Annotated in this window: 51 protein-coding genes, 2 tRNA genes and 2 pseudogenes (1 of these 55 running past the window's edge); 28 read left to right on the plus strand and 27 right to left on the minus strand. The window is 37.9% G+C overall.

Annotation, left to right across the window (positions count from 1 at the left end; genetic code table 11):
• Window positions 1–111: 111 nt before the first annotated feature.
• Together D0T49_RS02320 and D0T49_RS13185 are read right to left on the minus strand one after the other, a co-directional pair.
• The gene (locus tag D0T49_RS02320; protein ID WP_239056988.1) at window positions 112–714 is read right to left on the minus strand and encodes a site-specific integrase; all 603 of its coding nucleotides are present in this window, start codon (window positions 712–714) and stop codon (window positions 112–114) included.
• A gap of 18 nt (window positions 715–732) precedes the next feature.
• Window positions 733–1,071 (minus strand): annotated as a pseudogene (locus tag D0T49_RS13185) (Arm DNA-binding domain-containing protein); the annotation flags it as partial.
• Between the two features lie 65 nt (window positions 1,072–1,136).
• Between D0T49_RS13185 and D0T49_RS02325 the strand changes: the two are divergent.
• From D0T49_RS02325 to D0T49_RS13115, 8 genes are all read left to right on the plus strand, one after another.
• Entirely contained in the window at window positions 1,137–2,321 is a 1,185-nt protein-coding gene (locus tag D0T49_RS02325; protein WP_163628984.1) for an ATP-binding protein, read from the plus strand.
• A 6-nt stretch (window positions 2,322–2,327) separates the two neighbouring features.
• The gene (locus D0T49_RS02330; protein ID WP_163628985.1) at window positions 2,328–3,386 is read left to right on the plus strand and encodes a ComEC/Rec2 family competence protein; all 1,059 of its coding nucleotides are present in this window, start codon (window positions 2,328–2,330) and stop codon (window positions 3,384–3,386) included.
• Window positions 3,386–4,687: an ABC-three component system protein gene (locus D0T49_RS02335; RefSeq protein ID WP_163628986.1), complete on the plus strand. Its 1,302-nt coding sequence runs from the start codon at window positions 3,386–3,388 to the stop codon at window positions 4,685–4,687. Before D0T49_RS02330 ends, D0T49_RS02335 begins: the two co-directional genes overlap by 1 nt.
• Complete coding sequence (locus tag D0T49_RS02340) at window positions 4,668–5,213, plus strand: ABC-three component system middle component 1 (protein WP_163628987.1); 546 nt, start codon at window positions 4,668–4,670, stop codon at window positions 5,211–5,213. The genes D0T49_RS02335 and D0T49_RS02340 overlap by 20 nt, the downstream gene beginning before the upstream one ends.
• Window positions 5,210–8,353, plus strand: coding sequence for a hypothetical protein (locus D0T49_RS02345; RefSeq protein ID WP_163628988.1), 3,144 nt, complete (start codon window positions 5,210–5,212; stop codon window positions 8,351–8,353). Before D0T49_RS02340 ends, D0T49_RS02345 begins: the two co-directional genes overlap by 4 nt.
• Window positions 8,354–8,591: 238 nt before the next feature.
• The gene (locus tag D0T49_RS13015; protein WP_239056989.1) at window positions 8,592–8,987 is read left to right on the plus strand and encodes a helix-turn-helix domain-containing protein; all 396 of its coding nucleotides are present in this window, start codon (window positions 8,592–8,594) and stop codon (window positions 8,985–8,987) included.
• 81 nt (window positions 8,988–9,068) lie between these two features.
• Window positions 9,069–9,449, plus strand: a complete 381-nt coding sequence (locus tag D0T49_RS13110; RefSeq protein WP_370519570.1) for a transposase — start codon at window positions 9,069–9,071, stop codon at window positions 9,447–9,449.
• Window positions 9,450–9,478: 29 nt separating this feature from the next.
• Window positions 9,479–9,802, plus strand: coding sequence for a transposase (locus D0T49_RS13115; RefSeq protein ID WP_255495848.1), 324 nt, complete (start codon window positions 9,479–9,481; stop codon window positions 9,800–9,802).
• Between the two features lie 77 nt (window positions 9,803–9,879).
• On the opposite strand, the gene D0T49_RS02355 is transcribed toward D0T49_RS13115, so the two are convergent.
• Window positions 9,880–9,953: transfer RNA gene (locus tag D0T49_RS02355), tRNA-Asp, on the minus strand.
• A 298-nt stretch (window positions 9,954–10,251) separates the two neighbouring features.
• On the opposite strand from D0T49_RS02355, the gene D0T49_RS02360 reads away from it, so the two are divergent.
• Window positions 10,252–10,365: an Arm DNA-binding domain-containing protein gene (locus D0T49_RS02360; protein WP_163628989.1), complete on the plus strand. Its 114-nt coding sequence runs from the start codon at window positions 10,252–10,254 to the stop codon at window positions 10,363–10,365.
• 205 nt (window positions 10,366–10,570) lie between these two features.
• The gene (locus D0T49_RS02365; RefSeq protein ID WP_370519573.1) at window positions 10,571–11,146 is read left to right on the plus strand and encodes a phage integrase SAM-like domain and Arm DNA-binding domain-containing protein; all 576 of its coding nucleotides are present in this window, start codon (window positions 10,571–10,573) and stop codon (window positions 11,144–11,146) included.
• Window positions 11,147–11,227: 81 nt separating this feature from the next.
• Here the strand turns inward: D0T49_RS02365 and D0T49_RS02370 are convergent, their stop codons facing one another.
• Together D0T49_RS02370 and D0T49_RS02375 are read right to left on the minus strand one after the other, a co-directional pair.
• A complete protein-coding gene (locus D0T49_RS02370) occupies window positions 11,228–11,911 on the minus strand; it encodes an IS630 family transposase (RefSeq protein ID WP_163629068.1) in 684 nt (227 codons plus the stop codon).
• A complete protein-coding gene (locus D0T49_RS02375) occupies window positions 11,827–12,240 on the minus strand; it encodes a helix-turn-helix domain-containing protein (RefSeq protein ID WP_163628991.1) in 414 nt (137 codons plus the stop codon). The genes D0T49_RS02370 and D0T49_RS02375 overlap by 85 nt, the downstream gene beginning before the upstream one ends.
• A gap of 288 nt (window positions 12,241–12,528) precedes the next feature.
• Here D0T49_RS02375 and D0T49_RS02380 point away from each other — a divergent pair, with 288 nt between their 5' ends.
• The 3 genes from D0T49_RS02380 to D0T49_RS02390 all read left to right on the plus strand — a co-directional run bounded on the left by D0T49_RS02380 (window position 12,529) and on the right by D0T49_RS02390 (window position 15,753).
• Window positions 12,529–14,520 carry a hypothetical protein gene (locus tag D0T49_RS02380; protein WP_163628992.1) on the plus strand — a complete coding sequence of 664 codons (1,992 nt, stop codon included), beginning with the start codon at window positions 12,529–12,531 and terminating at the stop codon, window positions 14,518–14,520.
• Window positions 14,521–14,777: 257 nt separating this feature from the next.
• Entirely contained in the window at window positions 14,778–15,539 is a 762-nt protein-coding gene (gene rlmB, locus D0T49_RS02385) for a 23S rRNA (guanosine(2251)-2'-O)-methyltransferase RlmB (RefSeq protein ID WP_163628993.1), read from the plus strand.
• Between the two features lie 142 nt (window positions 15,540–15,681).
• Window positions 15,682–15,753 (plus strand) — tRNA-Met (locus D0T49_RS02390).
• 66 nt (window positions 15,754–15,819) lie between these two features.
• On the opposite strand, the pseudogene D0T49_RS02395 reads toward D0T49_RS02390, so the two are convergent.
• From D0T49_RS02395 to D0T49_RS02415, 5 genes and pseudogenes are all read right to left on the minus strand, one after another.
• Window positions 15,820–15,897, minus strand: a pseudogene (locus D0T49_RS02395) (SsrA-binding protein); the annotation flags it as partial.
• A gap of 1,329 nt (window positions 15,898–17,226) precedes the next feature.
• Window positions 17,227–18,054: a hypothetical protein gene (locus D0T49_RS02400; RefSeq protein WP_163628994.1), complete on the minus strand. Its 828-nt coding sequence runs from the start codon at window positions 18,052–18,054 to the stop codon at window positions 17,227–17,229.
• Entirely contained in the window at window positions 18,051–18,431 is a 381-nt protein-coding gene (locus tag D0T49_RS02405) for a GntR family transcriptional regulator (protein ID WP_163628995.1), read from the minus strand. Before D0T49_RS02405 ends, D0T49_RS02400 begins: the two co-directional genes overlap by 4 nt.
• 2 nt (window positions 18,432–18,433) lie before the next feature.
• Window positions 18,434–19,276, minus strand: coding sequence for a hypothetical protein (locus D0T49_RS02410; RefSeq protein WP_163628996.1), 843 nt, complete (start codon window positions 19,274–19,276; stop codon window positions 18,434–18,436).
• A gap of 145 nt (window positions 19,277–19,421) precedes the next feature.
• On the minus strand, window positions 19,422–20,252 hold the full coding sequence (locus D0T49_RS02415) for an ATP-binding cassette domain-containing protein (protein ID WP_163628997.1): 831 nt from the start codon (window positions 20,250–20,252) through the stop codon (window positions 19,422–19,424).
• 227 nt (window positions 20,253–20,479) lie between these two features.
• Here D0T49_RS02415 and D0T49_RS02420 point away from each other — a divergent pair, with 227 nt between their 5' ends.
• The 7 genes from D0T49_RS02420 to D0T49_RS02450 all read left to right on the plus strand — a co-directional run bounded on the left by D0T49_RS02420 (window position 20,480) and on the right by D0T49_RS02450 (window position 26,006).
• Window positions 20,480–21,493 (plus strand): agmatine deiminase family protein, encoded by a 1,014-nt coding sequence (locus D0T49_RS02420; RefSeq protein WP_163629069.1) that lies wholly within the window; start codon window positions 20,480–20,482, stop codon window positions 21,491–21,493.
• 45 nt (window positions 21,494–21,538) lie between these two features.
• Entirely contained in the window at window positions 21,539–21,910 is a 372-nt protein-coding gene (locus D0T49_RS02425) for a GxxExxY protein (protein WP_163628998.1), read from the plus strand.
• Between the two features lie 49 nt (window positions 21,911–21,959).
• Window positions 21,960–22,835: a carbon-nitrogen hydrolase gene (locus D0T49_RS02430; protein ID WP_163628999.1), complete on the plus strand. Its 876-nt coding sequence runs from the start codon at window positions 21,960–21,962 to the stop codon at window positions 22,833–22,835.
• 60 nt (window positions 22,836–22,895) lie between these two features.
• The gene (locus D0T49_RS02435) at window positions 22,896–23,390 is read left to right on the plus strand and encodes a dihydrofolate reductase (protein ID WP_163629000.1); all 495 of its coding nucleotides are present in this window, start codon (window positions 22,896–22,898) and stop codon (window positions 23,388–23,390) included.
• Between the two features lie 524 nt (window positions 23,391–23,914).
• Complete coding sequence (gene dtd, locus D0T49_RS02440) at window positions 23,915–24,367, plus strand: D-aminoacyl-tRNA deacylase (RefSeq protein WP_163629001.1); 453 nt, start codon at window positions 23,915–23,917, stop codon at window positions 24,365–24,367.
• Window positions 24,364–25,062: a CDP-diacylglycerol--serine O-phosphatidyltransferase gene (gene pssA / locus D0T49_RS02445; protein ID WP_370519574.1), complete on the plus strand. Its 699-nt coding sequence runs from the start codon at window positions 24,364–24,366 to the stop codon at window positions 25,060–25,062. The genes dtd and pssA overlap by 4 nt, the downstream gene beginning before the upstream one ends.
• A gap of 38 nt (window positions 25,063–25,100) precedes the next feature.
• Window positions 25,101–26,006, plus strand: coding sequence for an ATP-binding cassette domain-containing protein (locus D0T49_RS02450; protein ID WP_163629003.1), 906 nt, complete (start codon window positions 25,101–25,103; stop codon window positions 26,004–26,006).
• A gap of 269 nt (window positions 26,007–26,275) precedes the next feature.
• Here the strand turns inward: D0T49_RS02450 and D0T49_RS02455 are convergent, their stop codons facing one another.
• The 12 genes from D0T49_RS02455 to D0T49_RS02510 all read right to left on the minus strand — a co-directional run bounded on the left by D0T49_RS02455 (window position 26,276) and on the right by D0T49_RS02510 (window position 42,643).
• A complete protein-coding gene (locus D0T49_RS02455) occupies window positions 26,276–27,862 on the minus strand; it encodes a SusD/RagB family nutrient-binding outer membrane lipoprotein (RefSeq protein ID WP_163629004.1) in 1,587 nt (528 codons plus the stop codon).
• A 20-nt stretch (window positions 27,863–27,882) separates the two neighbouring features.
• Window positions 27,883–31,083, minus strand: a complete 3,201-nt coding sequence (locus D0T49_RS02460) for a SusC/RagA family TonB-linked outer membrane protein (protein WP_163629005.1) — start codon at window positions 31,081–31,083, stop codon at window positions 27,883–27,885.
• Window positions 31,084–31,483: 400 nt separating this feature from the next.
• Window positions 31,484–31,834 (minus strand): dihydroneopterin aldolase, encoded by a 351-nt coding sequence (gene folB, locus D0T49_RS02465; protein ID WP_163629006.1) that lies wholly within the window; start codon window positions 31,832–31,834, stop codon window positions 31,484–31,486.
• Window positions 31,835–31,910: 76 nt separating this feature from the next.
• On the minus strand, window positions 31,911–33,059 hold the full coding sequence (locus tag D0T49_RS02470; RefSeq protein ID WP_239056990.1) for an OmpA family protein: 1,149 nt from the start codon (window positions 33,057–33,059) through the stop codon (window positions 31,911–31,913).
• Between the two features lie 610 nt (window positions 33,060–33,669).
• Window positions 33,670–34,728, minus strand: a complete 1,059-nt coding sequence (locus D0T49_RS02475) for a P-loop NTPase (protein WP_370519575.1) — start codon at window positions 34,726–34,728, stop codon at window positions 33,670–33,672.
• A 36-nt stretch (window positions 34,729–34,764) separates the two neighbouring features.
• Window positions 34,765–35,514, minus strand: a complete 750-nt coding sequence (gene trmB / locus D0T49_RS02480) for a tRNA (guanosine(46)-N7)-methyltransferase TrmB (protein WP_163629009.1) — start codon at window positions 35,512–35,514, stop codon at window positions 34,765–34,767.
• 29 nt (window positions 35,515–35,543) lie between these two features.
• A complete protein-coding gene (locus tag D0T49_RS02485) occupies window positions 35,544–36,014 on the minus strand; it encodes a gliding motility lipoprotein GldH (protein ID WP_163629010.1) in 471 nt (156 codons plus the stop codon).
• Window positions 36,011–37,189 carry a regulatory iron-sulfur-containing complex subunit RicT gene (locus D0T49_RS02490; RefSeq protein WP_163629011.1) on the minus strand — a complete coding sequence of 393 codons (1,179 nt, stop codon included), beginning with the start codon at window positions 37,187–37,189 and terminating at the stop codon, window positions 36,011–36,013. Before D0T49_RS02490 ends, D0T49_RS02485 begins: the two co-directional genes overlap by 4 nt.
• Window positions 37,190–37,314: 125 nt before the next feature.
• On the minus strand, window positions 37,315–38,469 hold the full coding sequence (locus D0T49_RS02495) for a DNA polymerase III subunit (protein WP_163629012.1): 1,155 nt from the start codon (window positions 38,467–38,469) through the stop codon (window positions 37,315–37,317).
• Window positions 38,470–38,585: 116 nt separating this feature from the next.
• Window positions 38,586–39,596, minus strand: coding sequence for an acyltransferase (locus D0T49_RS02500; RefSeq protein WP_163629013.1), 1,011 nt, complete (start codon window positions 39,594–39,596; stop codon window positions 38,586–38,588).
• Window positions 39,597–39,633: 37 nt separating this feature from the next.
• Window positions 39,634–41,988: a two-component regulator propeller domain-containing protein gene (locus D0T49_RS02505; RefSeq protein WP_163629014.1), complete on the minus strand. Its 2,355-nt coding sequence runs from the start codon at window positions 41,986–41,988 to the stop codon at window positions 39,634–39,636.
• An 82-nt stretch (window positions 41,989–42,070) separates the two neighbouring features.
• Complete coding sequence (locus D0T49_RS02510; RefSeq protein WP_163629015.1) at window positions 42,071–42,643, minus strand: non-canonical purine NTP diphosphatase; 573 nt, start codon at window positions 42,641–42,643, stop codon at window positions 42,071–42,073.
• A gap of 140 nt (window positions 42,644–42,783) precedes the next feature.
• Between D0T49_RS02510 and D0T49_RS02515 the strand changes: the two genes are divergently transcribed.
• Entirely contained in the window at window positions 42,784–44,151 is a 1,368-nt protein-coding gene (locus D0T49_RS02515) for a sodium-dependent transporter (RefSeq protein WP_163629016.1), read from the plus strand.
• Here the strand turns inward: D0T49_RS02515 and D0T49_RS02520 are convergent.
• Both D0T49_RS02520 and D0T49_RS02525 read right to left on the minus strand, forming a co-directional pair.
• Window positions 44,140–45,204 (minus strand): TIGR04133 family radical SAM/SPASM protein, encoded by a 1,065-nt coding sequence (locus D0T49_RS02520; RefSeq protein WP_163629017.1) that lies wholly within the window; start codon window positions 45,202–45,204, stop codon window positions 44,140–44,142. The genes D0T49_RS02515 and D0T49_RS02520 overlap by 12 nt on opposite strands.
• The gene (locus D0T49_RS02525; RefSeq protein WP_163629018.1) at window positions 45,204–45,650 is read right to left on the minus strand and encodes a radical SAM-associated putative lipoprotein; all 447 of its coding nucleotides are present in this window, start codon (window positions 45,648–45,650) and stop codon (window positions 45,204–45,206) included. The genes D0T49_RS02520 and D0T49_RS02525 overlap by 1 nt, the downstream gene beginning before the upstream one ends.
• Before the next feature lie 171 nt (window positions 45,651–45,821).
• Here D0T49_RS02525 and D0T49_RS02530 point away from each other — a divergent pair, with 171 nt between their 5' ends.
• From D0T49_RS02530 to D0T49_RS02550, 5 genes are all read left to right on the plus strand, one after another.
• Window positions 45,822–46,670 (plus strand): DUF3316 domain-containing protein, encoded by an 849-nt coding sequence (locus tag D0T49_RS02530; protein ID WP_163629019.1) that lies wholly within the window; start codon window positions 45,822–45,824, stop codon window positions 46,668–46,670.
• 28 nt (window positions 46,671–46,698) lie between these two features.
• Window positions 46,699–47,721 carry a S41 family peptidase gene (locus D0T49_RS02535; protein ID WP_163629020.1) on the plus strand — a complete coding sequence of 341 codons (1,023 nt, stop codon included), beginning with the start codon at window positions 46,699–46,701 and terminating at the stop codon, window positions 47,719–47,721.
• 172 nt (window positions 47,722–47,893) lie between these two features.
• The gene (locus tag D0T49_RS02540) at window positions 47,894–48,421 is read left to right on the plus strand and encodes an RNA methyltransferase (protein ID WP_163629021.1); all 528 of its coding nucleotides are present in this window, start codon (window positions 47,894–47,896) and stop codon (window positions 48,419–48,421) included.
• A gap of 156 nt (window positions 48,422–48,577) precedes the next feature.
• A complete protein-coding gene (locus D0T49_RS02545; protein WP_163629022.1) occupies window positions 48,578–49,135 on the plus strand; it encodes a hypothetical protein in 558 nt (185 codons plus the stop codon).
• A 74-nt stretch (window positions 49,136–49,209) separates the two neighbouring features.
• Window positions 49,210–49,521 carry a hypothetical protein gene (locus D0T49_RS02550; protein ID WP_163629023.1) on the plus strand — a complete coding sequence of 104 codons (312 nt, stop codon included), beginning with the start codon at window positions 49,210–49,212 and terminating at the stop codon, window positions 49,519–49,521.
• 4 nt (window positions 49,522–49,525) lie between these two features.
• On the opposite strand, the gene D0T49_RS02555 is transcribed toward D0T49_RS02550, so the two are convergent.
• The 3 genes from D0T49_RS02555 to D0T49_RS02565 are packed head-to-tail and all read right to left on the minus strand — an operon-like array spanning window position 49,526 to window position 54,017.
• On the minus strand, window positions 49,526–50,725 hold the full coding sequence (locus tag D0T49_RS02555; protein ID WP_163629024.1) for a hypothetical protein: 1,200 nt from the start codon (window positions 50,723–50,725) through the stop codon (window positions 49,526–49,528).
• A 42-nt stretch (window positions 50,726–50,767) separates the two neighbouring features.
• Complete coding sequence (locus D0T49_RS02560; protein ID WP_163629025.1) at window positions 50,768–51,247, minus strand: GNAT family N-acetyltransferase; 480 nt, start codon at window positions 51,245–51,247, stop codon at window positions 50,768–50,770.
• Between the two features lie 13 nt (window positions 51,248–51,260).
• On the minus strand, window positions 51,261–54,017 hold the full coding sequence (locus tag D0T49_RS02565; protein ID WP_163629026.1) for a S9 family peptidase: 2,757 nt from the start codon (window positions 54,015–54,017) through the stop codon (window positions 51,261–51,263).
• 217 nt (window positions 54,018–54,234) lie between these two features.
• Between D0T49_RS02565 and D0T49_RS02570 the strand changes: the two genes are divergently transcribed.
• On the plus strand, window positions 54,235–55,347 hold the full coding sequence (locus D0T49_RS02570) for a universal stress protein (protein ID WP_163629027.1): 1,113 nt from the start codon (window positions 54,235–54,237) through the stop codon (window positions 55,345–55,347).
• Window positions 55,348–56,347: 1,000 nt separating this feature from the next.
• Window positions 56,348–57,671 carry the 5' portion of a phenylalanine--tRNA ligase subunit beta gene (pheT, locus tag D0T49_RS02575; RefSeq protein WP_163629028.1) on the plus strand. Its footprint extends 1,136 nt past the window's final position, so the window shows 1,324 of its 2,460 coding nt (coding positions 1–1,324); the start codon lies at window positions 56,348–56,350; its stop codon lies off the right edge, out of view.

The raw sequence follows: 57,671 nt of genomic DNA on the forward strand, positions 1-57,671 counted from the left end.
GCTCCAACTTCCCGGCTTTTCCCTTACGTACAAAACTGGTGGCTATTTTACGGGAAGAACAAAACTTGCGATTCTTGTTGGTGGCATATATGCAGGCGGCTCCAATCTGTTTTACCTTGCGATGAAATAATCTTTGCTGCTGTCTGTCTTTTGACGTTTCGTAATTATCCAACTGGAACCATCATGCTGTTTCTGGATATTATTTACAGTCAGATTCTTAACATCCACATAAGAGAGTCCTGTAAATACGCTGAACAAGAAGATGTCCCGGACGATATCCAATCTTTTGATAGTGATCTTTTTGTTGATTATCTTTTTAATTTCTTGTTTGGTCAAATACTCAATCTTCACTTTCTCCCACTTGGTGTGATGCAGATGAAACGGATTGAAGTGAATGATTCCCAAATCTCTGGCAAGGTTAACGACTTTTTTTAAGAATTGAATCATCTTTGCAGTCATGTTGACTCCCAACTTACAGTTTACTCGAAGATATATCTCGAAGTCGTTTACGAATTGGAGATTTAAATTATCCAAATAGATGTCATTCTTGGAATATTGATGAAGCATAAAGTTTTGAACCCGTCGATAGGCAAGTTCGTACTTCTTATAAGTATCTATTACCCTACCGTGACCGACTAACTTTAATTCATCGTCATTGTGTTTTCTAAATAAAGTGAGCAGTGTTTGAGGGTACGTCTCGGTTTGCGTATACATTTTTCGAAGTTTGTCTGCAGTTATTACTTCACACTTCTCACTTAGGTTCCGATAATACGTATAGAGGGTCATTCGAATTGAACTTAGGTCGTTATTAAGAGTTACAGCCTCGTAACTATTTCCCTTTGCTTCTCCAATATCAGTATTCCATTGGGAAGCAGCAATGCCTAACTTGGTACTAAACTCCACTTTTTCTCCATTTAAAGTGATTCTTGCAATAATCGGTGACTTACCATTTTTCCGTACTGTACTCTTCTTCAGGAAAAATGAGATTCTAAAGGTGTACTTCATTGATTTTAATGTTACATGATTAAACTTAGACCTAACGAAAGTAGTTGGGAATGTGTGATTTATCATGAATTATTTGTAAAACCCAAAATGTTGAGTAAATTTGCTATCTGTATTGAGTAAAATTGAAGTTTATGTTTGAACGTCCTTATCTGAAGTCGGTTAAATCAAGAATTGAAGAGCCCAGAAAGTTTATTCAGGTTATTCTGGGACCTCGCCAAGTGGGGAAAACCACTATGGTGACACAACTTGTTGAACAGTTGTTAATCCCAAACTTATTCGAATCAGCAGATGCCATTTCAGCTACAAACTCAGCTTGGATCACACAAATTTGGGAATCAACTCGCCTGCGGATGAAAGCGTCGAATGCTTCAGAGTTCTTGCTTATAATTGATGAAGTTCAGAAAATAGACAATTGGAGTGAAGTCGTGAAACAACAATGGGATAAAGACACTCGTGAGAAAATCAATATAAAGGTGATTTTACTTGGTTCTTCTCGATTGTTAATTCAGAAAGGATTGACCGAATCCTTAGCTGGGCGATTTGAAACTTTATATTTAGGACACTGGTCTTATCCTGAAATGCAGGAGGCATTTGGGTGGAGCATCGAACAGTATGTTTACTTTGGTGGTTATCCGGGATCGGCAACGTTGATTAATGATGAAGAACGTTGGAAGAATTACATAAAGGATTCGCTTATAGAAACGAGTATTTCCAAAGATATTTTGATGCTGACACGTGTTGATAAGCCTGCTTTGTTAAAACGAGTATTTGAGTTGGGCTGTCTTTATTCAGGTCAGATACTCTCTTACACGAAGATATTGGGCCAGCTTCAGGATGCCGGAAATACAACAACATTGGCTAACTATCTAAAACTGTTATCCGATTGTGGATTATTAGGCGGATTAGATAAGTATGCCGGAGATATAATTCGCAAACGTGGCTCAAGTCCCAAATTCCAAGTATATAACAATGCATTAATTACAGCACAAAGCGATGATACCTACGAAAAAGCAATTGTCGATCCAAAGCTATGGGGGCGATTAGTTGAATCTTCAATTGGAACTCATTTGATAAATCATGCTATTTCCGAAAGATATAATCTTTATTACTGGCGTGATGGAAATTATGAAGTTGACTTTGTCTTAGAAAAAGGCGATAAGGTAATTGGACTTGAAATAAAAAGTGGAATGAAAGCAGAAAATGCAGGTATGGGAATTTTTGCAGAGAGATTTCATCCAGAGAAGGTACTGCTCGTTGGAACAGGTGGACTCCCTTATGATGAGTTTTTGAAGATTAACCCGAAAGAGTTGTTTTAATAAGTTATGAAAATAAAATTTTTTAAAGCATTCAATGGTGATTCTATATGGATTTCATTGCTAGAAAATAAAACTCCTCGAAATATAATTATTGATGGTGGAATTGGAGACACCTATCAGAATAATGTTGGGAGAAAGGGAGAATTATTTGATGCAGTCGAAAGTATTAGAGCTTTGAAGCAAAATATTGATTTGCTTGTTTTGACTCACTTTGATGATGATCATATTGGTGGAATCTTAAGATGGCTGAATAAGGATAAGGACGCATCAAAACTTATCAGAAAAGTTTGGTTTAACTCGGGAAAGGAAATAGCTAATAAACTTGAGAGTGATGAAAACAAAGATTTGGATATTGAAATAGTTGATGGAGCCGACGATTTTCACACAAGTCCCAAACAAGGAATTAAATTTGAAAAGTATCTTCGAGATAACAATTTATGGGAAGGGGAAATTATTGAACAAGGTAAGGTACACGATTTGTTTGGACTGAAATTTAAAATTTTGTCTCCGAACCCAGAAAAGCTGGATAATCTTTTGAAATTATATGAAAAACAAAAGGATTATTTTACAAGTGGTGCTGAATATGACTTTCAAACTTCCTTAAAAGATTTTATTGATGAGGAAAACCAACCTATATTCAAATTTAAAAAAGATACAAGTGTTGCTAATGGAAGCTCTATAGCTTTTATAATGGACTACGAGAGTAAATGTTTTTTGTTTTTAGCTGATGCTCATCCTTCGATCGTGATAGAAGGGTTGAATAGATTTGGTTATGATAAAAATAATCCACTAAATGCAGAATTAGTAAAAATTGCACACCACGGAAGTATGTACAATACTAATAAAGAGTTTTTAGAAATTGTAAAAACGGACAATTATCTAATAAGTTCAAATGCAACTAAACACGGATTGCCAAACAAGAGAACAATAGCTAGAATTATCAATAATAATCCGAATGCTATAATACACTTTAACTATGATTTAAGAGATCAAATTTTCTTAGAAGAAGATTGGAATGATTGCTTACTATTTAAAGCTAAAGTAACTGATGAATTTACTTATTAATGGACGAAAACGATTTAAAAAGATATACAGTCATTTTAGGTGGAGGTAGTGGTGTTTTGTTTCAACCTTTGGACGAGACAAAAACCTATATACTTACAGCTAAACATGTTTTATATAAAGACATTGAAGACGAAAGAGGTCGAAAGACAAAAGAGTTGATTTCGAAAATTAACTTCAGTTATTCCAATGATCAAAGTAATTTAATAGAATTTGAAATAGCGAAAGGCCAAAATTATTTTGAACACGATAGTGCTGATGCTGCAATATTAGTTTTAGAAGAGAATTTAGGTTTTAATCAAATTTTCATTGACGAAAGAACAACTGGTTTTGATAGTTTTAACTTAACAGGCTATCCTAATTGTAAACGTAACGCTGATGATAAGTATGATAAATTAATAATAAGTGACTTGAATAGCTATAACGATAGTTTAATCACATTAAGGTTAGTTGTTAATCATTTAGAACATGAACAAATAACGGGATTTTCAGGTGGAGGAATCATTAAAATTAATGGTGATAGTTTGTTATTAGCCGGAATTCAAAGTGAGACACCCAATGGTCCATGTAATGGGGAAATACAAGTTGTGCCAATAAAAAGATTTGAAGAAATAGTTGATAGCAATAATTTATCTCAATTATTGCCGGGTTATTTATCGAAAATTGCAGAATTGATAGATGTTATTATTAGATTAGATGATACAAATGTTGAGTTGAAGCCAAAACTTAAAACAATTATAAAACGACAACTAAATCAAGTAAAACTAAATCTGATAAATATTTATCAAAGCAATTATATAGAAAAGTCATGTGTTTCAAAACTCAACAAAAAAACAAAGCATTTTTGGACGTCCTTTTTAGAATATGCGCTAATTATAAGTTTAATTGAAGATAACGCTTTAGATGAAGATTCTTTAATGAGAATTATTAAAGAAAAGAAATTTGTATTTTCGGATTCTGACAAAGGAATATATGAAATGTTTTCAGATATTTTGTTATTTGCTTCAGATGATACTGAAGGTGAATGTCTGGTATTAGTAGGTTCTTTGAAAGTTCCAAGTACGAAAAAAACTAGAAGAATATCAACAAAAGACATTACAAAAAATATAGGATCGGTTAATGAAGCGGATTATATAGACAGAGTTGATAATGTAAATAGAATAAAAGAATTGATTCATTTAAAAGCAATTGAATTAGATTGTGTAAATGAAAATGAAGATAGTTTGAATATGTTCAACATAGGGCAATTAGACGAATTACTTAACGAATTAAAAAGAATAGTAAATGAATTTTTCGGAAAATAAATTAGAAATTCAGGAATTCGACCTTGAAAATAGTCAAGTATTTCATTATAAAAATGATGAAAATCTGATTATCAACGTATTTTTCTTATTTGCAAATAAGAAAAATATCGAAAATCAATGGAAAGTCTTTTCCAATATTATAGCTGCCAAGTTTCAAAACTCAGACTATATGTCTGAAAACAAGGATTTTGAAAAATGGAATTTCTATATTATCTATATTTCCAAAGAAAAATTGCCCAAAGAATTAAAAAACAGAATTGAAAACGATAGATTTTCAAGCAGAAAAATTGTTGAAGATAATTATTCTAACGATTTTAATAGCGATGAGGCAAACAAACTTATCATTAAACATATCACCAACACTGATCTAAAAGACATTATAGATCAAACTCAAGATAAAATACAGGTTGAATATAAACCTATAGATGCTGAGCTATGGAAATTGATTCATAAGGATGTGTCATTAGTAAGAGATGTTGATTCACAAAAACAAATTGTTGAACAAATAAGCCAGCAAAAACAATGAAAATTAAGGAAGTGCAAATCTCGAACTTTAGAGCTTTTAATGACATTAAAAACTCTACATTCAAGTTCTTTAATGATAAGGATGAAATATCAGATTTAATATCAATCTATGCTCCGAACGGATTCGGGAAAACATCTTTCTATGATGCCGTGGAATGGGGTGTTACAGGGAAGATTGAACGATTTGACTTGATTGGTGATTTTGATAAAACTAGAAAGGAGAATAAAAAAGGAGGAAATAAGAATATTCTTCAACATATCGGGGCTACTGAAGATGGCTTTGTCAATGTTATTACTGAAAAAGCTAACTTTGAAAGACAAATTCCAAAGACAGAATATGACCCCAAAAAAGAACCTAAAAACAAATTCTTCAGAGATGTTGTATTATCCCAAGAAATGATTGACAATTTTCTGAAAGAACAAACAGCCGAGGACAGGTATAATAAATTTGTCGAATCTTATCCCGAAGTTACCAAATACAATAACACATATAAGAATATTGGGATTCTATTGAATTATATCCAGCAGGAGACCAAAAGAATAGAAAAAGAGAAAAATAGCAGGGAAAATAAACAGTTGAAAATTGATTTTGATTTGGAGTTTAAGAAATTCGACCAAATCAATGAAGCCATTCAATTTCTCAAAATAAATAAAGAATCAATTGATTTAATAGAGAGAGAAACTTTTAATGCAACTTTGTATGATATTTTGACTAGTCAAGTTAAATCAAGGTTAGTTTCATTGCAGATAGAATCAGATGCAAAGAAATTAAGAATCGAAAACATATCTATTGCTCGAAATGGAGAAGAAAACAACAGTGATAGCAATGGCGGTGTTATTACTTATATCGAGAATAGAAAGAAATTAGAAGATTTAGATTTAAAAATCAAAGAAGTGAAAAATATCATTTCTTTGATTGAAAATAAAGAGAAAACTCAAGCAGAAGAAAATAATTTAAAACAGAAATTATCTAAAGAACAAAGCACTCAAAGCATTTTTCTTTCTATTGAGAAGAAAATAGATGCCTACCTTCTTATTCATAAAGAAATAATCGAACAAGAAAAACGAATTGCAGACTTTAATGAAGCTATAATAATAATTGAAAAAGAAAACACTACGATTAAAGAAAGTATTAATAGCTCTCTAAATGTAATATCTCAACAGCAAGAAACACTAAAGCAGTATCAAAGTAAAACAAATGAACTTCCTCAACAAAAAAACAAATTAGAATTAACCCACAAGAATATAGAACTTTTGCAAAAATCGATTACAGAAATAATCGCTTCTATAACAGAAAAGCAAGATATATCAAAAATATTACAGAAAAAACTAAATCAATTAAAATATTATGAAGATTGCATAAATAATAATATTGAGCTTCTATTGGAAATAGATGAGTTTCAAAACCAAAAATTGATAGTTGAAGAACAAGTTAAATCAGCAAATAGGATTAATATTCAAAAAGAAAATTTAGCAAAACTTGAAACTAAAATCGAATCTCAAAATCTGTTCAATAGCGAACTGAAAGAATATATTACTCGCGGATTAGAAATTATTTCAAAAAATAATTCCTCTGATTGTCCTCTGTGTAGTCAAAAATATGAATCTTTTGAAGAACTATCAAGTCGTATTGTTGGGAATAAAATTCTTGATGAACAGCTAAAAGATAGTTTAGAAAATAAACTCAATATTGAAAACGAAATCGACAAGCTAAATAAGGAAATAAATCTAATAAAAGACAAACTAAGAAAGCACCTTAATGAACTAAGAGAACCTGTCGAAACAGAATGTGCAAAAATTAAAAAAGATATTGAGGGATTATCTTTACAAAAAAATGAAAAGAACGAAGAATTAAAAAATGCCCAAGTAAATTATAATGAAGTTATTCTATTTTTCAACAATGAGTCTGATATTGAAGCGTTTGAAAAGAATATAAAAGAACAAATAGAAGCGTTAGTAATTCAGATAAATGAATTGAATAAAACTATTGATTCAAACAATCTTAAATTAGACAAAAACAACTCTCAATTAAAAAGCAATTATACCAATATTGAAATTCTGAAAAATACCATAGATAAATTAAAAAAATCCAATGATGTTTATTCAGAGGTCTTTCTATTTTTCAATCAAACATTTAATTTAAATGAAGTTGATAAAACATTTTTTGATTGTGAAAAACTAAAATTAGAACAAGTAATTATCAACTTAAAGCAAGATATCGACGAAAAGCAAAAATATTCCGATGAATTAGGGAGTAAACTGTCAAGCTATAGTCTCTCGAAAGAAGAATATATTGAGAAACTAAGGGAACTGAACGATATAAAAATTATAATATTAAAAGCCTATGAAAGTTTTGAAAACTTTATTAGGACAGAATTTGGTATTGAAGTAAGAGGTCGAAGTAAAGACGAAATAAATATTGAATTCGACACATTGATTGATCGGGAAAAGAACAATCAAAAAAACATTGAAAATAAAATTGAACGATATACAATTGTTGAAACTCTGAAAGAAAATTGTTTAAAAGCAACCGTTTCACAGAAAATACAAATAGAAATCGATGAAATAAAAAGGGATCTGCAAAGATTAGAAGTAGCAAAAGGAAAGTTAGAAACGGAAAAGGATAATCTTGAACAGTATTTAGGGAAAACAATTGATGAGTTTTTTTATACTGACTTGATTAACTCCATATACAAGAAAATAGATCCTCACCCTGATTATGAATCCATAGAATTTAAGTGTGAATTTGGAGATAGCAAGCCAAGATTGCAAATATTTACAATAAAAAGAGAGGATGATGGAAAAGAAACAAAGTCTGTTCCTGCATTATATTTCAGTACTGCCCAAATCAACATTTTAAGTCTAAGCATTTTTTTAGCAAGGGCATTAAAAACAAAAAATCCAGAAACAGGAGAATCCATTGATTGTATTTTTATAGATGACCCTATCCAATCGATGGATAGTATAAATATTTTGTCATTCATAGATTTGTTTCGAGGGATAATAAGTTCACTAGGAAAGCAACTGATTGTGTCAACTCACGAAGAAAACTTTCATTTACTATTACAAAAGAAAATCCCAGAAAATTTGTTCAAATCTAAATTTATTAAGTTTGAAACTTTTGGAAAATTGGAAAGTTGATTCTGTTTGAATAAGTAATTCAATAGTGTCCCTTTACTAAATCCTCAAAAAAGAGACACGATTTGGACACTTTACAAGTGGAAATTGAGGAAAAAATAGACTAAATTTGAATAGGGGTACGGTTTAAGCTATTGATTCATAGTAGGATATAGATTTAGGTTCATCCGACAAATGCGTAGTTTTTATATAAAAAAAGCTGACAAATCATTATATTTGATTACCCCTAATCGAATAATTAATGAGAGTCAGCTTTCTATACCACGCCTTAGGCGTTCGCGAACAGGAGTGTTCGGGAATACGCTACGAAGATAAGCGTATAATTTTACAGTTGCAAACTCGCGAAGAAAAGCTCCGCTGTCCTTGCTGTAAGAGTAAAGATATAATTTGTTCAGGAAGTCATATTCGCACTATTCGCAGCGTTCCAATAGGAAGTAAAGAGATTCTATTGGAACTAAAATTTCAACGGATTTGCTGTAAGACTTGCGGGTGTATACGTCAAGAGAATGTTCATTTTGTAACCGGAAAACAACGTTACAGCAGCAAATTCAAAAAGTTAGTTGTAGAGCTTTCTCGTATCGGTACGATAAAAGATGTAGCCAATCATCTTCACGTATCTTGGGATACGGTAAAATAGATTCAGAAAAACTATCTTTACCGGCACTATAACAATCCTGATTTCAGCGGAGTTCGCTATATCGGCATAGATGAATTTGCAGTGGCTAAAGGTCATGTTTACAAAACTATTGTTGTGGATTTGGAAACAAGCCGTGTTATTTATATTGGCGATGGGAAAGGTATGGATGCGTTGGATGATTTTTGGAAGAAAGTTCAGAAGGCAGGCATACAAATAGAGGCGGTCGCTACCGATTTATCTCCTGCATTTGTGGCCTCGGTTATGAGCAACGCACCTGATGCGGTACTGGTTTTTGACCACTTCCATGTGGTAAAACTCATGAACGATTCTTTGGATGAATTACGCCGAAGTCTTTATCGGGAAGAAAAAGATTTGAATAAACGCAAAGTTCTCAAAGGTACACGCTGGCTACTGCTGTGTAACGGTAAAGAAATGAATGATGAAAAAGCAAGAATAGATTAGAAAACGCCTTAGAACTGAATGAGCCGTTAATGAAGGCATATTATCTAAAAGAGAGTTTGAGAGAAATATGGAGGCAGACAGATAAGAAAAAGGGTGAGGAAGTACTTGACAAATGGCTTGAACAAGCCTATCAAGCCAAAATACCAATACTCACTAAGTTTGCAAACACGCTCAAAGCACACCGTTGGGGAATCTTGAATTGGTATGACCATCGTATCTCAACGGCTAAACTCGAAGGAATTAACAATAAAATTAAAACGATGAAAAGACAAGCGTATGGATATAGAGACCAAAAGTTCTTCGAACTAAAAATTCTTGGATTGCATGATAAAAACTACGCATTTGTCGGATGAACCGAAATTTAGACCGAGGGTTCGAAAAAAGAAAAACCTCTTATAATCGATTGATTATAAGAGTTTTACGTTTTCTGCGGTATGGACGGGACTCGAACCCGCGACCCCCTGCGTGACAGGCAGGTATTCTAACCAACTGAACTACCACACCATTTTTTGTTGGTCGCAATATCTCTTAATTGCGGTGCAAAGATAAGAGCAAAATTTGATACTTGCAATAGTTTTGAAAAATATTTAACGATAAATTTAGGTAGTAATTGATGAACAGTACTTTAAAAGCTAGATGAAGTTTAGGAAAAGTATATGAAAAAATCAACTATTGAGTAAAATAAGACAAAATGAGCAGTAGTCTGAAGTTGATTAGAAAAAGTGATGGAAGTAGCTTGAATAGAGGGTTTGAGAGGATTTGTTTAAACTGATGTTTAAACCAAGATGTAAACTAAAAGCAAATGGATGCAACAGTTAACATCATATGTTATAAATCAAAAACATTAAAAAACGGGGAACATCCCTTGATGATTCGTATTATTAAGAACAGAAAAACTAAACAACCACACGCCTAAAGAGGCGGTGGGTTATGTAACGGACTAAAAGTCCTATGAGGCTAAAGCCTCCTAAAGAAAAAACTAAAGATATCCATTACAGAAACTTATTTATAAAACTTTACATCCAAATAATGAGTATTCCTTTATATATGAGAAATTTATTCGAAAAACAGAAAAGTGCTCCGCCTAAAGGCGGGGGATTTCACCCATCCCAGAATTATAAATTAAATATAAAAGTTTAGGAATATCGGTTAGCCCTAATCATTGGGATTTTGAAAGGAATAAACCTAAATCAAATTGTCCAAATAGAGATTTGATTAATAAAATTATTCTTGCAAAGGAACTTGAATATCAGAAACAGATTTTGGAGTTAAAATCAGAGGATAAAGAATTTGCCGCTTCTGCCCTAATAGTATCGAAAGTCAAAATCAACATTAAAACAGTGTACGAGTTTTATAATGAATTAATAAAAGAGTTGGAACAGGCAGGTAAGATTGGTAATTCCAGAGTGTACAAGGATTCTTTAAGGTCTCTTGAAATGTATTACAATGGAAAACTTGATATTCCCTTTTCCTATGTTGATATGGATTTCCTGAATGGGCATGAGAAACATTTACGACAGAAAAACTGTAAAGAAAGTTCAATGAATCTATTTTTTAGAACATTGAGAAGTGCTTATAATAAAGCTACTGAAGCTAAACATGCCAAGAAAACAAATTATCCCTTTGATGATTTCAAGATTTCTAAATTCAGTATTAAGGCAGAAAAAGAGCCATCTCAAAGGATAATCTCAAATTGATTATGGAAGTTGATTTGTCAGGAGAAAGTGAATATATTCAGCTTAGTAGAGATATATTCATATTTAAGTAACTTTTCAAAATCAAGCAGCATTATGATTGTAGTTAATTCTCAGATTCTTTCCTATATCCGCCAATGCTCTATTAGTAGCATATAACAGGGTATCCGCAGAAGCATAATCCTGTGGTCTGAGCCATTTTCCTTTCATAATCCGCCAAAGCGTCTCTGCAATGTTCAAATGCGGAGAATATAGTGGAATATAAAAAAGAAAAAGTCCTCGCTTTTCCCAGACAGGTCGCATCTGTCTGATTTTTGCATTCCTATGCACGCTGGCATTGTCAAGCACCACAAATGTCTTTTTGGTTACTTTGAAAGAATATTGGTCGAGGAAGCAGACAACCTTTTGAGCATCAATAGATTCACAGGAGCAGAAACCCTCAAAATGATTGTCACGGCTGATCATCCCAAAGATATTGAGCCTTTTAGCTCTTTCCGAGGGTATATACAAGTTCTCTCCAGGGAACTGCCATACGGATGGCACATAACCTTCGGTACAAACATGCGATTCATCACCATAAAAGAGTTTGATTTCTCCTTGGGCATACAATGTTTCAAGTTCTTGCAACTTAGCGGTCTTATACTCATAAAGCTGCGGCGAGGGAACTCCCTTTGGACGTTTTCTTATACGTCTATATCTTGCGCCAAGGCGGATAAAAAACGTCTGAACGTCAACTCGCTCGCCTTTTTGCCTGAAGAATTCTGCCAGGCTTCCTTGGCTAAACGTACACTCTGTCTGTCTGATTCGATGGCTCTGCGAACCGCTTCCTCGTCCGAACAGTTCATGATAGGCTTGCGGCCTTGCCCTGGACGTGTATGCAAGCCTTTGATACCCTCGGATTCGAATCGTTTTACCCAGCCGTTGACGCTTTGGGCAGTCATTTGGGTCTGTTCGCCGACTTGTATGGAGCTTAAACCTTCCGATTTGAGCAATACTGCGCGACAGCGCATGCGAAAACAATGGCTCTCGCCCAAACGGAAACCTTGTGTTAGTGAATTTAGTTCGGATTCGCTTAATGTCAATATCTTGATCTTCATTAGTATATACAGTTGGTATGCTGCGAAGATACGACTGTTTTATTATGTGTGAAATAATTATGACACTTACTTAAGAAAACCTATGGACTTTTAGTCCATGAGTCATTTAGTTATCAAATATATTAAATTCTTGTTTTTTAACCTTATTCATAAATAGGGCGTAAATGTAAAGCTGTAGACATTGATGTATATTTTGTAAATAAAACACATCTATATTCTAATCATTTCCCTATAAATGTGTAGATTTGTGGTTTGAAAAATAAACTGGACAGATAAAAACAGCATATTATGAGAAAACTTTTCTTATCATTACTATTCTTACCCATTATGAATATTTATGCCGCCGTTCAGCCTCAAACTGTAAACAAAGTAATATCATCGCTCACAGATACTAATCCGGAGAATAAAGTCCTGATAGAAAAAGGGGTAAAGCAAACTGCAAAATTATGGCTGGAAAAAGACGGGGACGATGAAAGTTTCATTCAATTCTGTTTTAACAATTATATTGTCAATCCGGAAGAAAAAGAGAAAACATTCTTGAAAATAAGTGATTATCTCGAAGCTATTTACGGACACTTCAACGAGATGTCGCTACAACTTCAACGAAATGTACACGAATCAACGGGCGATTTAATGCAAACAGATGAAATGTTCGCTGCCTACAATCCTCAAACCCATTTAACAGACGATTTCTACAACAACAAAATAGCATTTATCATCTCGCTGAATTTCCCTGAACTATCACTCCAAGAAAAAGAGCAGCTTGGCAACAACCGCTTGGCGTGGGCTTATGCCCGCATGGGCGATATATTTACAGCCCGCATTCCGGCCGATGTATTACAAGGCTACTCTACAGCAAACAGCGACGCTGATGTATATATCTCAAAATACAACATCTATGCAGGACATTTGTTAAGCAAAAAAGGGAAAAAATTATTTCCTGAAGATATGGTATTGTTATCGCACTGGAACTTAAGAGATGAAATAAAAGCTAATTACAACAATGGGAAAACCGGACTTGAAAAGCAACAAATCATCTATGAAGTGATGAAAAAAATCGTCGCACAAGATATTCCGAACGAAGTAATCAATTCCGGAAAATATGATTGGAGCCCCTACAACAATCACATTCTTGACAAAGACGGACATATTGTTTACACCACAGAAGACAGTGTACGCTATGTGAAATTTTTAAATAATTTCAAAGCGTTGCAAGCTATCGACAAATATACAGGCGATACGTACATCGACCGGAATTTTTCGAAAGAAATGGAAATTTCGGTAGAAGATGCCGAAGCATTATTTCACAATTTCCTATCTGCACCCGAACTGAAACAAGTAGGCAAACAGGTTTCGACACGGTTGGGACGCAAACTCGAAGCTTTCGACATATGGTACGACGGCTTTAAAGCCCGTAGCAACCTGAACGAAGAAAAGCTAAGCGAGCAAACGCGCGCATTGTACCCTGATGCAAAAACAATGGAAAGTGAGCTTCCCGTAATACTGCAACAATTAGGATTTGCGCCTGAGCGGGCAAACTATTTAGCCGAGAAAATAACAGTAGATGCCGCCCGAGGTTCGGGACATGCGTGGGGTGCCGCTATGAAAGGACAAAAATCGCACCTACGCACAAGGATTCCTGCAACCGGAATGGACTACAAAGGATACAACATAGCCATCCATGAGTTTGGACATAATGTGGAACAAACTATCTCGATGTACGACACAGACTATTACATGCTGGCATCCGTCCCCAACACTGCATTCACCGAAGCATTGGCTTTTGTATTCCAGAAGCGCGATTTAGAATTGCTTGGTATTACCAACAATGACCCCGAAAAAGAGAAAATGGACATTTTGGATAAGGTATGGAATATGTACGAGATATGCGGTGTTTCGATGCTCGACATTAAAGTATGGAAATGGCTCTACGCAAATCCCAATGCCACCGCTACAGAATTGCGGGATGCCGTAATGCGACTATCCAAAGAAGTTTGGAACCAATACTTCGCCCCCGTATTTGGCAGAAAAGACGAAACCGTACTCGCTATTTATTCCCACATGATTAGCTATCCGCTTTATTTATCGGCCTACGCTTTTGGGCAAATCATAGAATTTCAGTTAGAGCAATACCTCAGCGGAAAAGATTTCGCAGCCGAAGTAGACCGTATTTTCAGGTTAGGGCAGCTTACACCCAACCAATGGATGACACAGGCTACAGGCAGCACTCTATCGGCAGAGCCTATGCTGAAAACAGCAAGAGAAGCATTAAAAAAATAAAACGATGCCAAAAGAAGATTATTTGATAAAATAAAAAGCGCTCGAATCGTACAAAAAAGGTTTGAGATTATACCAAATACTCAACGAAAAAGACAAAACCTTTTCGTTCGAACGCGAAAACAAAATAAACGAATTAATAAAAATAATAAACGAGTAGACAAGAATTTTAGGAAAAGGAGAAAGAAGAAAGTACTTTTGCCTTTATACTTTCAACTTTTACCTAAAAAATCTTGGCTCTTTATTCCAAACAAAACAACATGGCTTATTATAAAACAAAACAACGCCCTGAAAAGGAAATGATTTTTGGCATCCGCGCAGTTATCGAAGCCATTCAGGCCGGAAAAGACATAGATAAGATATTCATTCGCCGTGATATGACAAACGAATTGTCGCGCGAGCTTTTCACGGTAATAAGAGAAACGGTTATTCCTGTACAGAAAGTTCCGGTTGAAAAACTCAACCGCCTTACCATGAAAAACCATCAAGGCGTTATAGCATTCATTTCGCCCGTAACCTATCAGCGTATCGAAGATATTATTCCCGGGATATACGAATCAGGGCGCAATCCTTTCTTTGTCGTATTGGATGGAATTACAGATGTCCGCAATTTTGGCGCAATAGCCCGTACCTGCGAATGTGCCGGTATCGATGCCATTATAATCCCCGCTAAAGGAGGAGCACCTATCAATGCCGATGCAGTAAAAACATCAGCAGGAGCTTTGCTGTCTATCCCTGTATGCAGGGAAGAAAATCTTGTTGAAACACTGAAGTTTTTATCAGCTTCGGGCATAAAACTGGTAGCTGCAACTGAGAAAGCAACCGAGAACTACACTAAAACAAACTTTACCGACCCCGTAGCAATAGTAATGGGCTCAGAAGAAGATGGTGTAGCACCCGAACACTTACAACTGTGCGACGAGATGGTACGGATACCATTATTAGGCAACATCGGCTCTCTCAATGTATCGGTAGCCGCAGGTGTAATGCTGTACGAAGTAATAAGGCAGCGAGAAAATTAATATAATTCTTTGTTTATCGCATCTAGCTGAAAACAAAATAGATAGAACAAAGGCAACCCGAACAAAACCGCCAAAACACAAGAAAAAGAAAAATAATTTTGCTCATTAAGACAAAATCACTATCTTTGCACTCACAAAACATCGCGGGATGGAGCAGTGGTAGCTCGCCAGGCTCATAACCTGGAGGTCATCGGTTCGAATCCGGTTCCCGCAACTAAAGAGAGAATCAGCAAAAGTTGATTCTCTTTCTTTTTTTTATATAAACCCATTTACTTCGACCCTACTTCTTCATCGCCCTGTCCATCGAGCGTTTATCCTCTTTCTCCTTAAGGCTTTGGCGTTTATCATAGGTCTTTTTATTTGCTCCTCCCAAAATATTTCGCTCCTCTGTAGCTCTGTTTTTGCTTGTCGCTTTGGCTACAAATATTACGGTGCTCCACACCTTAAGGCACAGCGTGCCGTAATATTTGTAGCCTGTAAATGAGTGAAATAAACAAGGTGCAGAGCACCGTAATACTAAGTTAAATAAAATCTCCTGTCCCTCGTTTGCAACGAGGGATTAAATGGGAATCACGTTTTAAACGTAAAACCATTAACCTCTGGTTGCAAACGAGAGGTAGGTGTAATTTATTTTCGGCACAAGTTGCGCTTCGCTAAACTTGCGCCAATAGGTGAAGCAGGTAACAAATCCGATGAGACAGGTTTAACGATGGAACCTTATTTTCGGAAGCCAACCTTAGTAACATCAATGCTTTATGAAGTTCAACCTTATTACCTTATTTTTCAGATGATTTAATAAGCTAATAAGGTTGTTGGGTTTGCAACTCTGTTATTATTACTAAGGTTCAATATAAAATAAGATTTTTGCATTGTTAACCAGATGCTTATAATGGTATATTGTTTTAAAAGCACATTCTGAAAACAACCCATATTTGGCGCAAGTTTAGCGAAGTGCAACTTGTGCCAATAGGTTTAATACCTGATATTTTTAGCTTATATATTTTAGTCCTGAAAACAACAAATAAAGCGCATGAATCACTCACACGCTTTATTATTTTTATCCAAATGTATAATGAAAGAAAAAAATAAAACTCTTGGGTTAGAAGTTTATTGTTGCCGGGTCTGTCCCTCGTTTGCAACGAGGGACTAAATGGGAATCACGTTTTAAACGTAAAACCATTAACCTCTCGTTGCAAACGAGAGGTAGGTATAATTTATTTTCGGCACAAGTTGCGCTTCGCTAAACTTGCGCCAATAGGTGAAGCAGGTAACAAATCCGATGAGACAGGTTTAACGATGGAACCTTATTTTCGGAAGCCAACCTTAGTAACATCAATGCTTTATGAAGTTCAACCTTATTACCTTATTTTTCAGATGATTTAATAAGCTAATAAGGTTGTTGGGTTTGCAACTCTGTTATTATTACTAAGGTTCAATATAAAATAAGATTTTTGCATTGTTAACCAGATGCTTATAATGGTATATTGTTTTAAAAGCACATTCTGAAAACAACCCATATTTGGCGCAAGTTTAGCGAAGTGCAACTTGTGCCAATAGGTTTAATACCTGATATTTTTAGCTTATATATTTTAGTCCTGAAAACAACAAATAAAGCGCATGAATCACTCATACGCTTTATCTTTTTTGTCCAAATGTATAATGAAAGAAAAAATGACTTTCTTAAGGCTTAAAAAACAACTGTGGCCGAATCGCCAAACAAGGTCACTTGCAAGCGCGCTTCTTTGTTTTTAGGCTTCCAGTTTGCTCTTTTTATTTCGCTTTTGCGTAATTGTATTTCGTTTTTATTGCTTCCGGTAAGATTCAGAGTTGTTATCTCGCTGTTTTCCACATTCCATGTTTTAGTGTAATCGAGGTCAATATTCAGTTCATTCACTTTGCTGTTTTTTACAATGAATCCCTGACGGCCGCCGTTCATCATCGGGCTTAAAATGTTAATGTTGCATGAGTCTATCAGAACTTTCCCGTTGGTGCTGATTTTTACATTGTTGGTTTTAATGTCTTTTATTTCGGTAGCTATTTCATTCATCCTACACACTACATCGATATTAGAAGATGTCGGTATGTGAAAATTTAAGCCCGAAACGCTGTAGAATGTACGTTCGCTGCTATCTGTATTATAATTGCTGTAGACATCCTTTACTTTTATCATTATGCGTAGTGTATCGCCCAACGATTTTATATCGCTGTATTGCAGTACTTCTTCGGGAAGAGAAATAGTGTTCGGAGTACTTGCATCAGTAACGGGATGTAGATGAACAGTGCCTCCTATATACATGTTGAAATGTTTTGTCTCCGGTTCTTTTTCTATTAATATCGTTTTGAAAGGTTGTACCTCTACTTCGGTTATTTTGATTTGTGGTATATTTATCTGATTGTCGCTATAGGTGTTTTTATAATCTTTCCTGTCGGTGAATGAGAAGCCTATAATAAAGCCTATCGACAAAATGAATATAGCCAGTATAATGCTTAATACTATTTTGGTTGTAAGTCTCATATTTGCTTATTTTTTTGTTGTTTTACATATTGATTGTACATTTCAACTATTTTCTCCATAGGTATATCAAGCATTTGTACTTGTTTGAAAAAATCGTTGATTTCGTTTTGGAGAAAGTCGTTTTTCCTTATCGAAAGTATTTTCGCTTTAGCTCCGTTGGCTACGAAATATCCTATTCCCCGTTTGTTGTAAACAATATCCGAAGATTGCAAGTGCTCAAACGAGCGCATCACGGTGTTGAAATTTACTTCTACCATCGAGGCATACTCTCTTACCGATGGTATTCGTTCATCTTCCTTATATGTGCCAAGCAGTATTTCGTCGCATATCCGTTCGGCTATTTGCAAGTATATTGCTTTGTTGTCTTTAAAATTCATAGTTATAAGCGTTTAATTATTTCCGATTCCCTGAATCTGAAAAATGAGATAGTCCAGTTTGCCAAGGTAAAAAACAAGAGTATACAGGTAATTATTGTAAAGCCGGTACTTTCTTCTATCCTATTCATCGAAAATGAGTCTAAAACATTTCCGAATTGTGAAAAATCACCGTTGTAAAAAGCCATAATTGTCCATCTGCAAAGCATGATGAGTGCTCCCCAAATGATAATGCCCGCTGAGAATGTTTTTACAAATGTCGCCTTTTCCCAAAATGTAGCGCCAAGGATAAATAATGACTGGGTTAACGTGTATACACCTACCCACATAGAGAAGAAACTCCTGCTGAAAAAGACAAATGAGATATTGTTTTTACCCTCTGTAGGCATCATTCTGCCGAAATCCAACATAGGTATGTCGAACTGCGGGAACCGTATGGAAAGTATAGCCACCCGCAGCATATCGGCGAGCCATAAGCATACAAAAAACATAATTACATATCCTACAGATACGATGAGCCAGCGTGAAAGGAATTTTTCGAGATTGGACGAAGGGTTAATCAGGTATGCGATACGTTTTGTCTTGTTTCTCATTGGTTCCATAAAAGTGGAGGCAGTAAAGATGCCAAAAATGAGAAACAAAATAGAAGACCACGCTAATAGCAGTATCTCCGTATCATGGGCGTAACCCTGTTCGAGGTCTTTGTAATGGTCGAAAGAGATGGAAAGGAAGATGACAAACATAATTCCAAACATGGTTAGTGCTTGTACCGAATATTGTTTCCAGTTTTCCAAAAAGTTTTTTTTGGTAACAAACCAAAAACGTTTTATACTAAATATATTATTCATAATGTCTTGTTTTTGTGTTCAATAAGGTTTTATTTAAGTATTTGATAAAAAAATAATGTCGTATTTTAGCAGACGAGTAAACAAGAATTTAAGGAGAAAGTACTTTTGCCTTTAAACTTTTACCTTTTACCTCAGTAATTCGTAACTAACTAAATAAAATATTGATTTTGTCCGGATTACTTAGTACGCCGTTGAAGAGTGTCTCCAGATTCAAAATACTTTCGGCGTTTTCTTTGTTTGGCAATAGCGCATTATAACCCTGAATCGAAGGCGAAATATAAATAGCCTCTTCCAGATTGATATTATTGCCTCCGTTTACAAAATAAAGCCTTTCGCCTATTTCGGTAGCCGAAGCGTTGAGCAATACCTTGTTGTCTTCCAAGATAATAACCTGTTCTATCAGTTTCTCAACATCCTGTACCTGATGTGTCGAGATGATGATAGTGCGCTCGTCGGTCATGTTGGAGGCAATGAACTTTTTGAACTGGCTTTTGCCCGGTATATCCAACCCGTTGGTGGGCTCGTCCATGATTAACAATGAAGTGTTGGTAGCCAAAGCAAAGCTCATGAATACCTTCTTTTTTTGTCCCATCGAAAGCGCACCCAGATTAATATCCCCATCCAGTTCAAAATGGTTCAGGTTGTCATGTAATTGTTCTTTGCTGAATTTCGGATAAAAAGGCTGGTTTAGCGCAATGTACTTTTTCAGTGAAATATTGGGCAGCGAAAATTCTTCGGGTACAATGAATATATCGCTGAGGGTGGAGGGCAAGCGCTTCGATACATTTTCACCATTATATTGTATCAGTCCGCTGCGAGGTTGCAGCAAGCCTGTCATCAGATAGAGCAAGGTAGACTTGCCCGCTCCGTTTTTACCCAAAAGGCCGCAAACTTTTCCCTGTTCTATGCTTAAGGAGAAGTTTTTGAATACCTCTTTCTTTTTGTACTTAAAGCTAATGTTATCTACTGTAATCATGTTTAAATAAGGTTTAAATAATTTATTGATAGTAGTTTTTTGTGTTAATGGTGTAATAGTATAATAGTATACCGCAAATATATGAATAGATTTTATATATCCAAACAAATACAGAAAAAAATAAAAAAACTATTTTACAAGTGAAAAAGGTATATGCTAAATGTTGGGTTTACGTTTCAAAATAAGTTTAGTATTTTTGTGCCTTACATCAGATGTAAAAAATGAATATGAATAACATGTCGGTAATACTCCCTCCCGAATGGGCTGAACAACGCTTTGTGCAATTAACGTGGCCTCACGAAGATACTGATTGGGCATATATGCTCGATGAGGTAAATACTTGTTTTACGGATATAGCCCGCCAAGTATCTGAACGGGAGGATTTGTTGATAGTTTGCCGTTCGGAAAAGAGGACGCGGGAGTTGTTGAAGGAGATAAACCAATCACGCATAAAGTACGTAGAGTTGCCAAGCAATGATACATGGGCGCGCGACCATGGTGGAATCACTGTTTTTAAGCATGGAAAGAGAACGGTTTTAGACTTTACGTTTAATGGTTGGGGCATGAAGTTTGCAGCCAATTTCGACAATATGCTTACCCGTCAATTGCTCGAAGAAAGCATTTTTGGTGAGGCGAGCTATGAAAACTGCCTCGATTTTGTGCTTGAAGGCGGGAGTGTCGAATCGGACGGTGAAGGTACTTTGCTTACTACGGCCGAATGTTTGCTGTCCGATAATCGTAACAACAGGTCGAAAGAAGAAATAAAGCTTATCCTGAAAGAAAGGTTGGGAGCAGAACGGATTCTTTGGCTGCATCACGGCTATTTGGCAGGCGATGATACCGATAGCCATGTAGATACTTTAGCCCGCTTTTGTACGCCTGATATTATAGCGTATGTACAATGTACTGACGAAGATGATGAGCATTATGAGGAGTTGAAAAAAATGGAGGGTGAATTGAAAGCTTTCCGGATGTCAGATGGAAAGCCCTATAATCTTTTACCACTACCCATGGCTGATGTCGTATATGATGAAGACGGTGAGCGATTGCCTGCTACTTATGCAAACTTTCTTATTATGAACGGGGCTGTATTGCTTCCTTTTTATAATTCCGAGAAAGATGAAATAGCCAGGGAACAACTGCAAAAGGCGTTTCCCGACAGGGAGATAGTAGGTGTAAACTGCCTTCCTCTGATAAAACAGCATGGTTCATTGCATTGCGTTACTATGCAGTATCCGTAAATTACACAGAGTTGAGCAGAGAATAACACGGAGGAACACAGAGATATGGATTATAATAAGATTACAGAAATAATTATCGGGTGTGCTATTGAAGTACATCGCAATTTAGGTCCGGGCTTATTGGAGTCTACATACGAAGAATGTTTGGTGTATGAATTGAACAAAACAGGATTGAATGTTGTCCGTCAGGTTCCACTACCTGTTGTATATAAGGAAATTAAACTTGAGTGTGGTTATAGGATTGATATATTGGTAGAAGATAGTGTCATTATTGAATTAAAATCTGTTGAAAATTTTACGTCTGTTCATGAAGCACAAATCTTGACATATATGAAAATTGCAAATAAGCCGATAGGTTTACTGATAAATTTTAATGTAGCATTATTGAAAAACGGAATAAAAAGATATAAATTTTAATCTCGGGTAACTCTGTGTATTCTCAGTGTTACTCTGTGTAACAAACAATATGAAAGTAGCATTAATACAACAGTCGAATACGGCGGATATAAAAAGTAATATTCAGAAACTTGAAAACAATATCCGTTCTTGTGCTATGCAGGGGGCAGAATTAATTGTTCTACAGGAGTTGCACAATGGGCTTTATTTCTGTCAGACAGAGAATCCCGATGTGTTTGATCAGGCAGAAACCATTCCCGGCCCCTCTACCGATGCTTTTGGCAAAATAGCTAAGGAACTGGAGGTGGTTCTGGTTCTTTCTTTGTTCGAGAAAAGGGCGGCGGGACTATACCACAATACCGCTGTGGTAATAGAAAAGGATGGGACAATTGCAGGCAAATACCGTAAAATGCACATTCCTGACGATCCGGCTTATTACGAAAAGTTTTATTTCACCCCCGGCGATTTAGGATTCGAGCCGGTTGAAACCTCTGTAGGCAAATTGGGTGTCTTGGTTTGTTGGGATCAGTGGTACCCTGAGGCTGCACGGCTCATGGCGTTGGCCGGAGCCGATGTGCTTATATACCCCACGGCCATAGGCTGGGAAAGTACTGATGCCGATGAGGAGAAACAACGCCAGCTGGATGCATGGATTATTTCGCAACGGGCACATGCGGTGGCTAATGGCTTACATGTGTTGTCGTGCAACAGGGTGGGGTATGAGCAAGACCCTTCGGGTGTGACCAACGGTATTGAGTTTTGGGGTAATAGTTTTGTGGCAGGTCCTCAAGGTGAAATACTGATAGAAGCCGCTAATGATAAAGAAGAAAATGTAATAATAGATGTTGATTTGAAAAGAACGGAGGAAGTACGGAGGATGTGGCCGTTTTTCCGCGACAGGAGGATTGATGCTTTCGGAGATTTGACAAAACGTTGGAGAAAATAGTGTGTTTACATAAAATTATTGTAAATTTGTAGTTCGTCCGAAATAAAAAATAAAACAATTATGCCGAAAATATCTATCATTGTAGCGGTTGCAGATAATTATGCAATTGGAAAAGACAACAAATTGTTATGGCATTTGCCGGCAGATTTGAAACATTTTAAAAATTTGACTACGGGACATACCATTGTGATGGGGCGGCGCACTTTTGAAAGCCTGCCTAATGGCCCGCTTCCCAACAGGAAGAATATAGTTTTAAGCACGGTTGTATCCGAAGGAGTGGCCGAAGGTTATTTTGAAGCAGACTCTCTTGAAGATGCTTTTGAGCTTGCCGAAAACGAATCTGAGATTTTTGTTATAGGCGGTAGCTCTATCTATAAGCAGTGTATGGATACAGCCGACTATATGTATGTGACATGGGTGCGTGCCGATTTTCAGGCAGACGCCTATTTCCCTGAAATAGATTTCGATGTATGGAAAGAAGTGTCGAGAGAAGACCACAAAGCAGACGAAAAAAATCCCTATGATTATTCTTTTGTAGAATACAGACGGATATAGTAGCGTTAAAAAATAAAGCTTATAGTATTATAAAACTCTTATAAATGAGCCTTTTGAATAAAAATTCAAAAGGCTTTTTCTTGTTCGCCCAACATGTATTTACTCTACCGGGTGTAAGTCCCTAACATGCCCTGATAGCGGGAAATGTCCAGCCGAAGGCAAGGGTGTCCATTGTGTAATCAGAATGAAGCCGTAGGTAAATTTTCCATAAAATTTACCGGAATTAATGGTTCGATGAACCGGTTAAACAAAAAAAAGAAAGGTAACAATTTGTGCTTAAAGCACCGTACGGTAAGCTGCTAAAGTTCATGTGGTCTTGATTTTTATCTTCATGCGCTTGGAAAAAACGCCTTATTCATGTAATTTTACTTAACTAATCTTGAGCCTCTGAAAATATAATTTCGAAGCCCTACTTTAATGTAAGTTTGTCTTATTTTCTGTGAAAATTTCCCCAACTTTATACTCTTGAAAATAAAGCTCCGATATTTATTTGTATTTTTGTCCTGTTTATTAGTCGAAAACATATGCGTACATTAATTCAGCGGGTAAGTAAATCGAGTGTAACGGTCGAAGGGGTAGTGAAAGGAGAGGTAGGAACCGGGCTGTTGATTCTGGTGGGCGTAGAAGATGCCGATACCGATGATGATATTGACTGGCTCACGGGTAAAATAGTGAATCTACGGATTTTTGATGACGAGGGCGGTGTGATGAACCGTTCTATACTTGACGTAGAGGGAGACGTTCTTGTGGTAAGCCAGTTTACTCTCCACGCTTCTACCAAAAAGGGCAATCGCCCGTCCTATATCAAGGCTTCGAAGCCGGATTTTGCAATTCCGATGTACGATAAATTTTGCGACGAATTGAGTCTGAAGTTGAACAAAAGGGTTCAGACAGGTGTTTTTGGAGCAGATATGCAGGTGTCGTTAGTCAACGATGGCCCGGTTACAATTTGGATTGATAGTAAAAACAAAGAATAAAAAAGAAGGTTATGAAACACATTCCTAATTTTATCACATCGTTAAATCTTTTTGTGGGCTGTATTGCTGTATATCTGGGTTTTCAGGGCAATTATGGCTGGGCGTTTTTTTTCATTCTGCTTGCAGCAGTTTTCGATTTTCTTGACGGTTTTGCGGCACGTCTGCTGAAAGCATATTCAGCCATTGGTAAGGAGCTGGATTCATTGGCCGATGTTGTAAGTTTCGGGCTTGCACCGGGGGCTATGGCTTTTTCTGTGTTACAGCAAACAGAGTTGCATTATATCCTTCCTTTTGCCGCATTCCTGATTCCGGTATTTTCAGCATTGAGATTGGCTAAGTTTAATGTTGACGAGCGTCAAACTACTTCATTTCTTGGTTTGCCGGTTCCGGCAAATGCCATTTTCTGGGGCGGGGCAATATATACTTTTTACGATTTCTTTGTTTTTCAGCCTTGGGTATTGTGTGCCTTGATATTATTGTTCTGTGCGCTGCTTGTTAGCGAGATACCGATGTTCTCGCTCAAAATGAGCGGCTTCTCATGGAAGAAGTACAAAACGCAATATATTTTTATCTTGGGCTGCGTAGCCTTGCTTGTTTCTTTGTGGGATAATGCTTTTGCGCCTATTATTGCATGGTATATTTTCTACTCTGTACTGATATATATAATTTACCCTAAGAAAGCACCTACGAAGTAAAATATTTGCTTTTTGGGGCTTTTACGTCCATATAACGCATGTCAATAGAAATAACAAATCTTTCGAAAAGTTACGGAAACCAACCGGTACTCCGAGATGTAAACGTGAGTATTGGCGAGGGGGAAGTTGTTGGATTTCTTGGTCCTAATGGGGCAGGGAAAACCACTACTATGAAGATATTGACAGGGGCGGTGCCTTACGATGAAGGGGCGGTGAAGGTTTGTGGCTTGGAAGTAAAAGAGCATACGCTTAAAACAAGTGCATTGATAGGTTATCTGCCGGAGCAGAATCCCCTCTATACGGATATGTATGTGAAGGAATACCTGCTTTTTGTTGCAGATGCTTATAAGTTGGGTAAAGAAAAAAAACAACGTGTAGAGAAATTGATTGGGATGGTAGGACTCACTGCCGAATGTGGTAAAAAAATAGGGCAGCTGTCAAAGGGTTATCGTCAGCGGGTAGGGCTGGCACAAGCGTTAATGCCCGACCCAAAAGTCTTGATACTTGATGAGCCTACTACCGGGCTCGACCCTAACCAACTGGTTGAAATACGTGACCTTATTCGTGAAGTAGGCAGAGAGCGTACGGTATTGCTTAGTACGCATATTATGCAGGAGATAAAGGCAATATGCAACCGTGTGGTTATAATAAGCAAAGGGGAGATTGTAGCTGATTACCCTGACTTATCAGAGATAAACGCCATAGAAAAAGGTTGTTTCCGGTTTGAAGTAGAATTTCTTGAAAGTGCTGATATGGAGGAAATCCGGAAACTACCGAATATGCTTGCTGCTACAGCATTAAGCAATAGGCACTTTTTGCTGGTTGCGGACAAAGACATCAGGAGTGAGGTGTTTGACTTTGCGGTGGGTAACAATAATAAACTTTTAATGATAAAGCCACAAGAGAAAACTATAGAAGATATTTTCAGACAACTGACAAACTAACAAAAAGGCTATCCTAAAAGTAGGATAGCCTTTTTGTTAGTTTGTTCTGTCTTTTTGTGGCTTAAAAGCCTATTTTTCGTTAGAAAAATAAATGTACCATTTAATGAAGTTTATCCTATTCTTTTGCGTTAATCCTCTGTGTAAATCCAAATGATTTTTCAAATGACTGAAATAACCTTCAATGCCATTGGTAGTTTTAACCTGAGTTCTGGATAACCAGTGCCCTCGCAGTTTTACCTGTTATTTTTTTTCATATATCTGCGGATGAATTAACGTGTTCCACCAGCCCACCAAACCGGTTCTGTATAAATGTACTGTCCGTTTCCGTAAGCCTCTTGAACATTAGGATTGGCTGTTGTATCCGAATTTCCGTATGGACAACGGAGTGGGAACTTTCCTTCTGCATTTTTAGGATTTGCCAATGTGATAAAGTCATCGCCCATTGCTTGTAAGCGGCGAACATCGTTGTAGCACTCTGTGGCTTCGCCCGATGCTCCAAAGAATGCTATGTATTTCTGAATCATAACTTCTTTAAGAGGATTGGCATCGAACAATGGTTTTACGCTTGTTGTAAAGTAAGTAGCGGCTTCAGCAGGAGTTATTGCAGTTGTAGTTTCTTCCAAACCTCCATAAGTAAGAATTGCAGGAGCATTCATTGCAGCCTTTACACTTTCTTCTGTATTTGCTATTGCAGCAGCAATGGCTTTTTCAAGTGCATTTTCAGCATCGGTAAGTTCGCCTTTTCTTGCATGAGCTTCGGCTTTCAGAAACAATACTTCATGATAGCTTAAGAACAGGGTTGAAGCTATTTGAGAATAAACGAATGTTGAGGTGTTATAATAATATTGAATTTCTTGAACAGCTCCGTTCGATGCCATTCCGAAATTTTCAGCATCCGCTCCTTCTACTTGCGACCAACCTGCATCTACAAAAACACGGCGTAAACGTGGGTCATTTCTTTCAATCAGTTTGTCCGACATACTTTCACTTGCTGCCAGTCCGTCCCGGCTCCATTGGAAGTCGAATAATGGATTCAGGTTTGTAGCATCATATACATTGAAAGCCGCTTGATCGCTTACCGATGTAAAAGAATTATTTAAATAAGATAATACATTATCCAATTCAGTATTCATGTCAGATGTTTTGGCTAATAATCGCATGGTATAACGGGCTTTCAGGCCGTAAGCAAGTTTTAGCCATTTATTAGCGTCGCCGTTATACAGCAAATCATAGCTTCCTACGCTTCCTGTTAAGTGTTCGTCCGAACCTTGTAGGTCTGCGATTGCGGCATCCAGATAATTAATTACTCCTTTATAAATATCCTCTTGTTTGTCAATTTTAGGAGTCATATACAAAGGTCTGCCATGTTCGTCTCTAACACCGGCTTCACTCCAAGGAGCATCTCCAAACATATCTGCGATTAATGCCGAATTATAAGCAGCAAGTACTTCAGCTATACCTTTGGTTATTTGGTTGCCTTCTTGACTTCCGCCTTCGCTACATTTTTCAATGATTATTTTAGTGTTTTTTAATGCATCGTATAAGCTAAGCCATACATTATTGAATGTAGTAGCTGCGGATGGTTCTGTACTTCTCATCTCAGCTCTGTATAGTTGGTTGTGAATACCAACTTCGTGCTCAATGTATACCGAAGCATAAGTGCTAAGGTCGCCACCTATATTACGAAATGCGGTAGCGGTAATTACGTCGGCAAGAATATATTTTGCTTCCACGTCTTTTGTGTGGTCGTTATCTTGATTTACTTTATCAAGAGCATCCTCCGAACAAGAAAATAGGAGAGAGGAAAATACTAATAACCCAAATATTTTCTTCGTTATATCTAATATTGTTTTCATATATATTTCTCTTTTTTTAATTAAAATTTAACACTTATACCAAAACCAAAACTTGCAGTGCCCGGTAAAGAGAAACGCTCGAAAGCTCCGGACATGTTTGTATTTCCTTGAGATACTTCAGGGTCTAATCCCTCTAAAGTAGACCATAAAATCAGATTTCTAGCAAATGCACTCAGGTTAATTGATAAATTACTCTTGTCCCATACCGGATAGCTTAAAGCAATTTCTCTCAGTTTGATAAATGAATTTTCAACAACCATTGATTCTGATATGTCATTCAGTCGTGAAAAATAAGCAGAAGCATCATCTCCACTTATGTAGATGTCGTTAGGAGCATAAGTTGTATTACCGTCGCCGTCAGTTCCTACAATTTTCACGGCGTCTTGTTCGAATAAGAAGCTTTCCATCTTTCTGAAATCAGCAGTTTTTTGGCTCACTCCGTAATAATCCAACAATCCGGGAGTTGCTGCATATATAACACCACCTTGTTTCCAATCGAAGACTGCAGATAGTTTGAATTTGTATATTTCGAATGAAGTGTTGAAACCTAAGCGGAAATCAGGAGAAACATCTCCCAGTACTTCTTCTTTTCCCGGCATTGGCAAACCATCATCATCGACAATAATTTGTCCCTCGTCGTTGCGTAAATAGCTAATTCCGTATATAACAGGAAATTTATAGCCAATTCCGGCACGTACCTGCGGTTCAACAAAACCTCCTAAGAAAATACTCTCTACCCCGGGAGCCAGCTCGTCCACATAGTTATCAATTTTTGTGAAATTGAATGCGAAATCCCATTTGAAATTTTTATTGTTTATAGGATTAAAACCTAAAGTAACTTCGTGAGCATTGGTATGGATTGAACCTCCGTTTGTCACAAGGTATTCGTAACCGGTAGAACCGGCTAATGGAATATCAAAAATCTGGTCTTTAGCATTTTGGCGTGAGAAAGTATAGTTTAAATACATCAGCCCATTCCAGAAAGTTAAATCGGCTCCGATTTCGTACGAAGTGGTGTTCTGTGGTTTCAGGTTAGGGTCATATAAATATGGATATGGTGTAAATGCCTTTACGTTTCCAAAAGGATAGGTAAGCGGATAGCCTGAAGAGAAACCTCCACTATATATAGGTGTAGTGTAATAACTTTCATAATAATCTCCGGCCTGTCCTACTTGTGCATATGATGCCCGTAATTTACCAAAAGTGAGTACATTGTTGCTTAATGCGTCAAGTTCGGTGAAAATCCATCCCAGCGAAACAGAAGGGTAGGTAAAAGAGCGGTTGTTGCGTGGCATATTAGAAACAAGGTCATTACGTACAGTGGCGTTTAGATACAGCATGTTTTTGTATGCCAAAGAAATATTTCCGAAGTTTCCGAAAGTTCGTTTATTTCTTGTAGCTTCGTCTCCTACATATACAAGCGCGTTGGACATATGATTCCAGCCGGAGAACATGAAATTTCGTCCGGATGCTTGTGTATATAGTCTTTTACTTTGTATAAGTTCGTTACCATAAAGCAGGTCAAGAACAAGGTCATCATTGATTATCCAGTTGTATGTTGCTACAAATAGTGAGTTCAACTCGCTTCTGGTTACAACATAGTGTTCTACTTCTCCTTGTCCACCTGAGTGTCCATATCCAAACATGTCGCGATAATCTGTGCTATAAGAGTCTGTTCCGAGTTGATATTTCAGATTCAGTTTGCTGTTATTGCTGAATGTAGTGGCATAGTTTAAGAAAGCATTTCCAAAGAAGCGTTGAGTTTGTTCTGTGAATTTGTTGTTTTCAATAGCCCAGTAGGCCGCGTCAAAAGCACCTCCTCTGAAATTATTTTGCCTGTATGGGTCGCCCTCAATATGTGCCGGGATACCTGCCATGTCGTAACTTGCTGGTGCACCGTAAACTGTTGCAACTATACCGTCGTTTGCGCCTGTTTGTTTCGAAATGTTTGTTGATACAAAGTTACCTGTTACTCCGGTGCTAAAATGCTTAGATAATTGTAGTTCTGTAGTAAACTTAGCATTATATCTGTTCATTCCCGTGTTTGGAATGATACCTTCGGTGTTAGTGCTTCCCAAACTTAAGGAGAAACTACCTTTTTCAAGTCCTTTTGCTACATTCACCGAATTGCTCCATGTGATACCGGTTTGGAAAAAATCTTTAGCATTATTGTATGACTGAGGGAGTGCCCAACCATCCAGACCTGCAGCAGCACGTTTAGGTACATAATAATAACCCTCCTTCATACCATACTCATTGGTATAATCATTCACTGTGTTTCCGCCATAATTAGGGTCATTAGGTAGTTCAGATATTTTTGGCCCCCAGCTGAGTGACGAGTTAGGGTCGTAAACTAACTTACCATTTTTGTCTCTCGAACCTTGAGCAAATTCGGTTTGAAATTTAGGCAAGGTGGAGATTACATCAAATGAAACATTTGAATTAATGGTAACTGTAGCTTTATCTTTTCTAGCACCTTTCCCACTTTTTGTAGTTATAACTACTACACCGTTTGAAGCACGCATACCGTAAAGTGCCGAAGCTGCTTGACCTTTCAATATGTTGATGCTTTCAATGTCGCTCGGGTCGATGTCTAAAGCTCTTGTTGAATAGTCAGTACCTGTTACAGAGTTCAATGTTGAGATATCTGCAGTGGAATTAATAGGCATTCCGTCCACAATATATAGGGGAGTATTGTCGCCTGTAAATGAGCGCGAACCACGAATGGTTATTTTAGAAGAGGCACCGGGCATCCCTGATGATGGAATGATTTCAACACCCGATACTTTTCCTTGTAAGGCGCTCGACAGATTGGTGTTTCCCGCTTGATTTAGTTGTTCCGAATTTACTTCCTGTACGGCATAACCCAATGCTTTTTTCTCCTTTGAAATACCCAATGCGGTTACAACAACTTCGTCCAACACTTTTGCATCATTCTCCAATTTTACAACCATGTTGTTTGATGCTGGTACTTCTACTTGCTTCATACCGATGAATGAAACAACCAAAACGCTTGATGTATTTGGCACTGTAATGCTAAATTCTCCATCTACATCGGTAATAGTACCAGTGCTGGTGCCTTTTAGCAAGATTGTAGCACCGATAATCGGTTCTTCATTTTCCGCAGAAAGAATTTTTCCGGAAATCGAACGTGACTGAGCATAACTCAATCCAATGCCTACTAAGAAAAAGCAGGCTAATAACAACGTTAGTCTTCTCATAAATTTTACACTTTGTTTATTACTAATAACTAATAGTATAATAAACAAAAAAAATGATTTTTTGTTTACTTTATTTTTATTCACAAATATTAGAATTTGCAAATATATAAATTATTTGTAATAAACAAGTTGAAATTTATGTTTTGTAGCTGTAAAATATGACTATTTTATGTTTCTGTGTTGTAAAATATTACTTTTTGTAAGTATGAGGGTGCAAATTTCAAGTCGGCTTCTATAATGATAAAGCTGAATGTTATGTGGTAGGAGTATGTTGTAAGTGTTCCTTGTGTGCTAAGATAACTTGGTTTTTTATTGTGCTTTTGTAGACTGTTTTTTAGTTGTCTGAAGCTTTTTTGTGAAAATCTGTTCTGATTTTAAATACTCAATCGCTTTAATGCTGTTATGATTTTACTTCGATAGATACTTTTTCTACTTTTCCTCCTAATGGGGGATTCATTTTGGATAATCTCACTTTAAATGAACTTACCTGCGGAAACAGCTCGGATAATGAGTCGATGATTCGTTGTGCGACATGTTCAATCAGATTGGAGGGAATTTCCATTTCTTTTTTCACAATGTCGTATACACTCTGATAGTTCAGTGTGTCCTCTAGTGCATCTGTCTTTCCTGCTTTATTTGTGTCAAGTTCGAAGTCGACGGTTACATAATAAGTGTTTCCCAATTGTTTTTCATGCTCCAGACAACCGTGGTAGGCATGAAATTCCATATTCTCTAACGTTATAATACTCATGTCGGATTTTTATGATATAAAAATAAGCCTTTCTATATTGCTATAGAAAGGCTTAAATCTTTATGGTGTTTTTTTCTTATTTGCTGAACATTAAGTCGCAACGACGGCTTGTAGAGTAATAGTCTTTGTTTGGAGCAAGGAGTTTACCTTTACCGTTTGCCAATATGCGGCTTTCATCAATTCCCCAAGTTTTAACCAGTTCGTTCTTGATTATGTCTGCACGACGTTGGCTTAACTTTTGATTGTAAGGATCTGCACCTACCGGGTCGGTATAACCTCTTACTTCCAACAAGATTGATGTGTCTTCTTTCATTTTAGCAGCTGTGTTTGCAATGATAGCCATAGCTTCTTTGTTTAAAGTAGACTTGTCGAAGTCGAAGTAGATAGAACTGATGCTTGCAATGTCAGAACCTGTTTTGATTGTTCTTCCCCAGAAGTCAACCAATACTGTGTTACCCTGAGTATCTGGTTCTAAGTCTCTGCTATCTGGAACTCCATCACCGTCAGTGTCAGGACCTTCGTCAAACAAGCTTTCAACATATGCTAATCTATCGGCAATAGTATCTACACGTTGTTCTACGCCATTCATTCTGTTGTTTAAGTCGCTTATTTGATCTTGAATGTTAGCGACAGAATTTTCCGGAGCATATACATCCCAGTTTACACGACGTGAATGATATTTATCTTTGCCTGTGAAGTTCCAACGCAAACTTAAGTTCAAGTTGCTCAACTGGTCGTTAGAAACACCTGCATATGTGTAGTTTTTAACACCTGCTGTTTCTAATTTTTTTACACCACCTTCAATGTTATCATTAGTGTATATGTTGTGCTGAACTCTTAGACCTAATGCAAGGTTTCTTGCCAAATAGAATTCTAAATGAACTCCCAATGGAATAACTCCTGTGTTTTTAGCTTCTTCGCCATCTGTCGATCCGTCTGCATACTCAAGGCTTGAAGTATAGCGTGCAAGACCTGCTCCGACGTTTAACCACAGTGCCCAGCGGCTTGATTCTTCGTAAGCATAATTTAAAACGTTGATACCTACATAAGGATAGATGTGATGAATGCGTGAGGTAAAAGAACCTGCTGCATCTTCATTTCCTGTTGTATTGTAGAAGTATCCTAATCCAATGCTGTATGATGGATTGATAGTGTACCCCAATGTACCTCCTACAGTTAAATGGTCAAGCGGATTTTTGAATGATTTTCCTAAATCAACTTTCATATCACCAATGAATGTGTTCAAGCCACCTTCGAGGGTCAATGTCCAATGTGAAAAATTTTCTTTCTTAAATTGACGATAAGCAATTGCTTGCTCTTTAGCCTGTTCTCTAGCTTGTTCTTTTTCTTCTTTTGTTTGAGAAGTTACCAGAACGTTAAAAGATAACAGAAATACACAAAATAACCCTAAAACTCTTTTCATACTATTATAATTTCTGAGTAAATAAAACAATTTCTTAAATTTTTATTATTTAAAACAACATTCAATTCCTAATTAACTTAAAGCGAGTGGTTTGATAACTGTGAAAATTGCTTTTAAACACCTTTGTTTTAAGAGCATAACACTACCTTTTATTCTTAATTTGGTTGCAAATATATTATTAATCCCCAAATAATACAAATAAAATCAATAAATAAGCAACTTTTTTATAGTTAAATGATTAATAAACCATTAGTACGCTTTAATAATGAAAAAGCAGGCGATAAGCAGTTTGTTTTGCAATCTTTTTTTCTCATATACTATTAAACAACTTAAATGTAAAATAGTTTTACGATTGGGCAAAAATAATGAAACTTTTTTCGAGTATGTTTATTTTAACTTGTTTTTTTTGTTTCTATTCGGTTTTTCCTGCAATTTTTTTTGCCAAATCCTCAAATGCCAAACTGGTGATGCTGTTATTTTTAGCTGAAACAGGGGTTCCTGAGTCACCTCCTTCGCGGATACCTTGTACCAAAGGAATTTCTCCTAAAAATGGAATGTTCATTTCTTCAGCTAAACGTTTTCCTCCCTCTTTTCCAAATATATAATACTTATTATCAGGAAGTTCGGCAGGGGTAAACCATGCCATGTTTTCGACTAATCCAAGTATGGGGACGTTAATTTTATCATTGGAAAACATGTTTATGCCTTTGCGTGCATCGGCCAGTGCCACATCCTGCGGGGTTGTTACAATGATAGTACCTGTTATTCCCAGTGTTTGTACCAAGGTTAAATGAATATCGCTGGTTCCGGGTGGCAAATCGATAATAAAATAATCCTGTTCTCCCCAATAAGCATCTTTTATTAGTTGTTTTAAGGCGTTGCTCGCCATGCCTCCCCGCCATATTAATGCGTTGTCGGGGTCGACAAAGAAACCTATAGACAGAATTTTCACACCGAATTTTTCTATCGGCATTATATATTGTTTCCCGTCTATATCCTCTCCAATGGGTTGTGCATCTTCCAATCCAAACATTTTAGGGATTGAGGGTCCGTGTATGTCGGCGTCAAGAAGTCCTGTCTTATACCCTAACTTAGCTAATGCAACAGCCAGATTTGCCGAAACGGTTGATTTTCCTACACCACCTTTGCCCGAAAAAACAGCGATAATATTTTTCACCAGCGGAAGGGCTTTAGGTTCTTCGGCAGGAGCTTGTTCCTTATATTTTATTTGTATATTGCCTTTGATGTCAACGGATTCGTCAATATAAGTCAATATAGCCTGTTCAGCGGCTTTTACTACCGATTTGGCAAAAGGGTCATTTTTTTTATCGAAAACGATAGAGAAAGACACCTTGTTTTTATCTATCCGTATGTCATCTTCTACCATATTGGCCGACACTATATCCTGTCCTGTACCGGGATAACGGACGTGTGTGAGTGCGTCGAGAATTAGTTTTGGGTATAGTTGAATTTCCATAATTCCGTCTTTTCTGTATTATTTAATGTGCTATTGAGGATTTGTCCGTTGATTTCTACCGAAACTGCGGTAAGAGTCTTTCTCGATTTCAACGTCAGGTTCAATAAAATGTTCACGTTTTTCTAAAACGAACTGTATGTATTTGATATCAATCCCCCGGCTAATCCACTGTTGCTCGTAAAAAGTTTGGATGCTTAATATAGGGTCGACCAAGCCGGAGTGATATAAATCGGTTGTAGAAAATGCTACCGGATAATTATTAGCTTTTACCATTTCAGACGTATAAGTAAACATAAAGTTGCTGTCAGTCTTTAAATGTATGATACCTTTGTCTTTCAGAATTTGTTGGTACAGCTTCATGAAATTTGTTGCGGTCAGGCGCTTGGTGGTCTTTTTCATCTGTGGGTCGGGAAATGTAAGCCATATTTCGCTGACCTCATTCTCGGCGAAAAAATGATTAATCATTTCTATGTTTGTACGGACAAAAGCTGCGTTTTTCATTCCGCTTTCAAATGATTCTTTTGCACCTGTCCATATCCGTGCTCCCTTTATATCTATCCCAATGAAATTTTTATCAGGAAATAGCCTTGCCAATCCTACAGTATATTCACCTTTACCGCATCCTAATTCGAGTACGATGGGGTTGTCGTTTTTGAAAAACTCGTTCCATTTCCCCTTTAGCTCAAAAGAAGAACCGCTTTGTAGAGCGGTTGATGGAATCTGAAAAACGTGTGGATATGTTTCTAAATCGGCAAATTTAGCCAGTTTGTTTTTTCCCATAAAATAGAGTAACTCTTGTTGTTCAAATGTTATTTTTCATCAAGTTTTTCTACACGTATACCAATATCCGTGATTCCCTTTAAATCTTCCGTTCGCATGCCGTGTGTTATGTCGAAGGTGTATTTCCCTGATTTCTGAAAATAGATGCTTTCTTTATATATTACAGGCATTTCTTTAGTCGAACCGGCTCCTGTTCCAAGCCATTTTCCGCGATGGTCGGCTAAGTAAAATTCGATAGTATCATTACTCATCGCATCATCAGGCTGTGTTTCTGAGAGGAACAGCCAAAGATTCTGGTAAGGATAATCGGGCGTGTTGCGCACATTTATATATATATTGTATGAAGCGATGGTATCGACAATGTCAAACTCAAACGTATATATACTATCCTTGTTCCATCCATTGGGGTTCACGGCGTGATAGCTCAAATAAACGTTGTTATTCTTGCACGAGGAAAAGAGAGCTACTGCCAGCAATGTTATGAATAAGAGTTTTTTCATTGTTTTGGAGCGTTATTGCCGTTATTAGGATTATTAGGGTTCTTCGGGTTTCTTTGGTTCCGGTTGTTCCTCTTGTTTCTCGGCTTGTTTCTTTTTTTCTTGTCATTGTCAAATCGGGTCAGGCTGTCTTGTCCCACTACGTTTTCGTAATCAACAGGAGTTGCCTTAGATGCTTTTTCCTCTTTGGGGTCGGTCAGCGATTCCGGCTTACGTCCCTTTTTGTTCATTGCTATAATTTCCTTAGCTCTTTCGGCCGAAATGGTAATAAGATTGGCTCCAAAGGTAGGCGAGGTTGAATAGGTAATTAATGCTTTGAATACGTCGGTTTTGAAATGAAAATAAACACTATCCAATGTTTCGAGTTGAATTTCTTTCGATGGCAAATCCTTTGTTGCATCCACGTATACATCCAATTCGAAATTCATGCAGCATTTTAGTTTTGCACATTGCCCTGCCAACTTCTGAGGGTTTAGCGATATGTCCTGATAACGGGCTGCGCTGGTCGATACCGAGCAAAAGTTTTTCATCCATTTGGAGCAGCATAACTCGCGTCCGCAGGGTCCGATGCCGCCTATACGTCCGGCTTCCTGTCTTGCCCCGATTTGTTTCATCTCGATACGTATGCGGAAAGTTTCGGCAAATACTTTGATGAGTTGGCGGAAATCGACCCGCTCGTTGGCAATATAGTAAAAGATAGCTTTGTTGCCATCGCCCTGATACTCAACGTCTCCTATCTTCATGTCGAGTTTCAGATCTTCGGCAATCTGGCGCGATTTAATCATCGTGTTTTGCTCCTTGGCTTTGGCTTCGTGATATTTTTCCATATCACTATCTTTGGCCTTGCGGTAAACACGCTTGATTTCCATTTTTTCAGGATTAAACTTACACTTCTTCATCTGTGCCAATACCAGTCTGCCTATGAGTGTAACTTCTCCTATATCGTGTCCGGGAGATGCTTCTACAGCAACCATATCTCCTTTTTCGAGCGGAATTTTATTACTGTTCAGGAAGTAGCCTTTTCTTGTGTTTTTAAATTGTACTTCAACAAAATCAGTATCTTTTTCGGTTTCGGGCAGGTCGCACATCCAGTCGTACACACTGAGTTTTTTGCTGCTGGCATTTTTGCAGCCTTTTTTGTTCATCCCGTAACCGCCTATATCAAGTTTGTAATCCATAAGTTATTTTATTTTTTGTGAGCTATTCAGAAAAAAAGGCGCTTTCTTTTCGGAAGGCTATAACCATTTTTTTGAATGAATATATATTGTAGCCATTTATAATAAATGGCGGCTTGTTCTTTTTACTAACGTTTTAATAACATGATGATTTTCAGAACCAAGTCGAAAAATATCATTTTTGCGTTTACATTCTGTTCTATTTGCCTTTCGGCTAATGCAAACTCGCTTACAAGGTCTTCCACGTTCCGTTCGTTAATGAATGGGGAAAACTTTTGAGAGAAATTATCCTCGTACGAGGTTAAATAATTCAATTCCGGCTGATGGAGGTTCAAAATAAAGTTCTCACGAATCATTCGCTGGGCGTAAGCAAGAAATTTTTTCTGACGCTCGCGGCCTACCGAAGCGGCCGACATGTCGTCGGCCCACTTTTTTAGCGTTTTGAGCGAGGCGTGGTCTTTCCTGTTGCCTACCTGCCATGATAAACGCATGATGGAAACGAAGCGTTCAAAATTTAACTTATTCTCGTTATCATCTTCCAATATGTTGCTTGCCTGCAAGTAACTGCCGTTTGCCGTACGGGCAGCGTTGTAAGCATCTTCCTCTTTTATGTCGGAGTTCTTTGTTAAAAGTGCCTGAATGATTTCCTCGTCGGTCAGCTTAGGGATATTTATCTGCTGCGTACGCGATAATATGGTGGTAATTATTTCGTCCGGAGCATTGGAAACCAACAGAAATAATGTTTTTTCATACGGCTCTTCAAGTATTTTTAGGAGTTTGTTTGCCGCGGTTGTATGCATTTTTTCGGGAAGCCAGATTATCATTATCTTATATTCGGCTTCGTACGTTTTCATGCTCAGTTTGCGTACAATCTCTTCACTCTCGTTTGTATAAATCATTCCCTGCTTGGTGGTTCCTGAAATTTTGGAATACCAGTCGTCAACGCTAAAATAAGTTTTCTCCAGTACTATATCGCGGAAATCGGCTATGAAATCGTCGCAGACAACAGAGGTTTTCCCGGCAGGCTTTATTATCGGAAATACAAAGTGCAGGTCGGGATGAACCAATTTGTTGAACTTTACGCATGAAGGACATACGCCGCATGAGTCGTTTTCTTTTCGGTTTTCGCAACAGATATATTGCGCATAGGCTATTGCCAAAGGTAGCTTACCTACTCCTTCGGTTCCAAACAGAAGTTGAGCGTGGGGTATCCGTTCTTCTTTAACCGAGCGGATAAACCTTTGCTTAATACTTGCTTGACCTATAACTTGTGAAAACAACATTTGTTTGGAATAACTTTTCGTCCGAAAAAAAAACGATAATATAAAACACGCAAATTTACATAAAAAATTTGATTTATGTGCGGGCTGTTTTTATGGCGTGTTTTTGCAAAAGAGTTTTATCTTTTGAGAAATCTTTTTTCGAGCAGGTGCCATGAAAGGAATCCGGTTGATATTACGACCAAGACAACTATCAGAGCTACTATGTATGGGTTGTATCGTTCGAAATATCCAAAATTAATTGCTAATTGGATTATTGGGTAATGGTATATGTATATTCCGTATGAAATGTCGCCATATTTACCAAAATTATTCAGTTTTTTGAAACTGTATGCAAATGAAAATATAATACATGAAAGTGCAAATGGGGTGAGTATTTCTATGTCCATAAACATTTCGAATATATATAGTATTATGCCTATGGATAAAAAATGAAATTTATGTTTTATGAAATAATCGAAATAATAATAGAATGCGATACCACACGAAAAATAAGATATAAAGCCCGGTAGCTGGCGTGCAAGTATCACATAAGAGTGATTGCCTGTTGAGTGGCCGAGATGGGATAGGTAGAGCCTGTAAGCAACAGAAACAATATACAGCGTAGCGAATAGTATGTATTTTTTTTTAATTCTTTTTGCGAAATATAGTATGACGGGTATTGAAAGATAGAATGCGACTTCGATTTTTATCGTCCACAATGAGCCGTTGACAAAACAGTAGGTTGACGATTCGCCGGTAAAGACACCCGGCAAGCAGGGTTGAAGAAAATTGAGAAAGCTGAGGTTGGCTGCCAGATAACGATAAAATTGCGTGCTTGTAAAATAATCGACAAAAGAGTACTCGCTGATTAGCGAAAATCCGAAAGCGCATAATAATATAATCAAAATGTAAGGGGGGAGTATTCTTGCTGCCCGTTTTTTCAGGTAATCTTTAAAAGACTTACTCCGTATGTAGCTTCCTGCGATTAAAAAACCACTGATACAAAAAAAGCCTGTTATTGATACATAAGTATTAAAATAAGGTGTATATTTCTGAAAAACCTCAAGGTCGGAAATAACTATAATATGACCAATAACAACGATGAATGCGAAAAATATTCTTAAAAAATCAAAGTTGTTTTGTCTCATTTTATCAGGTTCTTATTTCTTGTTTTTATGTTTTTGCTTAATTTATTACCATTATTTTCACAACAGTACTTTGTGAGCCATCTTCGCTTACGCAGAGAGCAAGGTAAATGCCGGTATTTACTTTTCGTCCGAATCCGTCTTTACCGTCCCACGTAGCAATACTGCCGTTTGAGATTGTCTCACAAATTAAATTTCCGTTTAGGTCTGTGATTTTTACATTGGTGTTTTCTATCAATCCGGTGATTGTAATAACTCCCGTATGATTTTCTCTTACTGGATTTGGATAAGCATAAGCATTGTCGAATGTTTTTTCTCCTTCGGCGGCATCGCTTTGGTACGACATTAGCCCATCTCCGGTTACAACAAACACTTCTCCGGTTACAGGATTAATAGCAATGGATATGATTTCGTCTGACAATAACGGACTGTTTGCCGTAGTGAAATGCTGGATGGTTTCCTGTCCGTTTTCAGACAGAAGATAGAGTCCTGAACTTGATGTTCCCAGCCATTTTCTGTTTGCTCCATCAATGGCAATGGCTTTAATAGCTTCATTCTCGAGTAGATAGTCGGCGGCGTTTGTGCCGTCGTTTCGGGGTATTTTCACACGGGAACAGGTGTAGTTGTCTTCGAAAACCTTTGATGTGCTATGAAACAATAAGGGGCCTTTATTTGTGCCAACCCAAATAACTCCGTTTTTGTCTTGTACCATACTATGGTAGCTTTCGGGCTTTATTTTTTCGCTTGGCTTGTCGGCGTCGATAAATTCTTTAAATATTTTACTTTTGTCGTCTTGTTGCGTGTCGAAAGTTCCGTTGTCGTCAAAAACGAGTATCTTGGGTTCATATCTGTAACGAAATGCCCATTTTTGGTTTTTGTTTTGGTTTGATACAAGCAACCCGGCAAGATTCATCTGATTGTTGAAGTCGGGGTAAGCAAATTCGTGCCAAGTGCGGTCTTTTTTGAATAGTTTTACACTTTTGGGCGAATAGGTATTCAAAAACCACAGGTTCCCTTCATTGTCAAACGTAGCTCCGTCTATACTTTGCCATAGCCAGTTTCCCTGTTCGTGTGTGTCGATAGTGCTATTAGTGAAGTTATGATAGACGGCAAATTTATTATCTTTAAATTCATATAGTCCGCTTCTGGCACTTCCTGCAAAAAAATGGGTATTGTCAGAAGGGTCTATGGCAATGGTTACCAAGTCCAACCATGGCAGCCCGGTTATAGCTGCTATTTCGCTATAATCTATGCTTGTCCACTCTTCGTTTTCGTATATCATTATATATCCCGGCCTGTTGTAGAATTTATCCCACATTCTGCCGGGAATGATGAATAATTTTTCTCCGGCAAACTTCATTTCCCATTGTGTGTTTACCGCAGGGCCTTTGGGCTTGAATTGTTCCGGAGGTGTGTCTTCGTCCGGTTTGTAAAGAATGACACCTTCGTTGCTACCTGCAAACCAATATGCGTTGCTCGGCGCATCGTATTCGCCGGCTTGCGAATACTGAACACCATTGAAATTTTGTATTACGTTGAAGTTTTCGTCTAATATATATGTATTTGCCCACTCGTTTGATGCAAACATTCTGGTTTTAGTCGCATTCACTTTTAAAAATGCTGCTGAGTCTACTATTCTCACCCATGCGTCATTAACCATGCGGTATAGAAGAAAATTGCTGTGCATGAAAAGAGAACCGGCAAATGAGAGTATCTTGTGCGAATTATTCAATCCTCCCGGAGCCAGATTCGTAATTTCAGTCCAGTTTTCGTAATTTACCAGATTGGGATTATTTAAATTTCCCTTGTACAAATGATATTCGTTGGTTGTGCTGCTGGTTTTGAAATAACCAAGTGCATATATGTGTCCGTCGTGCACTGTAGTGTTCACAATATTTACTTCTGCAGCGTTGGGCGCTATGTAGTATGTTTCGGCTATTTCTCTTCTTTTCAGGTTCAGAACAATTATCCCGAAATTGCACGACAGATATGCTTTGTCTCCGTGTATGTATATGTCGTTAATGTTTTTATTCACATTCATCACTTTGTTGTAAAAGTCAGGAATGTTTACAATGCCTCCGGAAGTTATCAGGTCGATATTACCGTTGTTGTATCCTATTACAAGTTGGTTGTTCGATTCGTCGTATGCAATTTGAGAAATTACACTCCCGTTCAGTCCAGTTAATCTGGTATAGATTTCTATATTTCCATCCAGCTTGTCAACCGAAAATAGTGCGCCATCGCTTATGCCGTACACTTTGTTTTGGCTTTGAGCTATTTGGCTTACACTATTATAGGCAAAATGGGTGCGCCATTTGCCCATTGCTACTTGTGCAAATGCCTGAATAGAAAACAGGGTGGACAGTAAGAGTGGTAAAAGTATCTTGTTTTTCATAAAATTGTGCAATAAGTATAGCTCAATAATAACTTGATTTTTTGAATTTTATTTTGTTTTCCGGTAGGGAAAATGGATTTTTTTAAATCAAAAAATCACTAAGTTTTTTTACAGCCAATGCTCGGTGGCTTATTTTGTTTTTTATCTCCGGTGTCAATTCCGCAAAGCTCTTATCATATCCTTCGGGGATGAAAATAGGGTCGTATCCGAAACCGGCATTTCCGCCGGGCTTTTCGGCAATAGTTCCACAGATTTTCCCTTCGAAATAATAGGTTTTTTCCTGTAAAATTAATGCGATAACAGTCTTGAAGCACGCTTCTCTGTTCTTAATACCATCCATTAGTTTGAGAACTTTCTGCATGTTTTTTGCCGAATCGCATTCTTCTCCGGCAAAGCGCGCCGAGTAAACACCAGGGGCTCCGCCAAGGGCTTCAATCTCAAGGCCGGTATCGTCAGCAAAACAATCCAGGGCATATTTGTCAAAAACATATTTAGCTTTCAGTAAAGCATTGCCTTCAAGGGTGTCAGCGGTTTCAGGTATTTCATCAAAACAGCCAATCTCATTCAGACTTACAATTTCAAAAGTATTTCCGAGGATAGCTTGAACTTCTTCCAGCTTATGCTTGTTATTCGTGGCAAAGACCAGTTTTTTCATTACGGAGGATAGTTGTATAATAAATGTACTGCAAATATAATGACTTTCGTGGATAAAAGCTTAATGCAGCATGGCTTGATTCAGATTAAAAAATTATTCCCTATTTTTGTATTCAGTTTTAATTTATTCAGATATACACGATGGCAGATAACAACAGAGCTAATTTTGGAAGTAAATTAGGAGTAGTGGCAGCGGCAGCGGGTTCGGCAGTAGGATTGGGCAATATATGGCGTTTCCCTTACGAATTGGGGCAATCCGGAGGAGGTGCATTCCTGTTGATATACATTGTTTGCATCGTTTTACTGGGTCTGCCAATTATGACTTCCGAGTTCCTTATAGGGCGCATGTCGCAGTCCAACGCTGTAGGTGCGTTTCGTAAATTAGGGCCTAAAGGCAGTAAATGGTGGCTTGTGGGGGTGATGGGTGTTTTGTCGGCATTTTTCATTATGGGGTTTTATGTGGTGGTTTCGGGATGGACCTTGGAGTATATCGTACAAGCTGTAACCAATAGTTTTGCAAATAAGGATACCGAAACCTTAACCCGCGCTTTTACTGATTTTAGTACAGGCACATGGCGTCCCATCATTTGGATGACCTTGTTTCTTGTAATTACCTGTGTCATTATTGTTGGCGGAGTTAAGAATGGGATTGAAAAAAGTGCTAAGTTTATGATGCCTTTGCTTCTTATTATAATTGTGGCACTTGGTGTCAGGGCTGTAACGCTGCCCGGAGGAGCCGAAGGTTTACGTTTTTTGTTCAAACCTGATTTCTCCAAAATAGACTCGTCTGTGGTACTGAACGCGATGGGACAGGCTTTTTTCTCTTTGAGCTTGGGAATGGGGTGTATGATAACTTATGGCTCGTATATAAACAAGAAAAACCACCTTGCGCATACGGTATTGGAGGTAACTTTTGTTGATACGATTATTGCCGTTTTAGCATCCATAGCTATATTTCCCGCTGTTTTTTCATTTGGTATTAATCCCGAACAGGGGCCTACTTTGGTGTTTATTACGCTTCCTAATATATTTGCCCATATGCCCGGTGGCTTAATCTGGTCGCTTCTTTTCTTTATATTGCTCTCCATTGCTGCGTTAACCTCTACTATTTCGCTGTTGGAAGTTATTGTAGCGTTTTTTACCGAAGAGTTTAAAATGTCGCGTGCTAAAGCGGCAATTATAGCGTCGGCCGGTATTTGGGTTTTAGGAGTTTGTGCTTCGTTATCGATGGGTGTGTGGAGCGATGTACATATTTTTGGATTTACCATTTTCGACTTTTTGGATAATATTACATCCAAAATAATGATGCCTTTAGGCGGGTTGCTCATAGCCTTGTTTGCCGGATGGGTGATGAAGAAAGACCAAATGCTGGGTGAGTTAAGTAATAACGGAAAATATAAAACCGCCTATTTCAGAGCCTATTATTTTATTGTCCGGTTTGTTGCTCCGGTTGCTATCCTGATGATATTTTTGAATCAGTTGGGAGTTTTCAGATGGCTAAGGCTGTAGTTTCTCCAAGTGGCAGCACAATAATTCTCCTGTTTTTTCGTCACGCAGGTGCAGTCCGTTTCCTTCGCAGTATTTATACGATTTGCATTGAGCGCATTTCCCTGTTTTTGTCCACGAGCGTTCGCGCATTATTTGATAGCGTTCGTTCCATACAGTCCAGAAATCGTCAGTGTAAATGTTGCCTTGTATATAGTCGGCTCTTAGGCTGGGACAGGCACTTATAGAGCCGTCGATTAGTACCGAGCCGATTTTAATGCCAGCCTGACAGAAGAACGGGTTATCCCGCACCTCTAATTCATAGTCTCCCAAAAATCCTTCGCAGCCAAATGATGCTTTTATCAGACCCTCTTTACGTGTTTGTTTGATAAAATCCATCATCTGCCGGAATTCGTTGTTGGATAGTTTTAAATCAGGGTTGTTCTCAGCACGCCCTTTAGGGAATACATGGAACAGTCTCCACGCCTTTACATTTGCACCGATGAGTATTTTCTTTATCTGATCTAATTCGTCAATGTTTTTTTTGTTTACACAACTTACCACATCGTAAACCAGATTTTCGGTGGAAGCTACCATTTTGATGGCCTCCAATGCGTGTTTCCACGAGCTTTTCTTTCCCCTGAACCAGTCATGGTTTTGCTCTAATCCATCAAAACTGACAGTTATAGAGCGTAGTCCGGCTTGTAAGAGTTTTTCGAAACATCCGGCGGTCAGAGAATAACCATTCGTCACGATACCCCAAGGAAACCCGCGCCTGTAAAACTCCATTCCACATTGTTCAAGGTCTTTCCTCATCAGAGGCTCACCTCCTGTTATAACTATTATTGTTTTGTTTGGGTTTATGTGAGGGGTAATGCTATCTAAAACTTTCAGGAAGTCGGGTAAAGGCATATCCGGAATGGCTGACTCTTTTGTGCAATCGCTACCACAGTGCACACAGTTGAGATTGCACCGGAGTGTACATTCCCAAAACAGATAGTTTAATTCATGAATTTGCGCCTGGTTGCGCTTATGCTGCCGAAGAAGTGAAAATATTATTTTCTTTTTTAAATCCATCAATTATTTTCTTCATCTGTTTTTTGCTCCAGTTCGATGTGTTGCTCTTTCTGATACTTGCCCTCGTACCAACCAGAGCCTTTTTCTACTTTATCTTCTTGTGTAAAGGTACATTCTATCTCTTTTTCCAGATAGTACCCGTCATTGTCTTCGCCGTCAATATCTTCAAACTTTACATACAAAGTCCGTCCTTCCTCTTTATGATTTAACTCATATTTTCCGCTTTTGTTGGTATAGACAGTATCTCGGTGGCTAACGACACGGATATTTTGTATAGGTTTCTTAGTGTCTTTGTTTACAACAGTGCCTTTTAGTTTAAAATCGGCGTAAGGCGTTCCATATTCGGCTCCCCCTATTGAAATTATATCACAACCCCAGAAAAATCCGGTTATACTAAGGATAAGAAGGACTATTTTGTCAAAAGTCTTAATCAGTATTTTTTTCATGAGACATTGTATAAAAGGTTGTTTCTTAATAGATAGGTACAAATATGATAATATATAATCGAATATTAAAATATTTAAAGACATTATAAAAAAGTAAGATGTGGGTGTGGTTTTAGCATGTGCTAATTCTTTTTTTATAATTTTGCGTTTATAAACTTATTCACTCTCTCTATGAGGAAAATCTTCTTTTGCTTTTTTTTATTCTCGATATGTTGCTTTAGGGCAATTGCACAATCAGATTCTATAGCTGTAAAAAAGTACTCGCTTACTTCGTCTACAACCTCGTTTGCCTTGTCGGTGGTCGACCTGTTCGACCATTATTTATCGCCATTACCTTATAGCGGTATTGGCTTTAGGGTGAGTAATGAAAAGAATCATCTGTTCGACCCCGCAAAAGTTTTTCTTTCAGATGTAAGGCGTTTTACTATGGGATTGGGGATGACTGTGAACCCTACCGCTACCTCTTCTATTATGAATTATGATTTCAATTATGGTTGGGGGGTGCATTATCATTTTCGGCCTATAGAACATCTTCAACTGCTGGCAGGGGGAATAGCCGATGTTGATTTTGGGTTTAAAATGAATGCGCGCAACGTGAACAACCCTGTGAATATTGATTTTGCAATGGGAGTCTACCTTTCGGTAAGGGCTATATACGATATCCCTACTTATAAACGGACTTACCGCTTGCAGGCTGAGTTGGAGACGCCTTTCTTAGGTTTTATGTTTGTGCCTCAGTTGGGGACTTCGTATTATGAGATGTTGATGTTAGACGGTGGCGGGGATAGTTTTCATTTTAGTTCTTTGCATAACAAACGGGGGCTTCGGCAGCGTTATTTTATAGAAGTACCTTTCCGTAGGTCTACACGGCGTTTTGGGGTTGCGGTTAACTTGTTGAAATATACCGCTAATGACATTTATTTCAGCAAGAATGAATTTACGTTATTCTATGCTTTAACCACTGATTTATTCAAGTTTACAAAGAAAAAACCTGCTCCTGAAAATTTTATAAAGTACTGAAAAATAAGAATATCAAGAATAAATTGTTATGAAAAAATATATATGTTTTGCAGCAATGTGCTCCGTCTTGTTTGTCGCTTGTATAGATGAACCAAAACAATATGAGAATACTAAGGAGGGTAATTTCCGGGCATTGTGGGAAATAATTGATACGCGCTATTGCTATCTCGATTATAAGGGTATTAACTGGGATTCTGTTTACAACGATTATAATGAGAGGCTACAATACGTGCAGGATAATAAATACGAACTGTTCGATTTGTTTGCCGAAATGCTGACCGAGCTGAAAGATGGGCATGTAAACCTCTACTCAAGCTTTGATATAAGCCGGTACGACAAGTGGTACACCGATTCGGCCACTAACTATTACTCTTCTATTGTATATTCTGACGATTATGTAGGTAAGAAAGTCCGTATTGCCGGAGGGCTGAGATATGGCCGTTTTTTAAATTACAATATAGGATATGTGTATTACGGCAGCTTTTCGGATGGTTTCAGTGAAACGAATATCCGCGAGGTGTTTGAATATTTTAAGGATTGCGATGGCTTAATCCTTGATGTGAGGAATAATGGTGGTGGGGCTTTGACTTATTCAGAGCAATTGGCATCCTATTTCTTCACAGAGAATAAAGTGACGGGCTATATACGGCACAAAAGCGGTAACGGGCATAGCGATTTTTCGAAACCTGTGAAACTTGAAACTATAGCAGCCGATGATTCGTACCGCTGGACAAAGCCCGTAGTGGTGCTTACCAACCGTTACTCGTATAGTGCTACAAACGATTTTGTAAGCAGGATGAAGCAAGCCCCAAATGCCTATGTAGTAGGCGGCTGGACTGGTGGCGGTGGGGGGATGCCTCTTTCGAGCGAGCTACCGAATGGCTGGATGGTGCGGTTTTCGGCTTGCCCGATGTACGATGTTGATATGAATGATACGGAATGGGGCATTGCACCGGATTATTGGGTGATGATTACAAACGATGATAAAGAAAACAACCGCGATGCTATTATTGATAAAGCGATTCAGGTTATTTCAGCTACTAATGACTAGCTACTAGTGACTGGTTTTGATTGATCAAAGTGTAAAAAACTAAGTGTTTGTTTTTGATGACTCAGGAGAACAAGCTTGAACGAAAATCCGATTAGACAAAAGAATGAGACTTGTAACTTGTAACTTGTAACTTGTAACTTGTAACTAAATTACTCGTAACCACTTTTATATTATGCAGAAGCTAAAGATAACCGAAATGAACCGGCTTACGCCGGACGAATTTAAAAAGCAGCAGAAAACCCCGTTGATTGTGGTTTTGGATAACGTGAGGAGCTTGCATAATGTAGGCTCGGTTTTTCGTACGTCAGATGCTTTTCTGGTGGAGGCGGTTTATTTGTGCGGGATAACAAGCACACCTCCACATGCCGAAATTCATAAGACTGCTTTGGGTGCCGAAGATTCGGTGGACTGGCAGTACTTCGAAGATACTCATCAGGCTGTTCGGTTTTTGAAAGAACAAGGCTACTGTGTGTATGCCATCGAGCAGGTGCAGGGGAGTACCTTATTGCCTGATTTGCACTTGTCGGGAGATGAGAAATACGCCGTAGTTTTGGGTAACGAGGTGAAAGGCGTGCAGCAAAGCGTAGTGGATGTGTGTGATGGTTGTATCGAGATACCCCAGTTTGGCACAAAACACTCGCTCAATGTGAGTGTAACGGGCGGTATTGTTATCTGGGAATTTTTCAAGCAATTGAAGTAGCAGTAATCGAATCCTTTTTTCTGTTGGGGGGAAGTTTTTTCCATCCTGTTTCGTCGAACTTTTTACGAAACTGTTTGTTAATAGATAGGTAAAACGTTATTCGGTTTTTATAAACAGTACGACTACGTATAACCTTAACTGTTAATTTATCTGAAAATGGGATTCAATTTATTCAGGGCTCTGTTTCTAACAGTGTCTTTGATATGTGCAGTGCTATTAAAAGCTCAGGAACCGCAAGTTAAATTTTCTTCGGACTATAGTTTTTTGGCTAACCTGATGCCCGAAACGTCCGAAGTTCAGTCGGCACAGCCGAGAAGAAACAGAATAAAATATAACATTCCTAACTCGCCGGTTGCTTTGGAGCAGGGTATTGTAGTTGATACCAAGAAAAAATCAAAGGAAATAATGCTTAACGTTCACGAAGCTGATTTTCAGGAAAAGAAATTGCTGAAAGGTGATAGCCGTGATAAAGAGAGTGTGTCGTATCTTGCAACAAAGGCGGCAGACGAGGAGTCACTGTCTAAAGAAAAACCGACAGGTGAGGTAAAAGCCGAAGTGAAAAAATATCCCGAAGGCATTGTTCCCGATATAGATGTTATGCCGGTGAATGATGCTTACGGTTTTATATTCATAGTTGTTTCGGCCTATTCAGGCTTTATCTTTTTCAGGATAAAGAAAAGACATTCTCAGAGCTTGTGTCAAAAAAAAGAATAGAGAACGCGAATTACGCAGATAAACACAAATTTACGCAATTTTCATTTTTTGTAATTTGCATAATTTTTTTTGAAATGAAATACGAGGAAATAGAACAAAAGCTGATAATTGCGCTAAAAAGCTGGACATTTGAGGAAGAAACAGAACTCACTTTTTCAAAAACTTATAACAGTGGTTCTCGCTATAAATTAACTTTTTCTATTCCGCCGGACGATGGCGATATGTATATGATACTGGATACCCCTGCCGGACAGGAAAAATATGCTTTATGTTACATAAAACTGCACTCCGAAGGCAAAAAATATCTTGAGCAAGTATTAAGCTATCTGTTCGAGAGAGCAGATGAGCCTGTGAACAGGGAAATAGTTTCGTTTTTCTTGGAGTAATAATTTAGAATTCGTATCCTATGTATAGCTGTGTTGTTCGGAAAAACATTGTTCTTTTACTGAAATTCTGTTCGTAGGAGAACTTTAAAAACAACATACCTTCATTTTTTAACGAATAACCAAGCCCTGCTCCCAAATTAATACAGGAATAGACCACTTCTGTCTGAAAAAAATCGTCTCTATGCTTTAATAATTCATTTGTAGTTCTGTGAAAAGAATCATATGAGCTTTTCTTGTTTAAAAAGTGATTAAAGCCTACACCCACATTCAGGATTGGTTTTATAATGCTTTTTTTAGGATATACGTATTCTATATTTATTTTTTCTTTCATTATCAGGGATTTAATATCGCATCTGTAATAGTAAAGAGTGCGGTATTGGTATCCTGAATCATATGATATTCCGGATAGACTTAAATCCAAGTTGAGATTCAACGATTTATTCCAACGTGGGTAAGAGAATTTGATATTTCCCCCTATCATCGGACAAAATGATTCCATAGGTACCTCAGGAGTTGATGCCTTATAGTCAAGATTGATGTAGTTTAGTCCGCCATAAATGGAGAAATCAAACTTTGCCCGATCTTTTTTATAGTCATTCTCGAAAACAATACACTCCTCATCTGTTGTACATACTAAATCATGGTATTCTTTAGTCAGGTTTATCATCCCATATTTGGTGAAAGAAAGTTTTTCTATCTGGCGTTTCAGTTCTTCCTCCTGAAAAAGATTGTATAAAATATCTCTGTATATATAATCTTCAAAAACTTCTTCATTCAGCCGCATATCCCTGCGTTTGGATATAGAAGTTATTTTTCCGTTTTGGTCTTCGAAAAAATAATAGTCGAGCAGGGTAACCGGATTCACATAATAATAAAGATTGTAAATGCCTGACAGCAAAAATTCTAAAAAAACGTGATGTTCAATATTCTTTAGCTTTATTCTGTACGAAACGTAATATTTATTTTCCGCTGTAAAGCGGTAGGCTTTTATGTCTTCGGGGTAAAGTGTCTGGATGTTGCCATCTTGTGTTTCTTTGAAAAAACATTTCTCAAAGTTTACCTTATCCATTTTAAAGTCGATATATCCCCATATGGTATCATTTGTATTAGAAATGATATAACCTTCTTTGAAGTCGCTGTTTTGAGAAATCGCTTTAGAGAAAAATAAAATGCAGAAACAACAAATGCAGAATGTAATTCGCATAAAGTATATTTTTATATAAATTAGTTCCTTTTTTTAGAATTATCACAGAATCAGTTCGTAGCACAGATAATCGTGGTCGTACATATACACTTCGCTACGTTTAGCAAATCCATAATGCTTGTACAATGCCAGTGCTGCTGTGTTGTCAGGGCTTACCAGCATTCTGATACCGTCGAATCCTCTCTTTTTTACCGCAAATATAACTTTTTTCAGCAATAAGCCGCCTATACCCAGTCCTTGTTTCTCGGTCAGTACGCCAACCCTTGCCAAATAGCATGGATTTTTTGATTCCCAGTCTAATTCGTCCAGTTCGTTATCTTTTCCGGCTGTTGCCACCGCTATTATCTTGTGCGACTTGTCCGTAATCATGTATAATGATTCGGCATCAATATCCGATTCCGTTATTTCACGGTTGGGGTACTCACTGTGCCATGTACAGCCGGGTGTACCTATCAAGCTGCGATACAGTTTGAGTATTTCGGGCGTGTCACTCCGTTTGGCAAGGGCGAAAAAATAATCCATTCTGTTTTATATGTTATTCTTCAATTCCGAAACCATAATCAATTCCTTTTTCAATAGCCGGAACACCCGATTTCAGCCACTTGGGCATAGGTTCATTTTTCAGGTAATGGTCGAAAAACTGTTGTAAGCGTACGGTCAGGTCTTTCCTGTTTCGTCTTTCCTTCAGGTTATGGGCTTCTTTGTTGTATTGCAGCATCCAGACAGGTTTTTGCAGGCGGCGCAATGCCATAAAATACTCAATGCCCTGATACCAAGGCACAGCGCCATCTTGGTCGTTGTGCATAATGAGTAGTGGAGTTTCCACCTTGTCGGCAAAAAATATGGGCGAGTTTTCGTGATACAGTTCAGGTGCTTCCCACATGTTTTTTCCGATGCGCGATTGCCCTTGCTCATATTGATACTGGCGGCTACGTCCCGATTCCCAACGGATGCCGTTGTAAGCACTGAACATGTTTGATACAGGAGCGCCTGAGCCCGCGCATTTAAATATGTTGGTGCGTGTTATAAGATATGCCACCTGATAGCCTCCCCAGCTTTGCCCCTGCACTCCGAGATTCTCTTTGTCTACCCAAGGGTTTTCGCATAGCTTTTCTACTCCCGAAATAACGTAGTTGTAGGCACACTGTCCCGGGTGTCCGTCGGTATAATGAATGTCGGGTACGAAAACAATATAGTCATTGCTTACATAGTATGAAATATTGATTATCGACCAGTTAGGCTGCGGCATGTAGTGGGTGTATAAATTGTCTGACGAGCGTTCGTAGAAATAAGTAAGCATCGGATATTTTTTGTTCGCATCAAAGTTTTCCGGCTTATAGAGCAAACCTTGCGCCGTTTTTCCGTCGAATGTTTTCCACTCTGTTAACTCTACGCTTCCCCATTTGTAGTTTTTAGCCTGCGGATTAATTTCGGTCAGTTTCCTTTCCGATTTCCAGTTGTTCGTTGTTGAATACAAATCGGGAGTAGTGGCAAAGTTCGATTTAATGTACAGATAACTGTCTTTATCTTTTGCTTTCTTCACCGACGAGAATGTATAGCCATCTAAAACCAGTTTTTGCAGGTTGTTTTTTGGTCCCAGCAAATAATATCCGTTTTTCTTATTCTCATTGTTGAACGCTGAAAGCAAGAGTTGTTCTTTCGAGGTAATGAACTTCGCATCAGGATTTGTTTTTATGTGGCGGAGTGTCGTTTTATTCTTACGTCCTTCGCCTTTGGTTATGTTTTGCGGTGGCGTTTTACCGCTTGGGTCTAATTTCCATATATCATATTGGTCGTACACCAGCAGGGCATTGTCGTTTTCATACCACATTCCCATACCATAGTTAAGAGGTATGGTGGGGGTGTCGTTTTCCTCATTCCAGAAATTGATGTTCAAGCCACAGGTCAGACATCGTTCTTCGTCCGTTTTTAGTTCGTATGCGTAATAATTGCGGGTGTTAAGGTCGTACCACACAAGGTAATTCCCATTATACGACAGCGAGTAGTTTCCTGTAAGCCCTTTTTTTATCAGCTTCCGTTCGCCCGACGTTAAATTATAAGACCATACGTCCTGCGTATATCTGGACGAAGTGTCCCATTGAGCTTTCAGAAGGTAGGGTAATTTAGATACACCGATGGCAAACTCTCCGTTGTTTTCTTCTGATAGATATACGTTTGGTATCGTATCGTTGGCAAGTTGCGTAAAAACTTGCGGGTTATTTAAGTCGATGTAAGCCAAGTATGATTTTTTCTTGTCGGCATCCAGTGTTTTTAGTTGTACGGGCTGAATCTCAGGTTCCTGCCAATGCCAGATGTCCAGTCCGGCTTTTTCAAAATCAGGGATTGTAGTGTCTTTCTCCAGTGGCATCGGAGCTATTCCAAACAATAGGCGTTTGCCATTTTTGCTGAACAAAGGTGTTCTGTTTTTGCTCACAATCCATTTGTCGGGCATGTTTTCGTGAGCTTTGTTGGCTACTACAAAGGCCGAATCAGCCCCATGCTTATAGTAATAGAGTTTATACTCTTTGTTTTCTTGCTTGGTGGTATCCGCAGTTGCAAGAAAAGCAAGCTGCATTCCATCTTCTGATAATGCCTGACTGATATACTCTGTTTTTCCACTCGAAATCAGATTTTTACTGTACTTTTCCAAGTTCAGAAGGAAAACCGATGGCTCGTTTACCGAATCCTTTTTTTCGGGCTTTGTAGTGACGGCAAGTGCTTTCCCGTTTTTACTGAAAGAGTAAGCCGAAACATTTTTGATAGTATCTTCGGTTGAGCTTTCAATGTTGCGGATGACAAGCGTCGATGTTTTTTCTTTAGATTTTATACTGTCGCTGAGTGTGTAAGCTACGTATGCCGAAAAATCTTTTCCTGTTTTAAAATCCTTTACCGATGGAATTTTTACCACAGACAGGTCGTCCAGTCTGATAACGGCTAAAGAGTCCTTCGGCATTTTTTCGGCAGCTTTTTTCTTTATCTTGGCTTCGCGTATATCTGCGTGAGAGGCCTTTATTTTTGCTATTACGTATTTGTTGTCGGGCACAAGCTCATAACTATATCCGCGCGGTACGGTCAATTCTTTCCGGTTGCTTAAGTTCTGAATGTAGAGATAATCATCGCCCTCCTGTTCGGCTACGACAGCAATGGCAAATTTTCCATCGTTGGTTATCGAGGTGTTTTTCAGACTTTTCCACGAATCATATACATCGTGGTTCAAAGGTGATTTTTGAGCAATAGTATTCAGAGTACAAAGCAGTAGGAGTAATGTAAGGAAAGTGTTTTTTTTAAGCATTGTGTGTTTCATGTCCGGTTTTACTAAAAGTGAAGTGCAAAAATAGTGAAAAACCTATAAATAAAGTAGAGTGAAATAAACTGAATAATCGAAAATATTTATATAAAAGCAGAACAATTAGTAAATAAAATTAGTTAACTTTACAGCGGAGTATAGATGCTCTGCTAAGTATTTATCGGGAATATTAATAAATTACCTTCAAAAAAAACGAACTACTATGTCTGATAAATTAGTAACCCTTGCTATCCGTACTTATGAACGGGCGCAAATGATAAAAGCGGTATTGGAAGAGAATGGTATTGAAACTACGATTCATAATCTGAACTTGGAACATCCAGAAATGGCTGTAGGTGTACGTGTGCGTATTAAGGAAAAAGACCTCCCCCGTGCGTTGGCAATAGTAGAAAAAATAGAGAAAGAGTGGGAGACTGAAAATGAAGGAGATAAGAAAGAGAAAAAACAAATCCTTATCCCGATTGATTTTTCGGACCAGGTAGCCAAGTCAATCGATTTTGGATTTTATTTTGCAGCCAAGCACAAGGCCGAAGTTGTATTCTTGTATGTATATTATACGCCCATGTTTACAATATCGTCGAACAACGATGTAAGTACTTACAGCATAAGCGATGGTGAGTTGCTGCGCCGCATTATAACTTCGGCAAATGCTGATGTGGAGAATATGACGAACCTGATTAAAAGAAGAATACAGGCAGGTGAGTTGCCCAAAGTACCTTTCTCTTTCGAACTGAAAGAGGGAGTGCCCGAAGACCAGATATTGGACTACTGTAAAAAGCATGAACCGACATTGGTTGTGATGGGTACGCGCGGTAAAAAGGTATCGAAAACCAACGAGCTTATAGGAAGCGTAACGGCTGAGGTAATCGACTCGTGCCCTGTTCCGGTATTTGCTTTGCCTATAGAGACTCCTTACGATTCGCCGGAAGATATAAAACGGGTGGCATTCCTTACTAAATTCGACCAAAAAGACCTGATTGCGATTGATAGTATTATCTCGCTGTTTTGCTGCGAGAAGCTCGAAATGCACTTTATCCACGTGGCCGAAAAGAATGAGAAATGGGATGAAATTATGCTTAGCGGTATAAAAACCTATTTCCACGAGCATTACCCGCAACTTAGCACTAAGTATGAAATGATTGACGGGGATTTGGATAAGGTTAAACTGCTCGACGATTATCTTACTAAGCAGAAAATAGATTTGCTGTCGTTCAATGCCCGCCGCCGCAACTTGTTTGCCCGATTGTTCAATCCCGGGCTGGCTTACAAGATGGTATTGCATACCGACACCCCGTTGTTTGTAACGCATGTGTAAACTGCTGATTGTTTTTACGAATTTATTATAGCGAAGATAGAGGTAATGATGAATTACCTCTTTTTTTTATCTTCTTTTTTTATCTTTTTTGATACTCTTGGCCAATGTGCGAATCTTTTGCATGATAAAGTCGATTTGTAATTAAGATAAGGTAATAAGGTTGTTTTAGCTTGACTTTTGAGGGTTACTAAGAGGTTGTTTAAATTTTACTCGCAAGATAAATTTTGGTGATTTTTTAGGGAAATTTNAGAGGTGAAATTTAGCTACGCTCAACTTCGTGTCACAAAAAAGGACATAATTTATCGCGAAAAAGATATATTCAAAGCTATAATGGCTCTTTGTGGAAAATTTGAACAACCTCTAAAGTTTATCAACAAAATAAGGTAAATCATAAAAACCTTATTTATAAAAAACAACCTTAGTAATAGTAACAATACTACAACAATAACCTTATTAGCTTATTTTAGTAGGTTATAGTCTGAAAACAATAAGTCTGATAATCTTGTTTTTGATACCGCTTTTTATCCTGTTTTTCAATTTTTTTTTTGAAGCCTATATATATAGAGAGAGAGTAAATATTTATTCTTTCTTATATTCTTTCTTCTTCTTTGTACGGGTGGGTGTTCGACCGCTGTGCTTATTGGTGTTCGATTGATGTTTGTAATATGTTGTTTATTAGCTTGTTGGGTGTGTCGGTTGGTGTGCGGAATCTGTTCGATATGCTGTTCGATTACTGTGTCGGTAGTGTCTTATTGTCGATTGTAATGTATTGATTATTAGTAGTATGCTGTTTGTTCTCGGTGTTCGACAGGTGTTCGATGAAAGTGAGTTGTTTATGAGCATGCTGTTTGATAAAATCAGTTTTACTTCTTCCAATAATATTTTATTATTCTGATTTTACCTTATTTATTCATTATTTATGTTCGAAAAAAGCAGTATCTTTGCACACTTTAGAATTACCAGTGATGTAAAGCAACTGTAATATAGTAAATGTAAGCGTATGAATATATCGTATAATTGGCTTAAACAGTATATTAATATAGATGTAACGCCTGAGGAGTTATCTAAAATTCTTACTTCCATCGGTTTGGAAACCGGAGGGGTAGAGGAAGTTCAGACAATTAAAGGAGGTCTCGAAGGTTTGGTGGTAGGTGAGGTGTTGACGTGTGCCGACCATGAAAATTCGGACCATTTGCACGTAACTACCGTAAATGTAGGCAGCGGCGAGCCTTTGCAGATTGTGTGTGGTGCTCCCAACGTAGCCGCAGGACAAAAAGTAATCGTAGCAACAGTAGGGACTAAGCTATATTCGGGCGACGAATCGTTTACTATCAAGCGCTCAAAGATACGTGGTGTTGAATCGTTCGGGATGATTTGTGCCGAAGATGAAATAGGTGTGGGAACAAACCACGCCGGTATTATTGTGCTGCCAAACGATGTACCTGTAGGTACTTTGGCGAAGGACTATTATAATGTAAAATCGGATTATGTGCTGGAGGTGGATATAACTCCCAACCGTGCCGATGCTATTTCGCATTATGGCGTAGCCCGCGATGTGGCTGCATATTTTTCTATCCGCGACAAGTCGGTGAAATTGAGCAAACCGTCGGTCGATTCTTTCGCCGTTCAAAATACAAACCGCGGTATTCCTGTTGCAGTAGAAAACACGAAGGATTGTCCCCGTTATTCGGCTGTTACTATTTCGGGGGTTAAAATAGCAGAATCGCCGGCATGGTTGCAGGATTGCCTGAAAACCATTGGCGTTCGCCCAATCAACAATGTGGTAGACGTTACAAACTATGTAATGTTCGAAATGGGGCAGGCGTTGCATGCCTTTGATGCCGACAAGATAAACGGGCAGGAGGTGCGTGTAAAAAACCTTCCGAGCGGTACTTCTTTCGTTACTTTGGACGGAATAGAACGCAAACTGAGTTCCGACGATTTGATGATTTGCGGAAAAGACGAGCCAATGTGTATAGGAGGTGTTTTCGGAGGGTTAAATTCGGGTATATCCGAAACCACGCAAAATGTTTTCCTCGAAAGCGCATATTTCAATCCGGTTGCCATTCGTAAAACAGCGCGCCGCCATGTGCTGAATACCGATGCTTCGTTCCGTTATGAACGTGGTTGCGACCCCGAAGCTACTATATATAATCTGAAACGTGCAGCCTTGTTGATTCAGCAAGTGGCAGGTGGAGAGATTTCGAGCAATGTAATTGATGTTTATCCGGACAGCATAAAGCCTTTCGAAGTAAAATTATCGCTTCAGAAAGTATATTCGCTTATTGGTAAGGAGATAGGGCAGGAGGTAGTTGAAACTATTC

The sequence above is a fragment of the Paludibacter sp. 221 genome, from assembly GCF_010501035.1.
Lineage (GTDB): Bacteria > Bacteroidota > Bacteroidia > Bacteroidales > Paludibacteraceae > QVMH01.

What these genes read in the sequence shown, in the direction of transcription:
- D0T49_RS02420 (WP_163629069.1), top strand. Translation starts at nt 20,480, where the DNA reads ATGAATAACATGTCGGTAATACTCCCTCCCGAATGGGCTGAACAACGC.
- D0T49_RS02470 (WP_239056990.1), bottom strand. Translation starts at nt 33,059, where the DNA reads ATGAAAGTTGATTTAGGAAAATCATTCAAAAATCCGCTTGACCATTTA.
- D0T49_RS02560 (WP_163629025.1), bottom strand. Translation starts at nt 51,247, where the DNA reads ATGGATTATTTTTTCGCCCTTGCCAAACGGAGTGACACGCCCGAAATA.
- dtd (WP_163629001.1), top strand. Translation starts at nt 23,915, where the DNA reads ATGCGTACATTAATTCAGCGGGTAAGTAAATCGAGTGTAACGGTCGAA.
- D0T49_RS02565 (WP_163629026.1), bottom strand. Translation starts at nt 54,017, where the DNA reads ATGCTTAAAAAAAACACTTTCCTTACATTACTCCTACTGCTTTGTACT.
- D0T49_RS13015 (WP_239056989.1), top strand. Translation starts at nt 8,592, where the DNA reads ATGAGAGTCAGCTTTCTATACCACGCCTTAGGCGTTCGCGAACAGGAG.
- D0T49_RS02455 (WP_163629004.1), bottom strand. Translation starts at nt 27,862, where the DNA reads ATGAAAACAATATTAGATATAACGAAGAAAATATTTGGGTTATTAGTA.
- D0T49_RS02430 (WP_163628999.1), top strand. Translation starts at nt 21,960, where the DNA reads ATGAAAGTAGCATTAATACAACAGTCGAATACGGCGGATATAAAAAGT.
- D0T49_RS02535 (WP_163629020.1), top strand. Translation starts at nt 46,699, where the DNA reads ATGAAAAAATATATATGTTTTGCAGCAATGTGCTCCGTCTTGTTTGTC.
- D0T49_RS02525 (WP_163629018.1), bottom strand. Translation starts at nt 45,650, where the DNA reads ATGAAAAAAATACTGATTAAGACTTTTGACAAAATAGTCCTTCTTATC.
- D0T49_RS02540 (WP_163629021.1), top strand. Translation starts at nt 47,894, where the DNA reads ATGCAGAAGCTAAAGATAACCGAAATGAACCGGCTTACGCCGGACGAA.
- D0T49_RS02490 (WP_163629011.1), bottom strand. Translation starts at nt 37,189, where the DNA reads ATGGATTACAAACTTGATATAGGCGGTTACGGGATGAACAAAAAAGGC.
- D0T49_RS02530 (WP_163629019.1), top strand. Translation starts at nt 45,822, where the DNA reads ATGAGGAAAATCTTCTTTTGCTTTTTTTTATTCTCGATATGTTGCTTT.
- D0T49_RS02325 (WP_163628984.1), top strand. Translation starts at nt 1,137, where the DNA reads ATGTTTGAACGTCCTTATCTGAAGTCGGTTAAATCAAGAATTGAAGAG.
- D0T49_RS02425 (WP_163628998.1), top strand. Translation starts at nt 21,539, where the DNA reads ATGGATTATAATAAGATTACAGAAATAATTATCGGGTGTGCTATTGAA.
- D0T49_RS02345 (WP_163628988.1), top strand. Translation starts at nt 5,210, where the DNA reads ATGAAAATTAAGGAAGTGCAAATCTCGAACTTTAGAGCTTTTAATGAC.
- D0T49_RS02435 (WP_163629000.1), top strand. Translation starts at nt 22,896, where the DNA reads ATGCCGAAAATATCTATCATTGTAGCGGTTGCAGATAATTATGCAATT.
- D0T49_RS02415 (WP_163628997.1), bottom strand. Translation starts at nt 20,252, where the DNA reads ATGATTACAGTAGATAACATTAGCTTTAAGTACAAAAAGAAAGAGGTA.
- D0T49_RS02330 (WP_163628985.1), top strand. Translation starts at nt 2,328, where the DNA reads ATGAAAATAAAATTTTTTAAAGCATTCAATGGTGATTCTATATGGATT.
- trmB (WP_163629009.1), bottom strand. Translation starts at nt 35,514, where the DNA reads ATGGGAAAAAACAAACTGGCTAAATTTGCCGATTTAGAAACATATCCA.
- folB (WP_163629006.1), bottom strand. Translation starts at nt 31,834, where the DNA reads ATGAGTATTATAACGTTAGAGAATATGGAATTTCATGCCTACCACGGT.
- D0T49_RS02460 (WP_163629005.1), bottom strand. Translation starts at nt 31,083, where the DNA reads ATGAGAAGACTAACGTTGTTATTAGCCTGCTTTTTCTTAGTAGGCATT.
- D0T49_RS02500 (WP_163629013.1), bottom strand. Translation starts at nt 39,596, where the DNA reads ATGAGACAAAACAACTTTGATTTTTTAAGAATATTTTTCGCATTCATC.
- D0T49_RS02450 (WP_163629003.1), top strand. Translation starts at nt 25,101, where the DNA reads ATGTCAATAGAAATAACAAATCTTTCGAAAAGTTACGGAAACCAACCG.
- D0T49_RS02320 (WP_239056988.1), bottom strand. Translation starts at nt 714, where the DNA reads ATGTATACGCAAACCGAGACGTACCCTCAAACACTGCTCACTTTATTT.
- rlmB (WP_163628993.1), top strand. Translation starts at nt 14,778, where the DNA reads ATGGCTTATTATAAAACAAAACAACGCCCTGAAAAGGAAATGATTTTT.
- D0T49_RS02505 (WP_163629014.1), bottom strand. Translation starts at nt 41,988, where the DNA reads ATGAAAAACAAGATACTTTTACCACTCTTACTGTCCACCCTGTTTTCT.
- D0T49_RS02400 (WP_163628994.1), bottom strand. Translation starts at nt 18,054, where the DNA reads ATGAGACTTACAACCAAAATAGTATTAAGCATTATACTGGCTATATTC.
- D0T49_RS02340 (WP_163628987.1), top strand. Translation starts at nt 4,668, where the DNA reads ATGAATTTTTCGGAAAATAAATTAGAAATTCAGGAATTCGACCTTGAA.
- D0T49_RS02555 (WP_163629024.1), bottom strand. Translation starts at nt 50,725, where the DNA reads ATGCGAATTACATTCTGCATTTGTTGTTTCTGCATTTTATTTTTCTCT.
- D0T49_RS02485 (WP_163629010.1), bottom strand. Translation starts at nt 36,014, where the DNA reads ATGAAAAAACTCTTATTCATAACATTGCTGGCAGTAGCTCTCTTTTCC.
- D0T49_RS02520 (WP_163629017.1), bottom strand. Translation starts at nt 45,204, where the DNA reads ATGGATTTAAAAAAGAAAATAATATTTTCACTTCTTCGGCAGCATAAG.
- D0T49_RS02545 (WP_163629022.1), top strand. Translation starts at nt 48,578, where the DNA reads ATGGGATTCAATTTATTCAGGGCTCTGTTTCTAACAGTGTCTTTGATA.
- D0T49_RS02405 (WP_163628995.1), bottom strand. Translation starts at nt 18,431, where the DNA reads ATGAATTTTAAAGACAACAAAGCAATATACTTGCAAATAGCCGAACGG.
- D0T49_RS13115 (WP_255495848.1), top strand. Translation starts at nt 9,479, where the DNA reads ATGAAGGCATATTATCTAAAAGAGAGTTTGAGAGAAATATGGAGGCAG.
- D0T49_RS02410 (WP_163628996.1), bottom strand. Translation starts at nt 19,276, where the DNA reads ATGAATAATATATTTAGTATAAAACGTTTTTGGTTTGTTACCAAAAAA.
- D0T49_RS02375 (WP_163628991.1), bottom strand. Translation starts at nt 12,240, where the DNA reads ATGAAGATCAAGATATTGACATTAAGCGAATCCGAACTAAATTCACTA.
- D0T49_RS02550 (WP_163629023.1), top strand. Translation starts at nt 49,210, where the DNA reads ATGAAATACGAGGAAATAGAACAAAAGCTGATAATTGCGCTAAAAAGC.
- D0T49_RS02515 (WP_163629016.1), top strand. Translation starts at nt 42,784, where the DNA reads ATGGCAGATAACAACAGAGCTAATTTTGGAAGTAAATTAGGAGTAGTG.
- D0T49_RS02495 (WP_163629012.1), bottom strand. Translation starts at nt 38,469, where the DNA reads ATGTTGTTTTCACAAGTTATAGGTCAAGCAAGTATTAAGCAAAGGTTT.
- D0T49_RS02570 (WP_163629027.1), top strand. Translation starts at nt 54,235, where the DNA reads ATGTCTGATAAATTAGTAACCCTTGCTATCCGTACTTATGAACGGGCG.
- D0T49_RS02380 (WP_163628992.1), top strand. Translation starts at nt 12,529, where the DNA reads ATGAGAAAACTTTTCTTATCATTACTATTCTTACCCATTATGAATATT.
- D0T49_RS02510 (WP_163629015.1), bottom strand. Translation starts at nt 42,643, where the DNA reads ATGAAAAAACTGGTCTTTGCCACGAATAACAAGCATAAGCTGGAAGAA.
- D0T49_RS02335 (WP_163628986.1), top strand. Translation starts at nt 3,386, where the DNA reads ATGGACGAAAACGATTTAAAAAGATATACAGTCATTTTAGGTGGAGGT.
- D0T49_RS02360 (WP_163628989.1), top strand. Translation starts at nt 10,252, where the DNA reads ATGGATGCAACAGTTAACATCATATGTTATAAATCAAAAACATTAAAA.